Source organism: Nostoc sp. CHAB 5836, assembly GCF_020829445.1.
Taxonomy (GTDB): Bacteria; Cyanobacteriota; Cyanobacteriia; order Cyanobacteriales; family Nostocaceae; genus Nostoc.
In genome coordinates this window covers 1-51,625 of record NZ_JAIVFV010000033.1, presented here as the reverse complement: position 1 = coordinate 51,625, position 51,625 = coordinate 1, and the positions used below count along the sequence as shown (strand labels likewise).

The window sequence follows — 51,625 nt, the reverse complement described above, 5'->3', positions numbered from 1 at the left end:
GGGATGTCTGGTAGTACATCCAAGGCGGATAACTCCACTATTCAAGCGTGTCCATGCTGAAAGTAGGGTTGCTTAAAGCCGACGTTGCATAAGTCTGACTATATTTGACTATGCGATTTGGAACTATTAACCCCCAAACTTAGTTAAAAATTTTTAGTGCCGAGTTCCGTTAGCGGTAGCGGGGCGTTTAGCCCATTCTGAGTGAAGAATCAAAAAATTGTTTTTTTGATTTACTTTTTTTATCTCAGTACTCAGCACTCAGGGAGAAGGTGAGACGCCAAGGGCTAACGGTAACTCGGCACGAGCTTTTTAGTAGGCTAGACCCATACTGCGAGTTGTTTCAGCGCCCAGGTAAACCCGGATGCTCAAAAAGTCGGTGGGACAAGCAGTTTCGCAACGCTTACAGCCCACGCAGTCTTCTGTACGGGGTGAAGAGGCAATTTGAGCGGCTTTACAGCCATCCCAAGGAACCATCTCCAGTACATCAGTAGGGCAAGCACGGACGCATTGGGTGCAGCCAATGCAGGTATCGTAGATTTTTACGGAATGAGACATTGAATAAACGGCTCCTTTCGAGTGTTCTTCTCTGCGAAAGAATCATAATCAACGCATAGTCTACCGCAGTGCTTGATAGGCCGTAATCAAAAGGCTACATAACTTCAAACAATGTAATAAGCACCCAAGATATTTGTTTTTGCGAGATTGTCCCTATTGACTTATTAATCAGCAACATCATAGGAGCGCATTTACCCCAGTTACATACCATAATGGGGTTGAGTCGTAAAGATAAATGAAACAAAAATCAATCAACAATTAGCTTTCATTGCGCCGATCTACTGATTTTGCGATCGCCACTTCTCCGTGTAAACAGAGAAACCTTGGCTATCTAAGTGACGTACAATCCGATTTTTATTACGGATTAACACTGCTTTGGCCATGTAAATAATCAATTTAGAGACTGCGATCACAGCTATTTTTTGGGCGATGATTGGCAGAAAGCAGTTAGGCGATCGCTCACCGATAACTTGTATATTTTACTTTGTAAGTCTGGCAAGCTCATCATTTTTACTCCTAAATGTCAGAGTATTTCAGAAATTGCAAATTCATCAGTCATAACAGCAATTCCTCTTGAAATCTTTGGCTCCCTAACCATTACTTCCATTTGTTCTTCTGAATTGTTGGCATCAGCCAATTTATCTTTTACATACTCCCTTTCTCGGATTTGTCGTGCAATACTTTCTAACAGCCAGAGTTGTTCTTCCATAGACAAGGCAAGGACGGAGCGCTCAATTTCTAGTAAATTTGGTGAGATCATTTTCCTTCTGATTCCAAGCAGTGCATATTTTTCAAAGATATTCTATTCAGTCTATAGGACTCCTACTTGATTGCGTGAAAAAAACTCAGTACGCCTTCATTGCTTTTTCCTGTTCTCTTTCTCTACGAGTGATTCACTAATCAAATCGGATTCCTATATCTGGTTAACCTAGAGCATCACAAATTCCCCATTATTTTTCCCACGCCTATTTTTTCACAAATTAAATGAGATTGCTATAAATAACCAGAAGTCAGTTCTATGACTTTTTAATTAAGTGTTCCTGCTGAAGGAGAATCTACGCTAAACTGACTACATGAATTACGAAACAGCTCGGAAACTCCTCATAGATCAGACAATCACAACCGAGGAAAACCCAGATGCGCTGTTAACGCGTATGAAACAGGGGAAACCGCCGGTACCCGGTCAGATCACTTCGATTTTATTAGCATTAAAAGTGGTGTTTGAAGCTCTCAAAGATGCAAAGAGCCTAGACCGAGAACTAGCTTTAGCCCTTTATCAGTTAAGTATTAAGGCTCAACAGCTATTTGGCGCAGGGCGGAAAGCCGGCGTTGATTGGCCGCCACTACTGAAAGAAGATTTGCTACGAATTTCCTTAGCATCTGAAAGTATCTTTTCAGGTACATGGCAAATCTTAGCTCCTGTAGGATTGGGGAAGTTGTAGAACACCGATTCAGTCATTTTTAAACGAGAAGATGAGGGGGATGTGGTTCGACTTCGCTCACCAACTGGGGGATGAGGAAGTAGGAGAGAATGATTAGGGACTTCCAATAAATAAATTATTCAATTTTGTGGGGTATTTTTTAAATTGGAAGTCCCTTAATGCCTCATGTCCCATGCCCATTAACGAATTTGCAGTTCACTTTCTAACTTGTCTAGGTCAGTTTTGAGCAAAATCGTCATTTGACCGGTAAAAGCTTTACCAGTATTGGGTTGAGCAATTTCCACCCAATAGGCATAGCGATCGCCTACTCGTAATTCTCCCTTTAAGGCTTCCCGAATCGGAGTTTTGGCAAGACGCGCCGAATTAACTACCTTTTGGTTGGGATACTGGTATACGACTTGGGCGCGATCGTAGTCTTGATAAATCTCCAAGCCATAAATCACCCGTAAGGATTCCTGGAGACGCGCAAATGTCATGCCGTTAATAGCGTCATACATCGCAATGCGCTCAGTCCGAATTCTGCCTCGGTCTTTGGAAAACTCTACTCTACCGGGAGGCAATACCGAAGCTTGAAAAGTAAATCTTTGGGCAGCTGTATCAGTCTTTTGCACAAATAATTGCTCCCCATTCCTGGGGCGGAGTGTTGGATGTGCTTTAATCCATGTGCCTACTTCCTCTGTAGTTTGCCCTGGTAAAGCATTAGCTTGGGAATCAAAAAGCATTCCTACGCAAAGCCAGGACACTAGAGAAACAGGCAAACTTAAAAAGTTAAGCAGAGATTTTTTGAGCATTTTGCTGTTCAGGACTTTTTATGGAAATTTCCCCATTAGGGAGTAACCATAGTCTTCCCGTTTTTCAACAAGATTATTTCAATGGTAGGACTTACGCAAAAACTCTCTGTCTTGTTCCTTTGTGTCCTTGACGTCAATTCAAGATATGCATTATGTTTGCATTCTCATTTAGTAGTCCGGCAGAATCTGGCTCAGTTTCACAAAAATATTTCGCTAAAAATCCGAAAAGCAGCAATTCCAACTTGTAGCTCAGTATATACCTACAAAATTGATATATTGCTATAGGACTAGTATTTGATTTTTTGAAATACACGTAGTAACGCACCACACGCTTGCAATGATGCGTTACGCTCTGCTAACGCACCATACATGACTACCGAGATTTTTTCAGAAATCGAATACGATTCCTATAGTACAGCTTGGCTTGCTAGTAGCATAAATTGGAATAGAAATTTTTCGACTTAAAATTCCCCTATCTTTTCAATACAAAATCATCAGCAAAATTAGGAGCGTAATTATGCTAGTAGAAAACAACAAATCTCGTCGTCAATTAAGTCGCATTTTAATTTGTTGCTTGAGTAGTAGTTTGTTGATCACAAGTAATGTGCTGCCTATCAGTGCTTTGGTAAAACCTCAAAATTCTCAGGGCTTCATAATTGCTAAATCACCAGATGAAAGACAACCAGAAGCAGTAAAAAAAGCAATTGAGCAAATTCCTGCTTCTCAAGCGTCGGCATCTCCAAGACGGAAGACATCTATTGAGTCTCCAATACAGACTCCTATATCTTCTAAGGTCAGTAATTCTAATCAAGCAAGCAATAGTTCCAATGATGGTTCTACTTCTCGACCATCTAGACGTAGAAATTCTAATCAAGCAAGTAATAATTCTAATGATGGTTCTACTTCTCGACCATCTAGACGTAGAAATTCTAATCAAGCAAGCAATAATTCTAATGATGTTTCTACTTCTAGACCATCTAGACGTAGAAATTCTAATCAAGCAAGCAATAATTCTAATGATGGTTCTACTTCTAGACCATCTAGACGTAGAAATTCTAACTCAAACTCTGTGTCTTCAAATTCAGAGAGAGGTCGCAACTCGAATTATAATTCAGGTAGAGGTGGCAACCAAAATATCGACAATTCACAGGTTTCTACGTCTGTGACACCTACTTTCAAAGAAGTTAACTTTGTAGATGTTACATTGGGTATTTTGAGTAAGCGTGACTTTCAATCTCAAGGTAGATATTTTCATTTCTATGAGTTTGAAGGTAGAGAAAATCAATTAGTCCAAATTAGGCTGATTGGAAGTAATGATACACGCAGATCAAATAACTTGAGTTTAAAACCCTTGTTGTTTTTGCACGATCCTGATAATAATATTATCGTCAAAAAAAGCGCTTTGGATAAAAGCAGTGGTGGTGATGATGCATTCATTTTTGCGCGACTACCTGTCAACGGCACTTACAAAATTGCAGTTACTAGCCAAGATCCTGGAGATACAGGTCGCTATAGTTTGGCTCTCAGGAATGACAGAGCTAGCTATACTTTAGATGAAGCAGGTCAACTAACTGCCAAAAGCTCAACCCTGAAACAAAATGGAGGCGCTTACAATGTTTCTAATTTTCAAGGGAAAAAAAATCAGCTTATAAGTATTCGTGTAGATAGTGTTGATGAAGAATTTTCTCCTTACGTAGCTTTACTAAATTCTCAAGGACAGACGATCGCTATAGATCAACACAAAGACAAGGATGGGGTTTACAGTGCTTTAATTGACAGAGCTAGGTTGCCTGAAGATGATACTTACTATATAGTTGTTACTTCCAAAAATCCACAGGATCGCGGTAAATACAGATTGACAATCTTCTGATCATTCAGGTTACTTGAAACCACCGCATTGTTGCCGTTGGTTGAGGGTATCTTAGAGGATGTTTGAAAAGTCTAATTTATTACTAGCCCTGGCACAGGTGCGGCTACACAAACAAAACCTTAATTTTTCGTTAGTCCACCTTGGTGGACAACGCTAGTGTAGTAGCGAATTATATTCGCCTAATACTTTTCAAACATCCTCTGAAATTGGTATTAGATTTTATGCAAAAATTGGGTCTAAATCTAATACAAATCCGGTTAACACATCTTCACCTGATATAGTACTAGTATTTGATTTTTGAAATATACGTAGGGGAGCCAGTCGTTTGGGCGGGTTTCCCGACTTGAGCGAACTGGCGGTGTGTTAGCGAAGCGTAACGCACCCACCATCTCAAGCTTTTGGTGCGTTACGGCTTACGCCTAACACACCCTACAAATATTTAGATTTTTTCAGAAATCAAATATGATTCCTATATCATGTCCGGTTGATTACTTAGATTACTCTAGGGGCACATAATTGTACGCCTCTACGTAATTTAGTATAATTTTTACTTACTGAGACAACCGCCAAATCTTAATAGTGTTGTCTTCACTACCGCTCACTAGGGTTTTACCATCAAGACTGAAAGTTACAGATGTTACAGTGTTGGTGTGCCCTTTTAATGTGAGAATTTCCTCTCCTGTGGCCGGATTCCAGAGTTTGATAGTGCGATCGCGGCTACCACTAACAAGAATTTTCCCATCGGCACTGAAGGCTACGGATATAACAGTGTTGCTATGTCCCGCTAGAGTACGAATTTGTTTTCCCGTAGGCAGATGCCAAAGTTTGATGGTGCCTAGGCGTAGCCCGTCGTAGACATCGCGGCTAGCACTGGCTAAAGTTTTACCATCTGGGCTGATAGCTAGGGTTGTTACTGTTTGAGAATTGCCTTCTAGTGTGCGGATTAGGTATCCCTTTGTTAGATTCCAAATTTTGATCGTCTTATCAAAACTGCCACTGGCAAGAATCACATCATCCTGGCTCATGGCTACTGACCGCACCCAGAATGTATGCCCTACCAGTGTCCGAATTTGCTCTCCTGTTGCCAGATTCCAGATTTTGATCGTGTTGTCATCACTACCACTAACTAAAGTCTCGCTATCAGCACTGATGCCTAGGGCATGAACTGAGTCAGAATGCCCCTCCAAGGTGCGAATTAGTTTTCGCGTTGCCAGATTCCAGATTTTGATGGTGTTGTCATTACTAGCGCTAACCAGGGTTTTGCCATCTGGGCTGATCACCACCACATTTACCTGCTGAGAATGCCCGTTGAGTGAAGAGATTTGTTTTCCGGTTGCCAGATTCCAAAGTTTGATTGTGCGTAGGCGTAGCCCCTCGTAGACATCGTTGCCACTGCTGGCAATGATTTTGCCATCGGGGCTGATGGCGACGGATAAAACTGAGTTTTGGTATCCTTGAAGGGTATTAGATAAGGAAACCTTATTCAAGGTAAGCTTTAGTGGTTGATCTAAAAGCGCCTCATCTTTGCCAGGGCTATTGTGCTGACTTAGCCTCGAAGCCAAAGTAGCCTGAATTCGACGAAAATGTTTATACCAGGATTCTCCAAAGCCGAATAACATAATCAAAGCACTTACCAAGATTAAAATTCTCAGTAAGGGATAACTTTTTGGTAAATATGGGGCTTTGGTTGGTGGTATTTTCCCCGATGACTTTCCGGCTGGTGGCAGTGCAAGCAATTGTTTTGGAGTCAAGTCTCTGAGGACTTCATCGGCTGACTGGTAACGTTCATGGATGTCTTTTTTCAAAAGCTTGTCGATGACAAAATCCAACTCAGGATTTAATGGAGTCCGCAAATATTCTCGCCAATTACTCACCCAAGCGTACCCAGATTCCATCCACAACTGAAAGGGGGAATTTCCTGTTAGCAGATGAAAGCAGGTAGCCCCCAAACCGAACAAGTCACTGGCGGGGAAAGCTTTCCCATCTCTAATCTGTTCTAGGGGTGAATAACCATGCGAACCAATGGATGTGCCAGATTTCTGCTGAACTTTTGCGGTGAATTGCTTTGAGGAGCCAAAATCAATTAGGCTTAATCGCCCATCACTTTTATGGCGGATAATATTTTCTGGCTTGATATCTCGATGAATGACTTTGCGATCGTGGATAAATTTCAGAATGGGCAGTAAATCTAGCAAAATAGCTTGAATTTCCCTAGCTTTATAAGCCTTGCGCTGTTCCAACTCCTTTAACAAATTCTCTCCATTGATAAACTGCTGCACTAAATATAGGCAGCCGTCTTGCTCAAAGTAAGCTAGCAGAGTCGGAATTTGAGGATGTTCCCCAAGGTCTTGTAATCGTTGCGCTTCTTCGGCAAACAACTCCATCGCCTTTTTTTGCGACCAAGTTCCTTGGAATTTTGGAGCTAATTGCTTGATAACACAGCGTTCATTAAGTTTATCTACATCTTCTGATAGATAGGTTCTGCCAAATCCCCCCTCATCTGAAAGGACTCGGATGACACGGAAGCGATTTCTTAAAAGTGACACCAATGGGGTGCTACAACTTTGACAAAACTTCTTTCCATTGGGATTCAGGGGATTTGAGCAATCGGGATTTAAGCAGCAGATCATGATCTGACAGGCGCGACTGCATGACAACTTAGCCTAAGTTTGCCCCGAACTTTCCCTTAAGAAAATTGACTCTCGTTTACTTGTGGTAGAAAACCCTGTGCTGGGGATTGGGGAATTACTTAAATAGTTAGCGTTTGTAAATAGTAAGTAAGTCGGTGAAAATAAATCAAACTATGTGACGAAACGTAAACAGGCTTGAAACCCTTACCAAGGACGAATGACAGCCATCACCAGTTATCTTTAATTGCGCCGACTTACTTAGTCAGTCTTCCTTGTCTGTGGAAAACTACGAGAGCCATAAGATTAATTATTCTCTCGATTATATAATAATCTGAATAGAAATTTTTTTTGATGTGTCAGCCCTAGTAATTTTGCTTGTATCTTGGCAAGTGACAAAAGACTAAGTATTAAAGATAAACCCTCTTTAATCAATCATTACTGGCTAGAATATGTAGTCAAAATGCGTACTAAATTTATTTTTGATATTTAAATCACCCATCATTAATTGTTAATTTGATACTTTAGCTTAATTACGCTTAAACTTACAGCGCTTTTCAAGTAATTGAACCACACCACTCATATCTCCCTCATTTTGCGGTCTAAATACCTGAAAACTGCTGTAACTTTAGGATCTCGTTTGTTTTAGCTGAAACAGCAAGAAGCCTCACATCTCACCTTTGATAGGAGTGTGAGATGAATTGCGCGTGAGTTGACGACAGTTCTCTGACCGATATTGAGCGTAAGCGAAATTAGGGAAGAGGACATGGAGGAAACGAACAAATCTTCTCTACGAGACGCTGCACGATGTGTTATGTTATTTTATAGCAAATTTATTTCACTCTAAGATGCTAAAGGTCGTCAAAGTCAGACTATATCCAGATGTCATTCAACAGCAGTCACTAGCACAAGCTTTTGGCTGTTGTCGTTGGCTTTGGAATTATTGTCTGAGCTTGATGAATCAGACTTACAAAGAAACAGGCAAGGGGCTATCTGGATATGAAGTTAAAAAGCTAATCCCGCAACTTAAAAAAGAGCATGATTGGTTGGCTTTAACTTACTCACAGTGTTTACAACAAGTGTGTTTAAATCTGGGAGTGGCTTTTAATAACTTCTTTGAAAAAAGAGCAAAATATCCAAACTTCAAGTCAAAGCATAATAAGCAGTCAATACAGTATCCTCAAAATGTCAGGATTGCTGACAATTACTTAACCTTCCCAAAAATCGGGGATGTGTCAGCAATAATTCATAGACCGATTGAAGGAAAAGTTAAGACTGTAACTATATCTAAAAACTGTTCTAACCAATACTTCGCCGCCATTCTCTTTGATGATGGTAAAGATAAACCTTATTGCTCTACAGATGGTAAAGCAATAGGTATTGATTTGGGACTAACTCACTTCGCTATTACTAGTGATGGGTCGAAATTTGACAATCCGAGAATACTCAACAAACACGAAAAAAATCTGTTGCTGAAACAGCAACAATTATCTAGGAAGAAAAAAGGTTCTAATAACCGCATTAAATCTAGAAATAAAGTTGCTAGGGTTCACAGAAAAATTACTAATTGCCGTGAAGATTTTCTGCACAAGCTATCGCGTAGGATAGTTAACGAAAACCAAGTGATTGTGGTTGAAAATCTTAATGTTAAAGGCATGATGCAAAATCACTGCCTAGCCAAATCTATTCAACAGGTTGGTTGGGGGATGTTTTGCACAATGCTTAAATACAAGGCAGAGATGTCAGGGAAGATTTACCAAGAAGTAGATAGATTTTTCCCTAGTTCAAAAACCTGCCACCTATGCTTGAATCAAGTCAGTAGCTTACCACTAGATGTAAGAACCTGGACTTGTGAGCATTGCAAAACTAAGCATGATCGGGATATCAATGCCAGTATTAACCTTCGAGATGAAGGTCTACGGATTTTGACCTCTGGAACGGGGGATAAAGCCTGTCGCCCAGATGTAAGTCGCAGTAATAGAGGACGCAAGAAATCTACTACTACGCTTTCTGTTGGACAGGAAGCCTACACTGTACGCGAAGCGTCAGTGTAGGTAGTTCACTCTTCCTCTCCATTTACGAATGGCAATAGCAGTTCTGACTACAGGTGGTAAATATATTTCCGGAGTTTCGGGAGTATTTTCATGTTTTGTAGCACTTTTTTTATTTAATTTTTGAGTAGTTAGACAGTTAGTCAAAGTAGGCAAATAGCTTTCATTGTCTAAAGCTTTAATGACTTCATCGGCAGTCTTAAACCGCTCGTTTAAACTAATTTTCACCATTTTTCCCAAAATATTGGCGAAACTGTCGCTAACATTTACCTCTTTTTGCCAGCAGATTTCACCAGTCTTTGGGTCATAGTCAAATTCTAAAGGACTTTTAGCAGTCAACATACAAATACAAGTTACACCCAGTGCATAAATATCACTGGCATAAACTGGACGTAGACAAAACTGTTCTGGTGGTGCAAATCCCCTAGTTCCAACAAAAATAGTGTTTGCAGCTTGATTGATTGAGTTTTCACAAACGTCAACTAATTGCTCTTTCACCGCACCAAAATCAATCAACACTACCCGTCCGTCATCATCACAGCGCAATAAATTCTGGGGCTTAATATCCCGATGAATCACATGATGTTTATGAAGATACTGTAATACAGGTAATAATTCCTGTAATAACTGTTTAACTGAGGCTTCACTTTTGGGGCCAGTTTGCCGCATTTCTCGTGCCAAAGTCAAACCCGGCACATATTCTTGAATTAAAAAAAACTCCCCATTCGCCTGAAAGTAGTCTAATAGCATGGGAATTTGGGAATGAGTACCGAGTTGACCTAAAGTTCTTGCTTCTTTTTGAAAGCGCGTACACGCCTTTTGCCAACTTTGGGGAGTAGTCACTTTTGGACAAAGCTGTTTAATCACACACAGGAGATTCCCAGGTAATACGACATCTTTGGCTAAAAACGTGATGCCAAAACCACCTCTACCTAAAATTTGCAGTATTTCAAAGCGATCGCGAAATAGCTCTTTGGAACCAGACATCCGACCAAGTTGAGTTTGCGGTGAAATGCTCTGTTGAGAATTGGTTATTTTCTGATGAAAGGGATTCATTTGTCTAGAATATATACTCGGAGATGTTTTTAATCTTACGAAAAATATTCATTGGCAACCGTAATATTACGGTATCTTTGCCAAATCATCATTACTCTCCTATTAAAAATTCAAAAAATAAAAATAAATTTTGTACAACTTACGTATTGACAAAATAATTGAAACGTGGATTTGCCAAATATAGGACTTACGCAAGTGTCACAAAAAATAAAAGCTTTTAGTTTGTAGTAAGGGCTACCCTACGGGAACGCTCCGCGAACAGCCCTGATGAAAGAGGACTAAAGTCCTCACTACAAACTAAAAATAATATGTCGGTTTTAGCTAAGTACACCAAAGATATTGAGTTCTAAGTACAGCTTTGCGTAAAATCGTGGCCAATTGAGGGTTGAAATTTAAACGCATAGGCGCCTCGCCTTCCCGCAGGGTAGGGGCGCAAAGGGAAGCGCATAGGCGCTTCGCCTTCCCGCAGGGTAGGAACGCAAAGAGAATTCGCTACGAATTAATGAAATGTTGTACTAAGGCACCTCAATCGGAATCAAAGCATTTTCTGGCAAATAGTTGGAAAAACGCCCTTCATCTGCAAGCACCAAAATCAGGCGCAGGGGATAATCTGGCGGAACTTGCAAATCTGCCCACGGTACTGCTAACTCTAAACAACTATTTATTGCTACTTGAGCGCGACTGAAACGGGGATGCCATTGATAATTGTCTCCAGCTTCTCGAAACTGAATTGATTGCGTCAGCAAGTTAACTTCGAGAAGATGGTGGAATAGGTAATTAAGTGGGGCTGCGTCTGGTACATCTGCCAAGGGAACTGGGCTATTGACCATTGTTTTTTCTGGATAGAACCACAGTAAATTCAACTCTGTTGGCAAATCTCGCCCTGGTGCTGCGCCACTTTTAAAGTCCAGTCGCAAATAGAAATTAAGGTGATCCACCCCATACCAAAGTCGCTGAATGACACTGCTATTGTGCATTGTCCCTCGCGCCCCGCCGATTTCTATGCGTCCAGCTTTGTCCCAATCTTGCTCATCACCCTTACCATCAATGACGGGATGAATAAACCCTTGTGGGGTATGGCTTCCCTGTGCTTCATGGATTTCTACTGGTTGCTTGAGATCGGGCGGTACAGGTTCATTTAATGCTTTGTAAATGCCAAATAAGTGTTCTCGAAATAACCGATCAAAGATGGCATCTTGATTTGAGGAGTGTCCTGCACCAAACCACCAAAACCAGTCGGAACCCTCTGCGGCATACAGTGCTTCCCAGGCTTCAGGGTTGTTTTCCTCCGTCGCTTCCGGATGACTTGCGAGCATTTCCCTTGCTTGTGTCAAGTAATCCCAAGCACGATTTTTGGCAGGATCGCCGATCCAAGTGGTGAAACTGCCATCCACCCAAGAGCCACTATGTAGTTGTCCTGCGGGGATGGTGGCTGTGGCTGGAAATTCTGCCAAAAATTCGGAGACAGTGACGAGTTTGAGGTGGGGTTCGTCGCTCAAGCTTTGATATAAAGCTTCTAGGAAGGGTTTGCCGTCTTGGGGATAAAATTCCCAGCAATTCTCCCCATCCAAGGCGATGGTAACTAGCCAAGGTTGTTCACTTTGACTCTCTCTTTGCATTTTAGCGATCGCTTGCAAATGTCCCACTAAGTCTGCTGCTGCCTGTTTTGCTGGCATTGCGCTATAAGTAAAGCCAATCAAATCTGATAATCTGTGGTCACGAAACACAATTGACAAGTCACCTTCTGGGGTTTCTAGGCGATAGGGTCGGTATAGCAGTTCTGGTTGCTCTACATTCCCGGCTCCATCTCGATGAAAAAAGTGTTTCAGCGTCCACCCTAAGACAGCTTCATCTGAGCATATCCACGTAAATCCTTGGTTAATAATATGTGGAAGCACCGCCGGACTTACGGACTGTTCCGAAGGCCACAAACCACGAGGAATCTGTCCAAAGCGGTCTTTATAAAAGTTCCAAGCTTTCCGCAAGTGGCGGGGGATATCTTCTGCCCACTGAAAGCGCTGCTGAGGTAGTGTCATATTGGGCACAGCTACCCGACCGGAGTTAGTATCAGCTAGCAAGGGCAAAATTGGGTGAGTGTAAGGCGTGGTGGTAACTTCTAGCTGCCCCGCCTCCTGCATTTTGCGATGTTGGGGGATAATGCGGCTGAGAATTTCTCGCTGTTTGGAATAAATGCGCTGGCGATCGCTTAAAGAAAAATTTCGACCCTGTTTTAACCAAGCAGCAATTTCCGGGTCATCCCAAAACAGGGGATCGATCCAAGCCAGATTGTGCCAAGCTAACAAATCACCATAATCTGGCAATTCCCAATTTGCTAAACACCAAGCTTGCCCTTTTTCCTGCCTTTGGTGATATAACTCGCCATAGCGGGGATGAGGATCAATCAGGGTGTGGTGATTGGCATCAAAAAAGTGTTGGATAATAAATTCGCGCTGTTGCTGGGTGAGTTGTTCATCTGGTGTCAAGCTGGCTGTAAGGTAAGGGTCAAAAGCAGTTCCAGCAATATAATCTTCGAGCTGCAATATCAGCGATGGGACTAAATTTACCGTTTGATGTAACTTAGGATACCGCTCTAAGAGCAATACCAAATCTAAATAATCTTTAGTGCCATGTAAACGTACCCAAGGTAGACGGTACTGCTGACTCGGAGATCCTGAAGCGCTGCTACCAGGAGATTTGTACAGAGGCTGATGTTGATGCCAAATAAAAGCAATATAGAGAGGATGGGACATAGAAAATAGTTAGGAGTTCAGAGTTAGGAGTTATGAGTTTTGAATCAACTCCTAACTTCTAACTCCTAACTCCTAACTTTTACACCACTTGCTCAATTTCTGCAATTTCAGGAATCATTTCCTTGAGACGGCGCTCAATACCCATTCTCAGGGTCATTGCAGAACTGGGACAAGAACCACAGGCACCTTGCAGGCGCAGTTTGACAACAGGGCCATCGAGTTCTACGAGTTCCACATTGCCGCCATCAGACATGAGATAAGGGCGCATTTCATCTAAGACTGTTTCAACGTTGTCAATTGTGAGTTCCATAATTTTAGACCTGCTAAGTTAGGGATGGGCATTGAGAATAGGGCATTGGGGAGGCAGTGCGCCCTTGAGGTTTCCCGACTTGTTTGCGCAGCCTCTCCCATTGGGAGACGCAACTACTGCCTCGGCTGTGCGGACTTAAAGCAAGTGGCGTCATCGGGCATTGGTGAATGATAACTGGTAATTGGAGAACTCCGATCACCGATTCTCTACTGCCCCAAAATTTTATTTTCTAGCTTTGTTAAAACGATCCTAGACCCAATTGCAGCTAGTTTGTCGGTTGTTTAGCTGACATTTACTATATGAACCTCCGCAAGTGTACTCCTCAAAATCTCAAATCCTTCGGCTGAACGCTCACGACAAGTCTAAAATCCAAAATGGCATGAGTGCGAATTTTTCTTTTCAATGTCTTGCTTGCTGTAGCCAAACCAAAGCTAGAGCCGGAGTGTTTTTCACCCCTCACGGTGTTGTAGAAACTCCTAGATTTATGCCCGTGGGAACGCTGGCAAATGTCAAAACTATCACCCCAGCCCAGCTACGAGATACTGGGGCGCAAATGATCTTATCCAATACTTATCATCTTCACCTACAACCAGGGGAAGCGATCGTGGCTAAAGGTGGTGGCTTGCATAAATTTATGGGTTGGAACGGCCCAATACTCACAGATTCGGGTGGGTTTCAGGTGTTCAGCTTAAGCGAAATGCGAAAAATTACTGAAGAAGGTGTAACTTTCCGATCGCCCCATGATGGACAAATTATTAATTTAACACCAGAGCTATCCATTAAAATTCAAAATACTTTGGGGGCAGATGTGATCATGGCCTTTGATGAGTGTCCGCCCTACCCAGCGACTCGCCAAGAGGTAGAAACCGCAACTGAGCGCACTTATCGATGGTTAGAACGCTGCATAGTGGCTCATCAACACAGTGAACAGGCGTTGTTTGGAATTGTGCAAGGGGGCGTGTATTTGGATTTACGTTGCCGTGCGGCTGAAGCTTTGGCTAAGTTAGATTTACCCGGTTATGCCATTGGTGGCGTCAGCGTGGGAGAACCGCCAGAATTGATGGCTGAGATTGTAAAAGTTACAGCACCGCTTCTACCCCCACAAAAGCCGCGTTACTTGATGGGTGTGGGTACTTATCGGGAAATGGCGATCGCCATCGCATCTGGTATAGATTTATTTGATTGTGTAATTCCCACTCGCTGGGCCAGACATGGGACGGCGATCGTTCAGGGCGGACGCTGGAATTTAAAAAATGCTAAGTTTCGTGAAGATTTTACGCCATTAGATGAAACTTGCCCGTGCTACACTTGTCAAAATTTTAGCCGCGCTTACATATCTCATTTAGTGCGATCGCAGGAAATTTTAGCTTATACGTTGTTGAGCATTCACAACATTACCGAACTAATTCGCTTTACGCAGGATATTAGAGAAGCAATATTGAGCGATCGCTTCACCACAGAATTTGGCCGCTGGCTCAAGGAAGAAAGGGGAGATGAGGGAGATGAGGGAGATAAGCAATACCCCAATGACAAATGAGCAATGACAAATGACAAATGACAAATGACAAATGACAAATGACCAAACCATGTTAAGATACTTCTCAAGTATCAGAGAAATGGGTTTAAAATCCCGTCGTTCTACGACGGCTTTATATTGTTGGTGTAATGCTGTATGTTTAGGAAGTTGGGACGATAACCAAGTCCTTAACAAACAAACATTTTTCTTGAATACCGCAGGGCTTGCGGGAAGGCATAAGCCGAAAGTCTGTGGAGCGAACATAAGACCGAAAAACTCCTTGAGGGTAGAGGCAGTTGCGAAACCCCAGAAATGGGAAGAAGCAGAAACCTAAGTCGTGAGTCTTAGGAATCCCCGACCGTTCACGGCGGGGAGGATGTCAAGAACGCTGTGTTGGATAGGTGGATTTAAACAAACATGGAAGCAGCACTTTTATTAGCAAAACTGCCTGAAGCTTACCAAATCTTTGATCCCTTGGTGGATGTTCTCCCTGTTATTCCCGTATTCTTCTTGTTGCTTGCTTTCGTTTGGCAAGCAGCCGTGGGATTTAGGTAAGTTAATCTATATTTTCAATTTATAGGACAGGTAGTATACCTGTTCTATTTTTTTGTGGCACTATGTTTGATAAAGTTAATATTTATTAATGTTTTGTAATGAATTAATATAATAAATAAGATGTGAATCAAGCCGTGTCAATATGAAGCCTTGAAAGCCAAGCTTAGAGTCAAGGAGGAATTAGTTATGGGTAATATCAAATTTGTTAAAGAAAATAAAGAAGTAGTGGCGGCCGATGGTGCTAATCTGCGGCTCAAGGCAATACAAAATGGCATTGATATATATACATTGATTGGCAAGATGACCAATTGCGGTGGTTATGGTCAGTGTGGCACTTGCGTTGTCGAGATAGTCGAAGGAATAGAAAATCTTTCACCCCGTACAGACGTAGAAAACCGGAAATTCAAGAAAAAGCCGGAAAATTACCGCCTTGCTTGTCAAACTTTAGTGAATGGCTCAGTTAGCGTAGTTACGAAGCCCTAGTTTTTTGGGATCATCCGTGGTTAGCATTTGAGGGAGTAAAAAATTTGGGCTAACATGATATCCTAATGTTGTTGACTGGAAAACTAAGAGAGGCTTTCTTGCCATGCAAGTTAATGACCTGGGGTTCGTAGCGAGCATTTTGTTCGTATTAGTTCCCACTGTGTTTTTACTAATTCTGTACATCCAAACTGCTAGCCGCCAAGGTGGAAAAGATAGTTAAGAATTTGTGTATAAAATAAATAACCCCTGCACTAGTAGTGTGGGGGTTTTTATACTCAGCGTTCTTGACTTAAGCGATCGTCCTCGCCAACAATACCGGACAAGTGGCATTGACTCTAACATAGTCAGATAAAGAAGATCCGATGAGTCGGTCTATATCAACAAAACTCTTAGCGATGGATGGACGACGATCTGGAGAACCGAGCAATAATAAGTCTATATTTAACTCTTCTGCTAACCGACAAATTTCTTCACCAGGTTTACCACTACTGATATAACAACGAGATTGGATACCCTGTTTTTGAGCTTCTGCAACTGCGGCTGCTAAAACTGAATTTTTATCTGAGTTGACCTCGGTTATTTCTGATTTTTTACCACCTAAATATGTAGTAATATTTGCCAAAATTAACTGGCCTCCCTGAATATCTCGCAGTAAAAACAGTGCCAATTTCAAGCAGTTTTTTGCAGAATCAGAACTGTCTATTGCTACCATAATGCGCTTAATTTTTTTCACATAAATGTCATCTTTTACCAGCAACATGGGGCGAGAAGATAGCTGGAAAACATACTGACTAACTGAGTTTGATAAAATTGATTGCAGCCGTTTCAGTCCGCGTGAACCCATAACAATCAAGTCAGCGTCGATTTCATCAGCTACTTGGCAAACTACATCTTTGGGGTCGCCTTCGCGCAAAATTGAAGAAACCTGGCTAGGATCTAAGTTCAAAGTTTGAATGGCATTAGCCAGAATTTTACCACCATTTTCCCATTTAGTTGTCATGGTGGCAGCAGTATTTTGTGCCTGAACAACGTGCAGAATTGTAACTTTTGCAGATTCAATTGAAGGGATTTCTCTCAGGGTTTTGAGCATTTCTTCTGCGTGTCCCAATCCCGATACTGTCAGCAAAATTTTTCTGATCATCTTAGATAATTTTTGTTAAGTTTACTTTTGTTTTCGCTGTTGTTATTTGGCTGAGGTCAGATTTTCACCGCCTCGCTTGATAACCTAGTTAGTACTGTTTTTGAGTATTTAATACTAAAAAAATGGCAAAGTACAAAATACTCAACAAATATTTAAGTTGATTTACACCTAGTTACTTAAATTCTCAACTAGACTTCAATTGTTAAGCATACTCTCAATTTAGCTTGATGAACTTAATAAAATATGATGTTAGTTATCATTGTTAATCTATATTCACTTTTTTAAGCTGAAACTCTTTTTTTACGAACCACAGAGGCGCAGAGAACACAGAGAGAAGGAGAAGGAGGAAATGCTTAACCCAAGTGTATTGGACTAAAGTCTTCTCTTCTCTTCTTAGGCTGCGCCAACGAGACGCACTCGCGTTCACTACAAACTCAAAATAATATGCCAGTTGCGTAAGTCCCAATACGCTTGGGTTAAGGATTTTCTGGAGAACCATAGACCTCACTGTCCACTGAACAAGGGTTTTAGTCTTATCCCAAGCGTATTGGCGTAAGTCCTACTTGAGTTAAAGTCAAGGAGAGGTTGATGGAACTCAAGTTAACTTAGATGCGCTCCTGGTTTTCCGTTTTGGACTGTAAAGGAAGCTAGAGTTTTGACAGAGGCATTGAAGTCAACGATGGTTGATACAACGCGATAGTCACTTTGCCAGCGTTTTGGGGTAAGCTTGCAGCGCACGTATCCCCGGAAAGCTCCGTCAAAGAACTTAGTATGAGGATTATTAGGTAGAGCAGCTTGAACTGGAGGGATAAATTGGCTAGGAAAGTCAGAGCTAATTGAAGTTCCTACGAACTCAGTGCCTACTGTAGCTGAGTTGGGGTTATTAAAATCAAGTTTTAAGTCGTGTACCCAACTAGAGTGGATGTCTCCAGTAATCACTACTGGATTAGAGGGTTGGCGCTGGTTTAGAAAACTCAACAGCCGATTACGTGCAGCCACGTAGCCGTCCCACTGATCCACATTGAAGACACCTAGACCTGGACTACTGTTAAAATTGTACTGGGCTAGCATGGTCTGTTGAGCAATAACATTCCAGCGCGATCGCGACTGATCTAACCCTTTTCGTAGCCACTGCTCTTGTTTTGAGCCGGTCATGGTAGCATTTGGAGCAAAAGCTTCGGGGCAGCGAGGCTTCAGTTCATCGCCACAAGGTTGATTAGTGCGGTACTGCCTCGTATCTAGTACATTGAACTCAGCTAAATTACCGAAAGTTAACCGCCGATAAAGCAGCAGGTTTGGCCCCTTGGGCAATGAAGAACGACGTAGGGGCATATGTTCGTAGTAAGCTTGGTAAGCATTGGCTCGCCGTTTTCTAAAAGCCTCTTGGGTTTGCTTATCTTCGGGGATTAAGTTGGCGTAGTTGTTGTCAACTTCATGATCATCCCAAGTGACAATCCAGGGAAAAGCCCCATGAGCAGCTTGGAGATTTGAGTCTGTTCTGTATAGGGCGTAGCGATCGCGGTAGTCGGCAAGAGTGATGATTTCTGGACTATTATGCTGGCGGGGGCCACCGGGTAGTGGCCCGTATTCATAGATGTAGTCACCCAGATGAACCACAAGGTCAAGGTTTTCCTCAGCCAAATGCCGATAAGCTGTATAGTAGCCATTTTGCCAGTCTTGACAGGAAACGAAAGCAAAGTTCAGTTGTGATATGGAGCTATACAATGCCGGTGCTGTGCGAGTGCGTCCAATGGGGCTAACTTCCTTACCTGTTTGAAATTGATACCAATACCAACGGTTAGGGTCTAGCCCACAGACATCAACGTGTACTGAGTGTGCTAACTCTGGTGTCGCCAGCACTCTTCCTTGCCGCACAACCTGTTTCATGTTTTCATCAAGGGCAACTTGCCACTGCACGGGAACATTGACAAGTGGCATTCCACCTCCAGAGAGTGGATCGGGAGCCAGTCGTGTCCAGATAACAACAGCATCCGGCAAAGGATCACCAGAAGCAACACCAAGACTGAACGGATAGCTAGAAAACTTTGAGTTAGCCAATACCGGATGCCATTGGCTAGCGATTGTTAACCCCGTCAAAAATCCTGCACCCAACAAAAAATTCCGCCTTCTGCAACGATTCGCTAGTAGGCGATCACCATCCATAAATTCCATATTCACCTTTACCCAGATCTAAATACACTTGGCAAACTTCAGGCTGACTTTTCACGTCATCTGAGAAAAAAGAGGGCGAAACCTAACCTCCTGGCCTCCTTCTATACCAGAGAAGGGTAGAATTCAAAGCCTTTCTTCTGCAACGAGAGAGGAATGGAAGCCAGGTTTTTCAGATTCCGTGAAAAGTCAGACTTCACGAGGGTCACTTGTGAACAGCACAAACAGGGGCTTGATTTGACTTGTCTGCTCAACTAAGGGACTGACAACAAATAAATTACTCAATCTTGTGGAGTATTTTTTTATTTGGAAGTCCCCAAACACAAGGAACTTACCAACCCAGAATCAAGTATAAATTAAGATGTTGTTAAATTTTAGGAATTACGCAAAATCATCAAAGAACGAACCGCAATTTAAAACCTAAAGAATTACGAATTATTTAAAATCTGCCATTTCCCTGAACAATGTGCTTGACGGTGGTCAAGGTTTCCAGACTGATAAATCCCCGACGATGACCTTTTTGATTAGACATACCGAGAAATACAGAATCTCCCCGCGAAGGGTTGCGAGAAAAACGCGGGGAAGTGTTGATGTAGGTAGAAGCACTGTTAACTCCTAAAGCAAACTGCCGACTTTCGTGGTAGGATTCAGTAACGATGCAGTCGGCATGACCACTGCTGTATTGATTAATCCAAGCGATCGCAGCCTCTAAGCTATCCACCAGTTTAAAAGCTACTGTTCTAGTTAAATAAGGGTTTCCCCATTCGCCTTCCTTCACCGGCTGCAATTGAGGAAAGGCTTCTATGAGTTCTGCATCCCCTTTAATTTCAAAGCCTTTTTCCTTCAAGCTGTTCCATAGAACTGATAAAGATGATGGCAAGGCTTGGCGATGAATGAGTACCTTTTCAATGGCATTCACTTGATCAGGTTCACTTTGATGGCTATCAAGAATCATCCACCGCACCATTTCCAAGCTGCTATTCAGTGACCAGTAGAGATAACAGTTACCCATTGCTGACTTTAAAACTGGGCAAGTTGCCTGTCGTACTACCTGCTGTATCAAGCTGGAACGTCCGTAGGGAATGGCTAAATTCAGGTACTGATCTTGGGTAACTAAATCCCGAATGGAAGCACCATGTTCTGCTGTGATCAATTCTACACAACCGGGTGGTAGACCAACTTGGGCGATCGCACTTTGCAGTACCTCGGCGATGGCTGCGTTGGAATGGCTAGCTTCAGTACTGCCTTTGAGAATTATACTGTTGCCAGTTTTGATACAAAAACCTGCCGCGATCGCTCCTAAATCGGGAAACGCTTCATAAATAAATCCAATCACTCCCAAGGGCATTAATTGGGTGTAACTCTGGGAATCTTCCAGTTGATAATCAGCAGTTCTGACGCGCCGCAGTGGATCTGATAATTCCCCCAACCGTTGTAAAATGTCTACTGTCATCTCTAGCCTTGTGGGAGTCAGCTTTAGCCAGTCCAATATTAACTCTGGCACTGCCATTTCTCGACTGGCTTCTAAATCCAAGGTGTTGGCTTCTAGAATGTCGTCAAATGAGCGCTCAAGGGCCTGTGCCATCGCCAATACTGCACGACTCCGGTCTACTCCCTTTGTGATTCCCAACTTTAGAGAAGCTTGATAGGCTCGTTGGGCACTTGTAATCGGTTCGGGGTGGTCATCCAAAACTTCAACAGTCATTGAGTTAACGTCTGTAGGTAAGCCAGACCATTAGTGCTGGTAGAATAGCCAATAGCACCGCCACCATTGCCCAAGCAATAATGGTGGAACCATTTGACCGCAGTGCTAATGCCAGCCATATAATCACTAGCACGAAAATAATGCCAAGTGCTATAGGCAGATAGCTTTCTCCCAAGCGGGGATGGACAATATGCCAACTGTTTCCCATCCAACGCCAAGCCCGCTTGTAGGGATAGGTGGTAGAAAGCTGTTCTAGGACATGACCATTATCTTCTACGACAAAGATTTGCTGACAGCGATCGCAACCAAATGCTTCTGTCAGTGTAATCGGAATTAACTGACCCCGCCGACGACAGGGACAGGGGTATTCAGCATTGAAATCTATTTTTTCAGGTTTTTGAGATTGCACAAGCGTTCTAATAACTTGAGCGTGTTTTACACTCTGTCTTTATATACATGGGAAGCCGATTCAGAAATTACCCTGATTACAAACAATAGATGCAGCTAAGTAAGTCGGCGTGAATAAATCAAAGTACATTAAGTAATGTAAAAAATGTTGGAATTACTTCGTAGTGAGGGCTTCAGCCCTCAAATCAGGACTAAAGTCCTCTCCACGAGACGCACTCGCGTTCACTACAAGCCTTGAATTATTCACGCTGCTCTACTTACAGCAATTTCTGAAAACAATGGAACAGATGCGCTTTGTGGGGTTGAACTTAAGTATTACCCTACAAAATCGAGGTTTTTGGCGTTGGGTTTCCTTACTCAACCCAACCTACGTTTGTCGCAAACAATTTTGCAATTGGTATAACTTTAAGCATCTCAATCACCGTATAAATACGAAGCAAGCTATTTTTAGTCTTTCCCCGTAGCTGGCGATCTTGTTTAAAAATTTCCTTCTCTTCATCTGTCGCTTTCTAGGTAATGTGGTCGCGTTTTTAGGCATTTATTATGCTGACACACCTGGTACAATTTTAAGCATAGGTGGCGACCACTCCTAAAGCAAATCCTTTAGGAAAGTTACACTCGTAAACAACAGACATAGATAGAAAAACCCTAAATTTTCCTTTGGGTTACTATATATTACTCTCAGTTCTCAAAGTTGGAGTTCACAAGGGTTTCTAGAGCGGGAGTTGCTAAAACATTTTATTAGTGTGTAACTCTTTGCCCAAATAGATTGTGGCTAATTTTACTGAACTCTCCACATTTGGAGCAGTTTACAAGAGTGCAGAACTCACCTACGAACACTTCGGCGTACCCTAAAAACACTAAACCTCTTGGAATTGTTAAATTCAAGAGGTTTTAGTTGGAAGCGGGTAACGCGATTCGAACGCGCGACATTCACCTTGGCAAGGTGACGCTCTACCACTGAGCTATACCCGCGATCATCACCCGAACATTATTAATATCTCAGATTTATCTCTAATTGTCAACCCCTTAATTTGGTCATTGGTCATTGGTCGTTGGTCATTGGTCATTGGTCGTTGGTCGTTGGTCATTGGTCATTGGTCATTGGTCATTGGTCATTGGTCATTGGTCGTTGGTCATTGGTCATTGGTCATTGGTCATTGGTCATTGGTCATTGGTCATTGGTGAACAACAAAGGACTAATGACTAATGATGGACTAGCCTAGTTCTTCTGACTCCACAGTTAAATTGCTAACGCTGGCACTTTGAAAAGAGGGTGGCAAAGACTGGCTATTACGAGAGTATGGCTCTGCCAAGTTAGAACGCAGTTGTCGCATGAGACTAGCCATTTCTAGGGCGTTCAGAGCATAATCCCAGCCATGATTACCTTTGATGCCTGCGCGTTCTAAAGCTTGCTGCATAGTGTCTACTGTCAAAATGCCAAAAATTACTGGCACTCCAGTTTGAAAGCTAGCGGCGGCAATGCCTTTAGAAACTTCGGCGGATACGTAATCAAAATGGGGTGTTTGTCCTCGAATGACTGCACCTAGACAAATTACAGCATCATAACGATGAGAAAGTGCTAGTTGGCGAGCTACTAAAGGTACCTCAAAACTTCCTGGTACCCAAACATAGTCTACCTGATTACCTTGGGGGTTGGGATCTACACCGTGGCGTTTTAAACAATCTTGACATCCCTCTAGCAGCTTTCCGGTAACAAGGTCATTGAATCGACCAATAACCACTGCAAAACGCAAAGGTTCTGTTTGAGTAAAAGTTCCCTCGAAAACTGCCATGATTGCCTCTTTATCAACTATACTTCTGGCCAATATACATTTCTTATTTAAATTAGGACTTAGGCAACTGGCATATTATTTGGAGTTTGTAGTGACGACTTTAGTCGTCTTTGATCAGGGCTGTTCGCGGAGCGTTCCCGTAGGGTAGCCCTGACTACAAACTAAAAGCTTTTATTTTTTGTGACACTTGCGTAAGTCCTAAAATGTAGAGGAGCAGGAAAGCGCGGTCAGGATGAAGTAACTAGGAAAAAGAAAAATCTCTTGTTTCCCTTAACCTTTGACCTTGGCTTTTCTACCCCTCTAGTTCTTATATTATGTGCCTGCGCCAGAGCGAAGCCGTCGCCTACACGACAAAAAAGTTTAACAAACCAACTAAAAATACTAAAGCAATCCAGACAGCAGAACCAACCCAGAGGAGTTTTTTAGATTCAACCCAATTTTGGGGGGTGGCGTAAGCAACTGGAACCCCAACAACGAGGACAAAAGACAATAGGACTAGACCTATCAAGGCAAATTGGAATATTATGGTCATTTTTGATTCTCCCAATACAGCTAAATACTAAGGATAGAATATCCTTAAAGGGCGACACTGACACTTTCTTATTATTTTTAAGCTAGCAGAAATTGCCACATTTTTGTCATTTGTCCTTTATCTAAGTACACGTCACCGCAAAAAGGGGTCGGAAATCAAAATTGCGATCGCACTCTTGGACTGTTTATTCCAAAAGTTAATTCCGCACCCAATACTGCGCAGGTTTTGGCAAAAAAACAAAAAATGTGTAGGTTGGGTGAGGAACGAAATCCAACCTAAGAGCTGGGTTTGTTGGGTAACGCATTGCTCAACCCAACCTACAAATATTAAAAACCTACGCAGTATTAATTCCGTACCTGATTGATGGTGACGTGTACTAAGTACCAATGACTGATGACTAATGACTCTTAACTATGGATTTAATTCTTTGCCACACAACAGCAGATTTTGACGCACTAGGAGCAGCAGTAGGGTTAACGCGTCTACTACCGGGAAGTAAGATTGTGTTGACTGGCGGTTCTCACCCTCCTGTAGGGGATTTTTTAGCATTGCATCGGGATGAATATCCGCTAATTGAACGCCGTTCGGTGAATTCAGAAAAAATTCGTTCTCTGAGTGTGGTGGATACGCAACAGCGCGATCGCTTGGGCAAAGCTGCCGAATGGTTAGATTTACCCAATCTAAAAGAGATTATAGTTTATGACCATCACTTAGGACAAGAGTCAGATATTCTCGCCACGCGATCGCATATTTCTTCAGTGGGAGCGACGACAACTCTAATTGTCGAGCAATTGCAACAACGGCAAATTTCGCTGACTCCTGCCGAAGCAACTGTGATGGCTTTGGGTATTCACGTTGACACTGGCTCTTTGAGCTTTGATCAGTCCACACCACGGGATGCTTTAGCTTTGGCTTGGTTGATGGAACAAGGTGCGAGTTTATCAGTAATTTCTACCTACCGTGACCCTGGGTTGTCTTTACAATTGCAGCAGCTATTAACTGAATCGCTGGAAAATTTAGAATATCTCTGTCTACATGGATATACGATTGCTTGGGTAACTCTGAAAACAGATGCTTTTGTACCAGGGTTATCGAGTTTGGCATCCCAACTCGTGGAATTAACCGAAATTGATGCCCTACTGTTGGCTAATGAGTATTCTGTAGATAAAAATGATTCACGTTTAAGTATAATTGGGCGATCGCAAATTCCCAAAACAAATCTTAACTTATTATTTCAACTTCTAGGTGGCGGCGGTCATTCACAAGCCGCATCCCTAAACTTAAGGGGAGTTGATTCGCAGACAATATTAAAACAACTCGTTGATGGGGTAAAAGCGCAAATTCCCCATCCCCTCACCGCTAGAGACTTGATGTCTTCTCCTGTCCGCACGATTCTGCCTGAAACCACAATTGCCGAAGCCCAGCGTATTCTATTACGTTATGGACACTCTGGTTTATCTGTAGTCGATACCCAAGGGCAACTAGTAGGTATTATTTCGCGGCGAGATATTGATATCGCTTTACACCACGGATTTAGTCATGCGCCAGTCAAAGGCTATATGACCAGAAATCTCAGAACAATTACACCAGATATAACACTGCCACAAATTGAGTCGCTGATGGTGACTTATGATATCGGTCGCTTACCAGTATTGGAAAATCAGCAGTTAGTTGGTATTGTCACCCGCACTGATGTATTGAGGGAATTACATCAACAAAGGGATGAATACGAAGAGGGAGAGCAAAAATTCCAAATTCAAAATGACGCTCACGCAACGCTAACAAAATTCAAAATTCCTCTCAACACTGAGTTGCAAAATCGCCTTGCTCCGCAACTCTGGCAATTACTGACTATAGCATCTAAAGAGGCAGAAAAACGGGGTTGGCATCTTTATCTTGTCGGTGGTGCGGTGCGGGATTTACTGTTAGCACAGGCATCATCAGGCACATTGATGATTAAAGATATTGACCTGGTAGTTGATGGCTTTCACAAATCAGCAGATGTGGGTGCTGGTGTGGAATTAGCAAAGGCACTTCAACAAGTTTACCCTATGGCTCGCTTAGAAATCCACGGGGCTTTCCAAACTGCGGCTTTGTTGTGGCACAAAGACCGAGAATTAGATTCTTTATGGGTAGATATTGCCACCGCTAGAACAGAATTCTATCCTTATCCAGCAGCAAATCCAGAAGTGGAGGCGAGTTCGATTCGTCAAGACTTGTATCGTCGAGACTTTACCATAAATGCGATCGCCTTACGCCTCACTACCCCCCGTGCTGGCGAATTACTCGATTTCTTTGGTGGATTACTAGATTTACAAGCTAAACAAATTCGGGTTTTACACCCCAATAGCTTTATCGAAGACCCCACCCGGATTTATCGTGGTGTGCGCTTTGCTGTGCGCTTTGGATTTCAGATAGAACTGCAAACTGAAGAGTTTATCCGTTATGCCATCAACAGTGGTGTTTACGATCGCACTGCTCAAGAGAATAGCAGAACTCCAGCCCTGCAAACTCGACTGAAAACGGAATTAAAACACATCCTAGAAGCCTCCTACTGGAAATCGGCTTTGCAGTTACTCGATAACTTAGGGGCGTTGCAATGCATCCATCCTACCCTGAAGCTAGACGCAGAACTCTTGCGACAATTACGTTTGCTAGAACGCTGTTTGCGGCGATTTGACCCGCAACCAACCCTCATCCATTGGGAAATGCGCTTAGAAGCGTTAATTGCCCATCTAGCACCAGAATATCGGGCGAAAGTCGCAAAAAATCTGCAATTGCCAGATGATAGCATAAAACGCTTGGAAAACTTGGCTTCTGCCCAAACTGAGGTGATGGAATCTTTGCCTAAGTGTCAAAGTCCCAGTCAAGTAGTCAAGTTGCTGCGACAGTATGATTTACCAATGCTGATTTTAATCGCTGTACAAAGTCCGCGATCGCTTAGACATCAAATTTGGGAATATTTAACTGTTTGGGCGAATGTGCAGCCACTATTGAATGGCAATGATTTAAAGAAACTTGGTTACAAACCAGGGCCGCAGTATCGGCAAATATTAGATGATGTAGTTGCTGCTACCTTGGATGGAGTGATTAAAGATAGGACTGAAGCTGAAGAGTTTTTAGCCAAGCATTATCCTGATTAATTTATATTTCACAGATATGGTTTTTATGCAAACACAAACACCGAAAAAATCCTACAGTCCAGAGGAATATTTACAACTAGAGGAGACATCAGAATCCAAAAATGAATATAGAGATGGAGAAATAATTCCTATGGGTGGTGGTACGACTAATCACAATGAAATCGCTCTGAATTTTTGCACAAATTTTAAATTTACGATGCGGGGTAAAAATTACAAAATATACATGGGTGATGTCAAATTGTGGATACAGCGTTATCGGATTTACACTTATCCAGATGTGATGGTAATTTCGGGTAAACCAATATATGAAGGAAATGGCACTACCCAAGTGACAAATCCTTCAATTATTGTAGAAGTCTTGTCCAACTCGACACAAAACTACGATAGAACAAATAAATTTAGATTTTATCGTTCCATTTCTGAACTACAAGAATATATTATGATTGACCAATATGAATATCTGGTTGAGCAGTTTACTAAAAATGCTGATGGTCAATGGGTATTAACTGAATATGAATCAGTAGATGCAGTTTTATCGCTCCAGTCAATAGACTTTCAAATTTCCTTCAGCGATATTTATCAAGGAGTTAATTTTGAAATAGAAGAATAATCATAATGCGATCGCAGTAATCTAAATTATATCTGGGTCGATATTTAACTCGCGCAGTTTTGCTGCTAAACGTTCGGCCTTTTGTTCTGCTTGTTCTGCGGTTTCTTCAGGTGTTGGTACTAATTGCCCATCTCGTGTAAAAAACCGCAATAGTCCCTGATAAACTCCCAGATATAACCCTAGTTGATGACTCCATAAATATCCTTGTTCACTTACTTCTAGAGGTTGATATTCTCCATCTACTAAATGAAATCCTGCAAATTCTTGTGTGTAAGGGTCGAACCAAAAATAATCGGGTGTGCGGAAGGTATCTTGATAAATTTTTTTCTTTAAATCTTTGTCAGTATTAGCTGTTGAGTCAGACAGAATTTCCAGAATTACATTCGGATATTTACCATCTTCTTCCCAAACTACCCAACTTTTACGGGTTTTGCGTTCAGTTCCCAGCACTACAAAAAAGTCTGGGCCTCGGAAGTATTCTGATTTGCGTTGGCGCGGACTGTAGTAGATAGTCAGATTTCCCGCCGCATAGAAATCATTTTTACCTCGCCACAACCATTCCAGACATGTTAAAAGTAGGATTATTTGCCGTAAATGCAGTTCGCTTTCCAAGGGAGGTTCGTCACTATATAAATCACCAGGGGGAAATATAACATCTTGGCAGATGCCTTCTTGAGAATCTAATTCTTGAGCTATGGTCATAGAATGGATAGGGCATCAAGTAGTTATCGATTTATTTTAGCAGTTTTCTAGTTAGCGCTAAGAAAAGTTGATAGTCCGTTTTAACGGACTTTAGCTATTAGCCAGGAACTTCAGTTCTCGGCGGTTTCTGTCTGCAACGAAATCGCCCTGCTATATTTTCACGTTGGCTTGTCTTTCACTAGACCTAACCCCCAGCCCCTTCCCTTCTAGCGTTGGGGAGTAAGATTCAAAGCCTCTCTCCTCTTAGGAGAGAGGTTTGGAGAGAGGTCAAAACTGTACTGCACCCAGGCGAGAATCGCTATATATATGATAATCTTTTTGTTCAACCGATAAGCTTGACGGCATAGCGATCGCTTACCGCACGACATTAACGCTTTGCAAAAAAAGGCTTCGCATTCTTAAGTTAGGTAGAAAAAAAGAGAGTGCGATCTTATCTTCATCACAAACAAGATCCCCGACTTCTTTAAGAAGCCGGGGATCTGTTTAATTACGGCTTTATTAAAGATTCTTCAGACTGGCGATATTTAGTAATTAGCCTACGTCTTTTTAGGGGAGAATAAAGCAACATGGAAAGTGCAGGGAAACTGGTTCCTGTTAGTGCTAATAAAATCAATGGATTTAGAAAGCCCGTTATTATCCCAGATCCTACGCTAGCTCCAAATCCTAATGTTAGTAGTATTAGTACAGTTGTAAATGAGTCTTCAGCCAAATTTACAGCAGATTGCGTAACCAAACCCACAGGCAAACCCACAGCCAAAACCACAGCCAAACCCATACCATATATTCTTGCACCAAACAAAAGCCATCAGACGTAGCAAAAGAATTTATGTAGCGGGGAATACCGGGATGATTTAGTCCTTGTAGTACTTTAATTTCTCGTTGATGAGCCTCAAGCCCAGACCAACTGGTACCAGCTTGAGCAAAGCAAAACTGCTTTATTACCATCTGTTCCCCTGTATCAACTTTTGATGCTAGCCAAGTAATCCTTCCTCCTTCCCGATTACGTCCCAATTCTCGCAAAACTTGATAGGCGTGTTCGCTGAAATCTGGATAGCTATTCATAGTTCAAGGGCAACAAATATAGTATGTTCACATCTTGCAGAAGACAATTAAAATCGCGGCTACCCGTAGCTTGCTTCCCGCAGGGGGTACAAAGCCTACCGACCCAAGCTAGAAGATGTAATCCGCCCAGGGGGACGAGAGTTTGTGTAGCCGCGACTTTCAGTCGTGCGGTCTTGTTTTTTTAATACGTAAATACACTTAAGCTATCAGGAACACATCAATTAATCAATATTTTTAACAATAGTTATTTAACTCTTTGTAAGGAAAAATGGACATGGGAAAATAGGAAAAGCGATCGCTTCCTACCTTCTGAAATTCCTTCATGCTACACTGTAGTCAATATCAAACTCCATCGCAACTCCAATGAAATAGCACAAATGAAGTAGTGCCAAACACCTGTTGCGTCCAAGCAACAAATGTCAACGAAGAATAAATGTAACTACTTTGACAGCGTTACTTCACATAGTCATGCACTAAAGATATTGTCATTACTCCTATCTACATTGAACTGCTTGGCAAGTGTCTGCGGCTAAGTTTTTTTGTGTCTAATCTACCCGTAATTGTTATGAAGATGCGGGTGGAAATTTGCGAATTGAGGTTTGAAAATAATGCCGAAAAAATCAATATTATTAGCTGAGAATTTAGCCTACGAACTCAGCTTGGATAGAACTTTGTTTCAAAAAATCCAAGTGAGTATCGAGGCGGGCGATCGCATCGCTTTAGTCGGTCGCAATGGAGTAGGAAAATCAACTCTCTTAAAGATACTTGCAGGTGAAATAAACCCTAGCGCAGGTTGCGTTTCGTGTAATGCTATTGTATACTACTTGCCACAAATTAGCACTATCAGACAAGAAATTACAGCAGATACAGTACTTGAATTTTTAATTTCCATCTCAGATGAATGGTGGAACATTGAGGAGATTTTGCAAACACAATTCGGTACAAATATTGACCTTTCTCTACCAATTACTAATTTGAGTGGTGGAGAACTTACAAAACTATTTTTAGCGATCGGATTATCTCAACAGCCTAACTTATTGTTGCTAGATGAGCCAACCAACCACATGGATTTGCAAGCGTTAGAAAGCTTAAGGCAATTTCTACAAAATTTCACTGGCGCGTTTGTGATTGTCTCACATAAGCCTTTTTTATTAGACCAAGTGACAGATGTTACTTGGGAACTTACACCTGTTGGTTTGAAAGTATATGGAGGTAATTTTTCTCAGTATCGAGAACAGAAAAAAATTGAGTTAGAGGCGGCTATGCGATCGCACGAAGCCGCCAGAAAGGAACTCAAACGTACCCAAGCCACAGCGATGCAAGAACAGCAACGCGCAGCCCAATCTAGTCGCAACGGTCGCGCCAAGTTTCTTAATGGTAGTATCGACAGAACAGCAGCCGGAGTGATGAAAAGAAAAGCTGAAGCCTCAGCCGGAACTGCAAAAAAGAAACACGAAGCAGCAGTAGCCAAGGCTAATCAAAAGGTTGCAGAGACAAAAGTCAAAACTACCAAAGTCACGAGTATTCAGCTAGAGGAAAAAAATCAAAAGCGCCGAAATCTCATTAATATCCAGGGTGCAAATCTTAGGGTATCAGAACGTCTATTGATTCAAAATATTCAACTGCACGTGTCCTCTGGCGATCGCATAGCCATTATTGGCGCAAACGGTTCTGGTAAATCGAGTCTGGTAAAGGCTATTTTAGGGATCGAAAACCAAACAGCAGTTTTTGACTCAGGTGAGGTTTTACTTGCACCAGCCATGAAAGCTGTATATCTCGATCAAACTTATGAATTGGTAAATCGCCATTACACACTTTTGGAAAATATGCAAGCTGCCAATCGTAATCTCAGCTATCAGCTTTTGCGTCAACAGTTGGGACACTTTCTCTTTAAATATGATGACGTTCACAAAAGCGTCTCTGTACTGAGTGGGGGTGAGTTGGCAAGATTAGCGATCGCTATGATCAGTATCTCAGAAATCGATTTGCTGATTCTCGATGAGCCAACTAATAACCTAGATGTTGAAACTGTTGAACAAATGGTAGTAGGTATCAATGACTATCAAGGGGCACTTTGGGTAATTTCCCACGATGTAGATTTCCTCAGCCGAATTAACATTACTAAAAGTTTCAAATTCAAAGAGCAAGCCTTGCAAATGACAACCTATTTACCCAATACACCAGAGCAATATTATCAAGAATTACTCGAAACCTCCGAGCCGAGATCGCTGTAGCGATCGCTTGCATAACCCTAAATTCTGCTAATTTTATTCACTAAGTACAGATGCAGCATAAAATCGTGGTGAATTGAGGGTTGAAATTTAAACGCATAGGCGCAACTCTTGGAGACGCACTCGCGTTCGTCTTCCCGTAGGGTAGGTTCGCAGAGAATTCGCTACGAATTTATGAAATATTGTACTAAGGCTGAAGTACCACATCGCGTCACATAAATCTATAACTCCCTAACAGAAGCCGCAAAGCATACAGGCAAGCTATAATTCTCTTGCGGTGCAACGTAACAAAAATTTATGAGTAACCCCCTTGTGCAAGCCTTTTTCGTAGGCAGAGCGGTAGCAGAAGTAGTTAATGAGCGTTTAGAGGTCGCCTTGACCGATGCTTTGAGTGATTTGGGCAAATTTGATGCGGAAGCTAGAGAACAGTTGCGCCAGTTTACAGAAGAAGTCATAGAGCGGGCAAATCGCGCAGCAGAAGCAGCCAATGCTGGTCAATCTACCGCAGGTAGTGGGCAAGCCAGTTCTGAATCAGGTGACTTGCAAGCAGATATTGATGAATTGCGAGCAGAAATTGCCCTATTAAGAACAGAATTGCAACATTATCGCCGAACTTCTGCATAAATTTAGTCATTAGTCATTGGTCATTAGTCATTGGTCATTAGTCATTGGTCAAAAATTATGCACAAATGACAAAGGACAAATGACAAAGGACACTTGAGAAAAAACAGTTTAGGAATCAGAGTGTCTTTTCTTCCAAATGATTCGGTTGCAAACCAACGGTACACAAAGTATATGGAACAAGGTTATTCAGATAAAGCATACCGTTGGAATCGGGAAAAATACTCTAGCAGACGGCGTTTTGTGGACATTTGGTCTTTTGTCTTGACCTTATTGTTCAAACTTTGGCTATACAACAAATCTTGGAGTTATCCGGGTGGTGTAACAGAGGTAAAGCAAGCTGCAAGACGCAAAATCCAAGCGGTTTGGATTCGCAATACCTTACTGGATTTAGGGCCAACTTTCATCAAAGTCGGGCAATTATTTTCTACCCGTGCTGATATATTCCCTGGTGAATATGTAGAAGAATTAGCCAAATTACAAGACAAAGTACCGGCATTTAGCTATGAGCAAGTAGAATCGACCATTGAGAAAGAATTAGGCAAGAAAATTCCTGAACTCTTCCATAATTTTGAACCGATTCCCTTAGCTGCTGCTAGCTTGGGACAAGTACACAAAGCTGTGCTGCATACTGGGGAATCGGTTGTCGTCAAGGTACAACGTCCTGGACTCAAGAAGTTATTTGAAATAGATTTACAAATTCTCAAGGGAATTACCCGCTACTTTCAAAACCATCCCAAATGGGGACGGGGGCGAGATTGGTTGGGTATTTACGAAGAATGTTGTCGCATTCTTTGGGAAGAAATTGATTATCTCAACGAAGGTCGTAATGCTGATACTTTTCGCCGGAACTTTCGCGGCTACGATTGGGTGAATGTCCCAAGAATATACTGGCGTTATGCCACTTCTAGAGTGTTGACTTTGGAATATCTCCCTGGAATTAAAATTAGCCAATACGAAGCTTTAGAAGCAGCAGGTTTAGATCGAAAAGCGATCGCTCGTCAAGGCGCTCAAGCCTATTTACTCCAATTACTCAATAGTGGCTTTTTCCACGCCGATCCCCATCCAGGCAATATTGCCATTAGTGCAAATGGTGCTTTGATATTCTACGATTTTGGCATGATGGGGCGGATTAAAGCCAACGTCCGCGAAGGACTGATGCAAACACTGTTTGGTATTGCCCAAAAAGATGGCGACCGCGTTGTCCAATCTCTGATCGATTTAGGTGCGATCGCCCCAACCGATGACATGGGCCCAGTGCGGCGTTCCGTCCAGTATATGCTGGATCATTTCATGGATAAGCCCTTTGAAAATCAATCGGTCGCAGCAATCAGTGACGACCTTTACGAAATAGCTTATAATCAGCCATTTAGATTTCCAGCAACCTTCACTTTTGTGATGCGAGCCTTTTCTACTCTAGAAGGGGTAGGCAAAGGCTTAGATCCAGAGTTTAACTTTATGGAAGTTGCCAAACCATATGCAATGCAGCTTATGACCGATATGAATGGTTCTGAGGGGAATAGCTTTCTTAACGAATTAAGTCGCCAAGCAGCTCAAGTAAGTACTACTGCCTTTGGTTTACCACGTAGATTAGAAGATACGCTAGAGAAGCTAGAACGGGGAGATATGCGCCTGCGCGTTCGGTCTATAGAAACTGAACGGCTATTGCGGCGCCAAAGCAGTATTCAACTATCAATAAGTTATGCTCTGTTAATCAGTGGTTTCACACTTTCAGCTACGATTTTAGTGGTTAACAATTATGTATGGTGGGCATTAATGCCTGGTTTAATGGCAGCAGGGCTTTCAGTGATCCTGATCCGACTACTTTTACGCCTTGACCGTTACGATCGGATGTATTAATTTTTGCAAAAAAATATGAAACTTAATTTCACGGGTTTTAGCGATCCGGGACTTATTCGTTCTAATAATCAAGATGCTTACTATATCGACCCAAATGGGCGGTTTTTTGTTGTCGCCGATGGTATGGGTGGTCATGCGGGAGGTGAAGAGGCAAGTCGGATTGCCATAAAGGAAATTCAGGCGTATTTGGGAGCAAATTGGCAATCTTCTAAATCTTCTCAGGAATTGCTAGAGCAAGCTTTGTGGCGTGCCAATCAAGCAATTTTGCAAGATCAGCAAAATCATCCCGAACGCGCCGACATGGGGACAACGGTTGTAGCAGTAATTTTTCGCGCCCCAGAGTCCCCCTGGTGCGCTCATGTTGGCGATTCGCGGCTGTATCGCTTCCGGGAGTCGCAATTAGAACAGGTAACGGAAGACCACACTTGGGTAGCACGGGCAATCAAAGTGGGTGAGATCACCTTAGATGAAGCACGCTCACATCCTTATCGTCATATATTATCCCGCTGTTTGGGGCGTGAAGACTTGCATGAGATTGATCTGCAACCACTGGATGTAAAAGTTGGCGATCGCTTACTCTTATGTAGTGATGGTCTCACAGAAGAACTTGTCGAAGACAAGATTGCTAGCTGCCTCCAAGATACTCCTTGGGTTGTTGATAAAGCCGCCATTTCTCTAGTTGAAGCTGCCAAACAGCACGGAGGGCACGATAACATCACAGTTGTTATCCTCTCACTTGAAGAAAATAGTCATTAGTCATTGGTCATTGGTCATTGGTCATTGGTCATTGGTCATTGGTCATTAGTCATTGGTCATTAGTCATTGGTCATTAGTCATTGGTCATTAGTCATTGGTCATTAGTCATTGGTCATTGGTCGGTGCTTAGTAACTTTAAACAAAGGACAAAGGACAAAGGACAAAGGACAAAGGACAAAGGACAAAGGACAAAGGACAAAGGACAAAGGACAAAGGACAAATCCGGTAAATATACTCAGCAATTTGTTCAGCGTGAGCATTTTTCCTTTTTACAATTTGATACAAATACTTTTAGCCTCCAAAGTGACCTAAGGAGGCTAAATTTCCATAAATTGGTAAATTGACATCTTGCACGTAATAAGGTAAAGCGACTATAATTCTCGCTTATTACCACTCATTCCCCAACCTCCTTAAAATCCCTACCTTCAGAAGCTTCCTCCATACTGTGGGAGAAAGCATTTTAGTTTTTTCTAAACAGAAAAACTATCGAGGGTTCAGGATAACACCTCAGCTTCTCCTTAAAGGCGAGTTGTGCAAGCTGAAAGGAGTTAGGCAGGTAGTTATACCTATCTAAGCAGAAATATAGCCTATTTTCCGGAATATGGTTCGGCTGACTTGGGTGGTATATCAGTAGGATTAGGTGCAAGATATCAGAGCAGAAAAATTACACATTTAGGATGTGGGCAATCTGTCAAACACTTGTTATCTTTCTTAATACGCAAGAACAAATGTTAGACAGATAAAAGTCTAAATTCTCCCATTTGGACTTCTGTGAGCTATATCACCTTTACGCGTTGTTTTTTCGGAGTTAACTATGAACCAACCAATGAAACTATCCTTGGAACAGCAATTCAGCATCTGCTCATTCGCGACTCAGGTGCAAAACATGAGCCACGACCAAGCTAAAGACTTTTTGGTCAAGCTCTATGAGCAAATGGTCGTGCGCGAGGCAACTTATCAAGAGCTTCTTAAGCACCAGTGGGGCTTAGATTCCGGTTCCACTATGGCATAGAGTCGTTCTACTGTCGCAGTGGGCGACCTCCTTCTCTTGCTTGGTTCCAAGGAGGAAAAGAGCTGGGGATGTCGGGGCGTCAACTTCGATAACTAATTCCACAAGAGCGGTGCAAAAGTTCAATTCGCGAACTTAACTAAGAATCAGTAAACATTCTCTACGGTATATCTGCTCGAATCTAGACATAAATTTAGCTTTGTAGACTAAATTTATTGTTTGCCTTAGCCAAGCTTGTTTTGTCTAGTCTGAGAATCACACCTGCGTAAATTTGTAATCATCCTGGAATATTTACACAGGAAGAGTCAGAGAGAATTTAGATAGCTCTGCTTTAGGCAGTTAGTGATTTCACTCTTTATACATATAACTAGAACTTACATATTTATATATATTTTGTTTATAAAACTTTACATTCTTCGAGTAACTACCCCTTAGTTCCATCTAAAATAGATAACATTAAGAAATTATTCTTAACTAAGAAAGATCGTATGGAGAATCCGTATCAATACTTTCCAGTTTTGTTAGAATTTGAGGCTTAATCTTTTCGTACTCGTTTTTGAGTAAGCTTTTACTGATTTGCGGGTCGCCAGAGGACATCAATCTACTGCTGATTGCGACCCACTCTTGCAGTCGTTGGCGCTGGGCAGAAGCGACGCTGGAAAGTAAAATATGGGTACAGCGATTTGGTGCTTCTCGTCCAAAGAATAACAGGCGGTAGTAACCTGTATGGTGCAGTAAGCGGACAATTTCTTGACCAAGACTGGTTTTGAGATCAAGGTAATAAGGCAACCATTTAGCACCATGTTTGCGGTTGTAGATGACAGTAATCCATAGCAGCATGGGATGGGGAATAGAAATGAAAAGAAATTGGTTATAGCGGCTACAGACTAAGCGCTTTTGAATTTCCTCTTGCGGTAGCATCACCCACAAAGCGGGTAAAACCTCCCCATTGCTATGAATGGGTTGGGGAAACACAATATCAGCAATTGGTTTATTTTGGGGCCAGGAAATGGCACGAGCGATTTCATTGTTTGACCCGCATACCTGCAAATTGGCTTTTGTCTTTTGTTCAAGCTTATTGCTGACTGTAGTAGCAAGAACTAGCGTATGACTGTCTTGCTTAATTTTGCGTGTATGCTCAGGCTTTTCTAGAGATGCTAAAACTCTGAGGATTTCAGTGATACTTTGGGGGCGATCGCGTGCTAATTTAGCTAGACAACTCATCACCAAATTTTCAATTTCTTTTGGTAGTTCTAATCCGGGATCAACCTCAGCAAAAGAACGCGGTTTTTGATAGTGATGGGTTTTATACCATGCTCCAAAAGAGTGAGTTGGTGCTACCAGTGGCATTTTGCCTGTGAGCATCTCAAACATCATGACGCCTAAACTATAAATATCAGCACGGTTGTCTAATTCTTTACCCTCCATCTGTTCGGGAGAAGAATAAGCCAATGTCCCCAAATAGAATTTTGTATGGTCGCCATCTGACTGTAATAACTTAGCAATACCAAAATCTAGAACCTTGATCAATTCTCCGAAACTGGGATCTTGAATCACCAGAATATTGCTTGGCTTGATATCGCGATGAATAATTGGGCAAATAATGCCCTCAACTGCAATGCCATCATGAGCGCACTGTAAACCCAAGCTGAGTTGACGCGCCATACTCAGAAATCTTGGTAAAGGCAGTGGTTGTTTGCGAATAATATTGTTCAGGCTTTGTCCTTGTAGGTATTCCATGACGTAGAACGGGGTGTTATTGTCATCTACGCCATAGTCCATAACTCGGACAATGTGAATGCTTTTTTGCCCTAGTAAAGCACAGGTTTTTGCTTCTCGCTCAAAGCGGTCTTGCAATCGCATCTTTTCATTTTGGATTGATAGCGCCAGAAACTTGACCGCAACAGGTACACATCCCAACAATGTATCTTTAGCAAGATAAACCCGACCCATTGCTCCAGTACCGATTAACTCTTGGAGTTGGTAGCGTTTGCTGAGTAAGCGCCCAATGTTAGGGTCTGACATAGGAAATTCGACTCCGAAAGCAGGTTGTAAGTGTTTGGGAGGAGAAGTGCATTCAAACTGATATCTGATTTATTGCGCCTATAAATCAATACAGTTCAGTTAAACATTTCTTTCTTCTCTTTGCGTCCAACTCTTGCGAGACGCACTCACGTTGGCGGTTCGTTAAAAAATTGCACTTTCATTGTGATGTAATTTTAGTTTGCCCAATTTGACTAAATAGATAACATAAAGGCATACTGGGCAAATTTTACCAACTCCATAGCCCTCATCCCTCGTAAATAAGATTATTCAGTACTATGGAAAGAGTTCTTGCCAAAAAGCTAGGTTTTTTGCCGTATCAAGAGAACCCAATACTGCGTAGGTTTTGGAAAATCGTAGGTTGGGTTGAGGAACGAAACCCAACAGAGCCCCCCAAATGTTGGGTTTCGTTCCTCAACCCAACCTACACGGGTTAAGGTTTTTGGGCTTAACCGAGCAGTATTGCAAGAGAACCGAGTTCTGAATTTTGGATAAAGTCGAGCTTAGAAGATGTTTGTAGAGTCTAAATTTATTACTTGCCTGAGGGACTAGTACAATGTCTAAGTACAATATTTCATAAATTTGTAGCGAATTCTCTGCGAACCTTTGCGCTTCCCTTTGCGCCCCTTTGCGTTTAAATTTCAACCCTCAATTGGCCACGATTTTATGCAAAGCTATACTAAATTAGTTTTGAGGGTTTATAGTCAGCACAAAGCCTGCTTAGGAAATAAGGACTTCAGTCCTGATTACGGGGAGCATCCTAATGCAAGCTTAAATCTTTTCCCTCACCCGCAGCCCCTCTCCCATTTTTGGGAGAGGGGAGACATAATTCTAGTTCCCCGACGAATCCCAAACATGGGATTCGGGGTTAGGGGATGAGGGCTATCAAGGGAATGGCACATTTGGGATGCTCCCTTACAAAGAACTTGCTTACCCATCAATTTCAACTTGCCAGATGTCTAGAAGTGGTAGGCAAGTTGCTTATTTTTAGGGGTGTAAGACCTTTCGCCCCTACATTCGCACAGCGTCCCGCAGGGATGGGATGTTTTTTTACTGAAAGTCTCTAATTGGTAGTTTTTCGTTTTTTCTCTATGTTATAAGAAATGTCAAAACTTGATGTATTACCCATCAAATAGTATTGAATTCGACGTCCGATAATATTTTTAAATCGCGAAATAAAATCAGAAAAAAATCTTGGGTTTTTGATGATTTCTGTCAATGCAGTTAACCATTTTCCTTGTTTTATAGGCTCTACAACTTGAAAGTAAGCTAGATTTTTCTTCGAGACTGCAAGATTATAAGATAAAGCACGCATTAAAGCTGGATTTTTTTTTACAATCTCTTGTTGGATGAAAGAATTAGTAGCATTGCAGTATTGATTTAGACGTGGTACTTGGCTTTGATGTACAAGAGACCCAGGTCGTGAGTAGTAGAAATAATAAGGTTTTGGTTCCAGAAAAAAGCGGGCTCCTTTGATTAAGCATTTCATATCAAGCCAAAAATCTTGACCCATCCTGATGTCTTCATCGTACTCAATGCCGTGCTTAAGCAGAAATTCTCGTTTGAACAGAGGCTTGCTTAAACCAAGATGCAACCCTGGTTGTGCATAGACATCAGTTTCTACAAAATAAACGATATCAATTGGGATAATTTTTTCTATAGGTTTTCCACTTTCTTGAATCAATGTACTCCAAGGAGATGTTGCACGATCTTTGATCAAATAAAGATCATCAGCAATCATGTCTGCATTCACTTCATTTGCCAGAGATACAAGCTTTTCCAATCTTTCGGGAGCATACCAATCATCTGAATCAAGTACAGCAATCCATTCTCCTTGGGCTACTCTGAGGGCACGATTACGTGCAGCAGCAGATCCAAGATTTTGTTCATTAACTATGACTTTGAGACGTTGATCAGTGAAACTTTTAGCGACTTCTACAGTTTGATCACTTGAACCATCATCGACTACGATAACTTCAATATCACGGAGCGTTTGGTATAAGGCTGACTCTATTGCCTTGGCAATATAAGCTTCAGTATTGTAAGCAGGGATAATGACAGAGACTTTAGGATTCACAAAACTGAACTCCTGACTACTGACTACATGATTAGGTAAAAATGCTAAAACCCCGACCATAATTTGATCATTTCTTATTTACTATACAACTCAGTAGGTAGACGAGATCAACGAGTATTCTTTAAGGTTAAGCATGAGACATTAAACCTTGGGTAACCAGTGCCTTGTCAGAGTTGTTTGAGCGAGGGCTTTCGGCCTATAAGCCTGAGACAGTACTGCCTTTGAGCTGACTGACCAGCCAAAATATTACTATATATCTAGTATATATCTTCTGAAATTCGTGTAGATTTCAAACCCACTACAAGGCTGGCGATCGCCTAGTACCCAGTAACGCTCTACAACAGGATCTAAGTAGGTTGGCGCAAATAAAGCTAACTGGCTAAGGCTGTCATTTGTCCTTTGTCATTGGTCATTAGTAAAGGTTTTAAGCTTATTTACGTTTCGTAACATACTTGATTTTTTTCGCACCAACGTACTTAGAGCAATGGAGCCTTCGCTTAATTGAAGCGTATTGCTTTATAAATGACCTCTCAATACCGACCTTGGTAAATTTCTCCCAAAAGCACTTCTTGAGACGCTCCAGTCGCAGTAGGTAGGTTCCCAGGAATACCCAAATGTCGCCAGTAGGCTAAAACTGCAAAAGCGATCGCTTCTTTAAAATCTGCACTCAAGCCGACTTCATCTGTAGTCAAGACAGGCACTGATGCCAACAAAAACTCTAATCGACCTTTCAAATAGAGATTGCGACTACCACCGCCACATAATAGTACCCTCTGTGGCATTTCCGGCAAAAAAGTGCGGTAACTGTGAACAATTGAAGCAGCTGTGAGTTCCGTAAGAGTTGCCAGTACATCGGCAGCATTGAGTTGATATCCTTGGGCATCTTTTAAACACTGATGCAGATAAGTCACGCCGAATAACTCTCGACCAGTAGATTTGGGCGGCGGCAAATGAAAGTAGTCTTGGTTGAGCCATTGTTCTACTAATGGATCGCAAGGAGTACCACTCGCTGCCCAATTGCCATCTTCATCGTAAGTTTTAGCACCAGCGCTCAAATGCTCCACCGCTAGATCCAACAGACTATTTCCTGGGCCGGTATCCCAAGCGCGAATTTTTGAGAGCCAGTCGCCACGCCGAGGCGGAATATACGCAACATTACCAATACCACCAATGTTTTGAATACAACGCCCTTCTTGGGGATGACTGAGTAAATAGGCATCTACTCTGGGTACGAGAGGCGCACCATGGCCACCAATAGCGATATCAGCAACACGGAAGTTGCTGACAGTTGTGATGCCAGTAAGATGAGCAATTAATGCACCGTGTCCTAGTTGTAGGCTGTAACCTAGTGGGGAACGGGGAGTGGTTTTCTTTTCTATTCCCCTATTAGCAGGTGGCCGATGATAAACCGTCTGACCGTGGGAGCCAATGAGAGTGGCTGGCTGATGACCAATTTGAATATTTTGGGCGGCTTGAGCAAAGACAACGGCGATCGCATCATCTATTTCTGCCAATTCTGCCATTGAGATGGCAACGCCTGCACCAACTGCCAATATTTTTTGTCTGAGTTCGGCTGGATAGGGATATATTGCCCCGGCGATCAACTCAATTTTGAGATCCAATTCTCTGCCGGAAATCTCTACCAACGCAGCGTCTATGCCATCTACGGATGTGCCACTAATTAAACCGATAACGCGAGTAGGGACAGCAGCTTCTTCGGTCGGATGCATCGATAAAGATTCTTTTGTTGGTTGCAAGAGGTAGTTTAATTGATGTTACTACCCATGTCAAACAACCTCTTAATTAATCCTTAATAATGACAACCTCCCAAGATACAAATTCTTAATATAGATGGTCTAACTTTACAGCTTTTTTATCTTCAGATAAAGAACAGATAATCTATCTACTTTTTTGCCAAGTGAAACTACTTATTTAGCTTCGATAAGCTAGCAAATTCTTTGCCAAATATATGGATTGGACACCAATACAAATCCAGTAATTTCATGGTGTTATTTTTTCTAGCAGACATCACATAATGAATTCAAATCGCACCCCAAATTAATCAAAAAATAAAACTACAAAATATCAACATTATGTCTGTTCAAAAAATTGCTTATATCGCTGCTCTATCTTTATCTGCAATCTCCTCATTTATCTGTGCAGGTTCTGCCCAGGCTATTTCTTTGAAAGTAAGTACTGGCATTGCAGGCCCTAATGGAGAAACTAACCAAGGTGCTTTTTCTGAGTTTACTCAGCTTGAGGGTACGAGAACTATTGACTTCAATAATGGTCAAGCACCAACGACTGGTTTCGCTAAGTACTCATTTGAAACTGGTCAAAACAGCAGTGTTAGATCTGACCAATGGGCACCTGCTGGTGCAAAGGGTGAAGTCAATAGTACTAAATATCTAGGAGTTTTTAACGGTGATCAAGTCACAATCAACCTTGACAATTACCTCAATTATTTCGGTATTGACTGGGGAGCTATCAGTAACAATAACACCTTCTCCTTTTACAATGGCAATACTTTGATTAAATCATTTACAACTCAGGATGTTAACCCAGTTGCACCAATTAAGGCTTCACAGCACGGTGGTGAAGGCAATGGCTACCTTCACTTCTACTCAGATAGCAGCAACGATATTTTCAACAAGATTGTCATCTCCCAAGCAACCACAAATGGTGGTGGATTTGAAAGCGACAACCATTCTTTCCGTTTAGGAACTGGCAGATTTACAGGTTTTGACCCTAAGTCTGTTCCTGAACCTAGTGTTATCTTGGGTATGCTGGCTGTAGGTGGTATGTTTCTTTGCAAGCGCAAGAACGAGAAATTGCAAAGCGTTAGCCAATCTGATTCGTAAGCTGGATTTAAAAACTTCCGACGACAATTTAATATTAAATACAAATTAGGGCGAGCTTACTTAGGTAAACTCGCCCTAATCCTTTTGCAATTGTAGGACTTATGCAATAATTCTCTGAAACTCTTAGTACAATATAGGACTACTATTTGATTTCTGAACAGATACGTAGGGTGCGTTAGCGTTTCGCGTAACGCACCGAATCCTTAAGAATGGTGCCGTACTTTCTGCGCTAACGCACCCTACAAATACTTAATGTTGTTCAAAAATCAAACCGGATTCCTATATTTCATAAATTCGTAGCGAATTCTCTTTGCGTTCCTACCCTACGGGAAGGCGAAGCGCCTATGCGCTTCCCTTTGCGCCCCTCTGCGTTTAAATTTCAACCCTCAATTCGCCACGATTTTATGCTGCATCTGTACTTAGGACTTAGGCAATAACTCTCTAAAACCTTATTCCTTTGCGTCCAACTCTTACGAGAGGCACTCGCGTTTGCGTCCTTCTCCCAGGGGGAGACGCACTCGCGTTTGCGGTTCGTTTTTTCATGATTTTGCGTAAGTCCTGAATTGATGATCAGATTTTCTCCTAGGGACAACGCAACCCATAGTAAGCTTTCAGAGTAAGACTGACACAAAGCCCACATCCTAAGAATCGATATGATAGAAAAGTAGATAAAACTTAAAAAATATTTATCGAATGGTGCTTCAATCATCTGGCTTGTCCAAGGTCAAAGACTCAGTAACACAAAAACTCTTCTTGGGTAATGAACCCAATGCAGAATTAATTGCAATTCTCACCGTTTACTTTGTCCAAGGAATTTTAGGGCTATCACGTCTGGCCGTGAGCTTTTTCCTCAAAGATGAACTACTGCTGAGTCCAGTTCAGGTGTCGGCGCTATTGGGAATTGTCTTCCTACCTTGGATGATCAAGCCGGTGTTTGGTTTTATCTCTGATGGCTTGCCTATATTTGGCTATCGTCGGCGTCCTTACTTGATTTTATCTGGGATACTGGGAACTGCTTCCTGGGTCAGCTTGGCCACAATAGTTCATACTAGCTGGGCAGCGATCTTAGCGATCGCTCTTGGTTCTCTTAGTGTCGCCATGAGTGATGTCATCGTTGACTCGCTGGTTGTGGAACGAGTCAGAGGCGAATCGCAAGCTAAAGCCGGTTCACTACAATCTCTGTGTTGGGGTGCTTCTGCGATCGGAGGTTTAATAACAGCATACTTTAGCGGTCTGCTGCTTCAATACTTTACTACCCGTACTGTCTTTGGAATTACTGCCTTATTTCCTCTCATCGTTTCAGGGGTAGCTTGGTTAATTGCTGAGTCCCCCGTTAGCAAAGATGCTCAAGATAGTAATCAGACCAACTCTTTACCAATCAAACATCAACTGGGGCAGCTACGCCAAGCCATTACCCAAAAAACAATTTGGCTACCAACGGCGTTTATCTTCATCTGGCAAGCTACCCCAAATGCGGACTCAGCCTTTTTCTACTTCGCTACCAACGAACTACACTTTGAACCCGAATTTTTGGGGCGCGTACACTTGGTGACAAGTTTCGCTTCTTTGGCAGGTGTTTGGATTTTTCAACGTTTCCTCAAAAGCATCCCTTTTCGGGTGATTTTTGTTTGGAGTACCGTCCTTTCGTCAATTTTAGGAATGACGGTGCTGTTGTTAGTGACTCACACAAACAGGCTCTTGGGTATAGATGACCATTGGTTTAGTTTGGGTGATAGCCTTATTCTCACTGTCATGGGGAAAATTGCCTTTATGCAAGTGATGGTTCTAGCAGCAAGGCTTTGTCCCTCTGGTGTGGGAGCGACATTATTTGCCTTGTTAATGTCGGTGTTTAATTCAGCAGCAACCGTTTCTCATGCATTGGGGGCATTAATCACCTATTGGCTGGGGATCACCGCAACGAACTTTGAGTCACTTTGGCTGTTGGTGGTAATTACTAACCTTAGTACGCTGTTACCCCTACCATTTGTCAACTGGCTACCGGCTGCGAATGAGCAAACTGAGACACCGAAAGATGGGGAACAAGGGTTTTTGCCAGATTTGATGTCTGAGTTGGTACTGAGAGAAGCAGAGTCGGAAAAAAATTCTTTTTAGCAACTAGATATTTTTGCACAAGGTAACAATAAATAACAAAGTATATGCAGAGCTTTAAAAATCAAGAGAGCTTAGTTACAGAAAAATCCTACACTCGTGAAGACTGGCAAGAAGGATATCAATCTCTCACCCAAGAGTTTGATTATTGGATTGATGATATAGAAGGGGAAATTCCCAAAGAATTAGAAGGTACGCTGTTTAGAAATGGCCCTGGTTTGTTGGATGTGAATGGACAATTGATTCATCACCCATTTGATGGGGATGGGATGATTAGTAAAATTACCTTTACCAACGGTCGCGCTCATTTCCGCAACCGCTTTGTCCACACAACTGGCTATTTGGCAGAGCAAAAGGCAGGAAAAATCCTCTATCGTGGTACTTTTGGTACTCAAAAACCTGGCGGTTGGCTAGCTAATATCTTTGACTTCAAACTCAAAAATATTGCTAATACAAATGTTATCTATTGGGGTGGTAAACTGCTAGCACTGTGGGAAGCGGCTGAAGCACATCGCCTTGATCCCTACACTCTTGAAACCTTGGGTAAAGAGTATTTTAATGGTGTTTTGTCAACAGGTGAAGCTTTCGCTGCACATCCCCGCTTGGAAAAGAATTGTGAAGAAGATGGGGGCGCACCTTGTCTGGTAAATTTCTCGATTAAGCCAGGATTATCTACCACCATTAATATTTTCGAGCTAAATCCTGCGGGCGAAATTGTCAGACAGCACGCTCATATTATTCGAGGTTTCTGTTTTATCCACGATTTTGTCATTACTCCCAATTACTGTATCTTCTTTCAAAATCCTGTCACCTTCAATCCCATACCTTTTGTTTTGGGAATACGTGCGGCGGGAGAATGTATCAAATTTCAACCAAATCAGCCTACTCAAATTATAATTATTCCCCGCTTCCCCAAAGAAGGGCAAGAAAAAATCAAAGTTTTGGAAACTCACTCTGGTTTTGTCTTCCACCACGTTAATGCTTTTGAGGTAGGAGAAGAAGTTTTGATTGACTCCATTTGCTACCAAAATTTCCCAGAAGTGGAACCTCAAAGCGATTTTCGGCAAAGTGATTTTGAGGCGTTTTCACCTGGGCAACTCTGGCGATTTTATCTGAATCTAAAGGATGGGACAGTCCGCCGGGAATTGATTGATGGTCGTTGTTGCGAATTTTCCAGTATACATCCAGCGAATGTGGGACGCTCTTATCGATATCTATATATGGGTGCGGCTCATGCAGAAACTGGTAATGCTCCTTTACAAGCATTGCTGAAAATTGATTTAGAGTCTGGAGAAAGACAACTTTGGAGTGTTGCACCCCGTGGTTTTGTGGGTGAACCGATTTTTGTCCCGCGCCCAGATTGTGAGAAGGAAGATGATGGTTGGGTATTAGCTTTGGTTTATGATGCTGCTGATCACCGCTCAGATTTGGTAATTTTGGATGCTAGTGATTTCTCTAAAGGAGCAATTTCACGGCTACATCTGAAGCATCATATCCCCTATGGTTTGCATGGGAGCTTTACTTCTGAGGTTTTTGGGGAAATTTGATTTCTTTAGGACTTACGCAAAATAATGAAAAAACGAACCGCATAGACGCAAAGCAGCTTCCCGCAGGGTAGGGCGCATTCGCGAGTGCGTCTCGTAAGAGAAGGACACAAAGGAATAAGAGTTTCAGAGAGTTATTGCGTAAGTCCTACATTTTTTCGCTGGCAATAATATGCAAATCAATATTTTTGAGCAAGCGTACCAATTTTTGCGTCAAAGATCCTTTGAGGAGCATTTGCCAGCGCGTTAGCAAAGCGCCTCCAAAGGAGGTTCGCTGACTCTCTCCAATCACAATTTGGGTGATGCGATATTTCTCGGCAACTTCAGCGATCGCATTGGCAATGTTACTGTTGCTAACACGAAGAAAAGTACCTTCAAATTCTTTGCAAAGTTTCTCACAAGTGTGGATGTGTAAGCTTTCCTCTTTGGTGAGGAAGCGTTGTGGATCGGCAACGAACAAGGTATAAAGCGGCGCGTTCATATAGTTAGCCAGCCTCGCACCTCGGCGTAACAGCTGCACTGAGTTGGGATAGGTGGATACACATACTAAAACCCGCTCGTGAATATTACAAAATTGCCCGTTGGGAGTGGAGGCGATCGCATTTTCTTCCACGTTGTCTGCTACTTCCCGCAAAGCTAACTCCCGTAAAGCAATCAGGTTACGGCGTTGGAAAAAATTATTGAGGGATTGTTGGATTTTTTGGGGTGCATAAATCTTGCCTTCTAATAACCGTTCTTGCAAGGTTTCTGGTGTAACATCTACTATCACTATTTCATCTGCTTCATCCAGAATTCTGTCAGGAACACGCTCACGTACTACCACACCTGTAATTCTGGCTACTAGATCATTAAGACTTTCCAAATGTTGGACATTCATTGTGGAATAGACATCAATGCCTGATGCCAAAACTATTTCGACATCTTCGTAGCGTTTTTCGCGTGGGGAACCAGGGACGTTGGTATGGGCAAGTTCATCGATTAAGACTAATTGGGGCGTAGACGCATTCGCAAAGCTTCCCGTAGAGAAGCGGCTTGTCGCCAGACATCGCTTTAAAATAGCATCTGTATCCATTTCCGTTAGTATCAACTCACCCCGATGATATTGCTTGCGGGGTAAAATCTCCAGTCCCTCTGCCTTCTCAGCCGTATCCTTGCGTCCGTGGGTTTCCAAAAGCCCAATAATAACATCAATTCCTTCATGTTTGAGTGCGTGTCCCTCTTCCAGCATCCGGTAGGTTTTGCCTACTCCAGGAGCCATGCCAATAAATATTTTATGCTTGCCCCGTCTTCGTGCCGGATAAAGGGAGTCGCTTGCAGAATTGAGAGGTGCAGTGCCAGCCGAATTAGTATTACTATTATCTGACATTTTAAAATCGGGAGTGGGGATTAACAATTCAAAATTCAAAATTCAAGACATTTTCCGACGGGGATTTCAATCCAGGGCTATTTCATTCTCATCTAGCCCGCCTCAGAATGAATTCTGAGTCTAAGTAGAGCGACGCAAATAAAGCTAACTGGCTAAGACTGTCATTTGTCCTTTGTCATTTATAACGGTTTAAGGTGTATTTACGTTTCGTAATATAGTTTGGTTTATTCTTGCCGACTTACTTAGTCTCAGTGGGCTAGTCAAACACGTAAGATTTGTTTCTTACAAGCCCCATCCCTCTTTAGGGTGGGGTTATTGACCCTTTGTTGTGCTTGTGTAGCGTGCCCTTTGTTCTCACTTTATTTATGCTGTCTCTTGCACGAATATTTTAAAACATCCTCTTCTGATTCACGCAGAGGCACAGAAAGTAATGAAAAAGTTATCTATTTGTTCCTAACTCCCCACTCCCCATTTATTAATTTTGCTGACGATTAATATCTTGTAAGTCTAGAGCATAATTCAATCGGAGAACATTGACTCCCGGTTCGCCAAAAATCCATAAAAATCTACCATCAGTATACTTATTAATTAAACGTAGGATTTCATCTTCCTTTACTCCACGGGCGTCAGCAACCCGCGATAATTGCTGCCGTGCTGCTTTGAAGGAAATATGTGGATCTAAACCGGAAGCAGAAGTATAAATTATATCAGCTATCGGTTGAAGATTTTCGTCTCGCAATTGATTTGCCTGTTCTAGAATCCGCTTTAGTAGCTCTGGATTGCTCGCAGCGAGATTGCTGGCTCCAGATATGCCCGTTGGCTTGGCTTTTTTTCCTTGGCTATATCTAATAGTACTGGGACGAGGATGAAAATATCGCTCAGATGTGAATACCTGACCAATCAAAGCCGAACCAATTGGTTGATTATTTAGATTCTGCATGATGCTGCCATTAGCTTGATAGGGCAAAAAAACTTGACCCACTACAAGGATTACCAGAGGATAGATAATTGCAGTCAACAACCAAAGCATCAGAGTTATGAAAATTGCTCTGATGGTTTCTCGAATAATAGCCATAAAAATTTTCCAATTGCTGCTAATATTTTATTTTTAATTTTTAATTCTTTTACCCAAGCAGAATGACGTTCCAGGATGCTGTTAGCAACAGCATAAAAACTGGAGGAACTAACACATTCAAGCACGTGTTTCTACCTTAAGCTAAACCCACAACTGTAATCAGTATATCTATCAACTTAATGGCAATAAACGGTGCAATCACCCCACCTAAGCCATAAATTAAGATATTGCGTTGGAGTAGCTGATTAGCTGTTAGTGGTCTAAACTGCACACCCTTCAATGCCAACGGAATCAAAGCGGGAATAATCAAAGCATTATAAATCAGCGCTGATAGTACAGCAGATTTAGGGCTAGTCAAATTCATAATATTCAGACTTTGGAGGTTCGCAGCGACAAATATCACTGGGATAATTGCAAAGTACTTAGCAATATCATTAGCGATGGAAAATGTCGTCAATGCCCCGCGAGTAATCAACAATTGTTTGCCAATGCTAATGATATCGATCAGCTTGGTGGGATCGGAATCTAAATCGACCATGTTGGCGGCTTCTTTGGCAGCTTGCGTCCCTGTATTCATTGCAACGCCGACGTTAGCTTGGGCTAATGCTGGAGCATCGTTAGTTCCATCTCCGGTCATAGCAACCAGCTTACCTGCTGCTTGTTCCTTTTTAATGACGCTGATTTTGTCTTCTGGTGTGGCTTCGGCAATGAAGTCATCAACCCCAGCTTCTTTGGCAATCACAGAGGCTGTAATCCCGTTGTCTCCAGTTAACATGATGGTATGTACTCCCATCCGTCGCAGTTGCTCAAAGCGATCGCGGATACCAGGTTTCACAATATCTTTGAGATAAACAATCCCATAGATTTCGTTATCTAGGCTGACTGCTAGGGGTGTACCTCCCAGGCGAGAAATTCGTTCGTAGACAGCATCCAATTCTCCCGTATCGCGTCCATTGCGCGAACGGACAAATCCTTTAATGGCTTCTACTGCTCCCTTTCTAGCCTCATGTCCACCAGGTAAGTTAGTACCACTCATCCGTGTTTTGGCCGAAAAACTGACCCCTTCTGCGTAGTTGGGGTCGAAATCAAACCGTGCTACCAACTTTTCCGCCAGTCGGACAATGGATTTACCTTCTGGTGTATCGTCAAAGACACTAGCCGCCCAAGCAACATGAGCAATTTCTGACATTGAATGACCGTTGATGGGGATAAACTCTTCCGCCAAACGGTTACCGAGGGTTATTGTACCTGTCTTGTCGAGAACTAAAGTGTTGACATCACCACAGGCTTCGACTGCTCGTCCTGAAGTAGCAATGACGTTAAATTGGGCAACTCGATCCATACCAGCAATGCCGATGGTACTTAGTAAGCCGCCAATGGTTGTAGGAATTAAGGCTACTAATAGGGCAATCAAAACTGGGATGCTGACTGGACTGTTGACATAGTAAGCAAGTGGAGGCAGAGTTACTACGACTAACAAAAATACTAAGCTTAGAACTGCCAGCAATACCGTTAGGGCAATTTCATTGGGTGTTTTACTGCGTTCTGCCCCTTCTACCAAAGCAATCATCCGGTCAATGAAACCTTTGCCAGGGTCAGATGTGATGCGGATAATTAGTTCATCTGAGATAATCCGCGTCCCACCAGTGACGGAACTGGCAACGTCGGAGCCTGATTCTTTTAATACTGGTGCGGATTCCCCAGTAATTGCCGATTCATCCACCGAGGCCACACCCATAATTACTTCGCCATCGGCGGGGATAATATCGCCAGCAACTACGTAGATGGTATCGCCCTGTTTGAGGGCCGTGGATGAAACTTCACTCAGTGTGCCATCGGGGGCAAGTTTTTTAGCGATCGCCTCTAACTTGGTTGCTCGCAAGGCATCAGCTTGAGCTTTACCCCGTCCTTCTGCCACTGCTTCGGCAAAATTGGCAAACCAAACTGTAAAGAATAAAATCCCCGACAACAAGCCGTTGAAAGGTTGTGGGTTCTTTTGGAGAGCTGGGCCAAATAGGTTGGGATCAATCGTGAGCAATAGGGTAATGATTGTCCCTACCCAAACCACAAACATCACTGGATTTTTGATTGCATACTTAGGGTTCAGCTTGACAAAAGCATCTTTAATTGCCCTTAAGTACAGCCACTTATTACTTCTTGCCCTGGTCTTTTTACGTCCTTGGCGGCGATCGCCAGAACGAGAATTTGGGCGTCTAGCTTTAGAGTTAGTTGCCACTTGATTTATAAATGAAGTTAGGAGTTAGGAGTTAGGAGTTAGGAGTTAGGAGTTTGGAGTTAGGAGTTAGAAGTAGCGCTCTGTAGGGCAGGGCTATTTCATTCTCATCTAGCCCGCCTCAGAATAAATTTACCTCTCTTATAGCGAAAGTCGTCTCAAGACGACTGAGAAAAGCTTATAGTCCGTTAAAACGTACTTTAGCCATAAGAGAGGAACTTCAGTTCCGGGTGGTTTATGTCTAGTAGGACTTACGCAACAACTCTCTGAAACTCTTATTCCTTTGTGTCCTTTGCGCCCTTTGCGGTTCGTTTTTTTTCATTATTTTGCGTAAGTCCTATCTAGAATGAAATAGCCCTGGTCTGTAGGGTGCGTTACGCGATCGCTAACACACCCGACAAAACCTACGAAACGGGATAATTTATTTTTTAGTATTCTCTTTAACTTATCGCGGAAGTCCCCACCCTCAATGTACTCATAGGGTGGGGATAGGGAGCGGGGGATGAGGATTGCATCTGGAATTGATTTCTTGCCTATCTTGAACAAATACCAGATGTATGACGAAT

The 51,625-nt window shown here is 42.3% G+C and carries 41 protein-coding genes and 1 tRNA gene; 19 read left to right on the top strand and 23 right to left on the bottom strand.

Going from position 1 to position 51,625, the window contains the following annotated elements:
• Positions 1-309: 309 nt before the first annotated feature.
• The 3 genes from psaC to LC605_RS09650 form a co-directional block, all read right to left on the bottom strand.
• Positions 310-555 (bottom strand): photosystem I iron-sulfur center protein PsaC, encoded by a 246-nt coding sequence (gene psaC, locus LC605_RS09655; RefSeq protein ID WP_015175986.1) that lies wholly within the window; start codon positions 553-555, stop codon positions 310-312.
• A 278-nt stretch (positions 556-833) separates the two neighbouring features.
• Entirely contained in the window at positions 834-968 is a 135-nt protein-coding gene (locus LC605_RS32880) for a hypothetical protein (RefSeq protein ID WP_267868484.1), read from the bottom strand.
• 110 nt (positions 969-1,078) lie between these two features.
• The gene (locus LC605_RS09650) at positions 1,079-1,315 is read right to left on the bottom strand and encodes a hypothetical protein (protein ID WP_229547337.1); all 237 of its coding nucleotides are present in this window, start codon (positions 1,313-1,315) and stop codon (positions 1,079-1,081) included.
• 313 nt (positions 1,316-1,628) lie between these two features.
• Here LC605_RS09650 and LC605_RS09645 point away from each other — a divergent pair, with 313 nt between their 5' ends.
• Positions 1,629-1,997 carry a Dethiobiotin synthetase gene (locus tag LC605_RS09645; RefSeq protein ID WP_229547336.1) on the top strand — a complete coding sequence of 123 codons (369 nt, stop codon included), beginning with the start codon at positions 1,629-1,631 and terminating at the stop codon, positions 1,995-1,997.
• A 179-nt stretch (positions 1,998-2,176) separates the two neighbouring features.
• Here the strand turns inward: LC605_RS09645 and LC605_RS09640 are convergent, their stop codons facing one another.
• Positions 2,177-2,788 (bottom strand): hypothetical protein, encoded by a 612-nt coding sequence (locus LC605_RS09640; protein WP_229547335.1) that lies wholly within the window; start codon positions 2,786-2,788, stop codon positions 2,177-2,179.
• Positions 2,789-3,305: 517 nt separating this feature from the next.
• Here LC605_RS09640 and LC605_RS09635 point away from each other — a divergent pair.
• Positions 3,306-4,658 carry a peptidase gene (locus LC605_RS09635; protein WP_229547334.1) on the top strand — a complete coding sequence of 451 codons (1,353 nt, stop codon included), beginning with the start codon at positions 3,306-3,308 and terminating at the stop codon, positions 4,656-4,658.
• Positions 4,659-5,209: 551 nt separating this feature from the next.
• Here the strand turns inward: LC605_RS09635 and LC605_RS09630 are convergent.
• Positions 5,210-7,288: a serine/threonine-protein kinase gene (locus LC605_RS09630; RefSeq protein WP_229547333.1), complete on the bottom strand. Its 2,079-nt coding sequence runs from the start codon at positions 7,286-7,288 to the stop codon at positions 5,210-5,212.
• 845 nt (positions 7,289-8,133) lie between these two features.
• Here LC605_RS09630 and LC605_RS09625 point away from each other — a divergent pair.
• Entirely contained in the window at positions 8,134-9,339 is a 1,206-nt protein-coding gene (locus LC605_RS09625) for a transposase (protein WP_229547332.1), read from the top strand.
• Here the strand turns inward: LC605_RS09625 and LC605_RS09620 are convergent.
• The 3 genes from LC605_RS09620 to LC605_RS09610 all read right to left on the bottom strand — a co-directional run bounded on the left by LC605_RS09620 (position 9,331) and on the right by LC605_RS09610 (position 13,452).
• Positions 9,331-10,392 (bottom strand): serine/threonine-protein kinase, encoded by a 1,062-nt coding sequence (locus LC605_RS09620; RefSeq protein WP_229547331.1) that lies wholly within the window; start codon positions 10,390-10,392, stop codon positions 9,331-9,333. The genes LC605_RS09625 and LC605_RS09620 overlap by 9 nt on opposite strands.
• A 515-nt stretch (positions 10,393-10,907) precedes the next feature.
• The gene (locus LC605_RS09615; protein WP_229547330.1) at positions 10,908-13,142 is read right to left on the bottom strand and encodes a glycoside hydrolase; all 2,235 of its coding nucleotides are present in this window, start codon (positions 13,140-13,142) and stop codon (positions 10,908-10,910) included.
• A 79-nt stretch (positions 13,143-13,221) separates the two neighbouring features.
• Positions 13,222-13,452: a NifU family protein gene (locus LC605_RS09610; RefSeq protein ID WP_012408256.1), complete on the bottom strand. Its 231-nt coding sequence runs from the start codon at positions 13,450-13,452 to the stop codon at positions 13,222-13,224.
• Positions 13,453-13,831: 379 nt separating this feature from the next.
• Here LC605_RS09610 and tgt point away from each other — a divergent pair, with 379 nt between their 5' ends.
• The 5 genes from tgt (at position 13,832) to psbM (ending at position 16,226) form a co-directional block, all read left to right on the top strand.
• On the top strand, positions 13,832-14,989 hold the full coding sequence (gene tgt, locus LC605_RS09605; protein WP_229547329.1) for a tRNA guanosine(34) transglycosylase Tgt: 1,158 nt from the start codon (positions 13,832-13,834) through the stop codon (positions 14,987-14,989).
• Between the two features lie 31 nt (positions 14,990-15,020).
• A complete protein-coding gene (locus LC605_RS09600) occupies positions 15,021-15,302 on the top strand; it encodes a hypothetical protein (protein WP_229547328.1) in 282 nt (93 codons plus the stop codon).
• An 83-nt stretch (positions 15,303-15,385) separates the two neighbouring features.
• Entirely contained in the window at positions 15,386-15,523 is a 138-nt protein-coding gene (locus LC605_RS09595; RefSeq protein WP_006195022.1) for a photosystem II reaction center protein K, read from the top strand.
• Between the two features lie 186 nt (positions 15,524-15,709).
• Positions 15,710-16,006 carry a 2Fe-2S iron-sulfur cluster-binding protein gene (locus tag LC605_RS09590; RefSeq protein WP_229547327.1) on the top strand — a complete coding sequence of 99 codons (297 nt, stop codon included), beginning with the start codon at positions 15,710-15,712 and terminating at the stop codon, positions 16,004-16,006.
• A gap of 103 nt (positions 16,007-16,109) precedes the next feature.
• Positions 16,110-16,226, top strand: a complete 117-nt coding sequence (psbM, locus tag LC605_RS09585; protein ID WP_012407089.1) for a photosystem II reaction center protein PsbM — start codon at positions 16,110-16,112, stop codon at positions 16,224-16,226.
• Positions 16,227-16,295: 69 nt separating this feature from the next.
• Here the strand turns inward: psbM and LC605_RS09580 are convergent, their stop codons facing one another.
• From LC605_RS09580 to LC605_RS09560, 5 genes are all read right to left on the bottom strand, one after another.
• Positions 16,296-17,147, bottom strand: a complete 852-nt coding sequence (locus LC605_RS09580; RefSeq protein ID WP_229547326.1) for a universal stress protein — start codon at positions 17,145-17,147, stop codon at positions 16,296-16,298.
• A gap of 600 nt (positions 17,148-17,747) precedes the next feature.
• Positions 17,748-19,319: an alkaline phosphatase gene (locus LC605_RS09575; RefSeq protein WP_229547325.1), complete on the bottom strand. Its 1,572-nt coding sequence runs from the start codon at positions 19,317-19,319 to the stop codon at positions 17,748-17,750.
• Between the two features lie 436 nt (positions 19,320-19,755).
• Entirely contained in the window at positions 19,756-21,021 is a 1,266-nt protein-coding gene (locus tag LC605_RS09570; RefSeq protein ID WP_229547324.1) for a glutamate-5-semialdehyde dehydrogenase, read from the bottom strand.
• A 4-nt stretch (positions 21,022-21,025) separates the two neighbouring features.
• Positions 21,026-21,430 carry a hypothetical protein gene (locus tag LC605_RS09565; protein ID WP_229547323.1) on the bottom strand — a complete coding sequence of 135 codons (405 nt, stop codon included), beginning with the start codon at positions 21,428-21,430 and terminating at the stop codon, positions 21,026-21,028.
• 902 nt (positions 21,431-22,332) lie between these two features.
• Positions 22,333-22,404 (bottom strand) — tRNA-Gly (locus LC605_RS09560).
• A 59-nt stretch (positions 22,405-22,463) separates the two neighbouring features.
• Between LC605_RS09560 and LC605_RS09555 the strand changes: the two genes are divergently transcribed.
• Positions 22,464-22,655: a hypothetical protein gene (locus LC605_RS09555; RefSeq protein ID WP_229547322.1), complete on the top strand. Its 192-nt coding sequence runs from the start codon at positions 22,464-22,466 to the stop codon at positions 22,653-22,655.
• Here the strand turns inward: LC605_RS09555 and ribH are convergent.
• Positions 22,647-23,225: a 6,7-dimethyl-8-ribityllumazine synthase gene (gene ribH, locus LC605_RS09550; RefSeq protein ID WP_229547321.1), complete on the bottom strand. Its 579-nt coding sequence runs from the start codon at positions 23,223-23,225 to the stop codon at positions 22,647-22,649. The genes LC605_RS09555 and ribH overlap by 9 nt on opposite strands.
• 343 nt (positions 23,226-23,568) lie before the next feature.
• A complete protein-coding gene (psbZ, locus tag LC605_RS09545) occupies positions 23,569-23,757 on the bottom strand; it encodes a photosystem II reaction center protein PsbZ (RefSeq protein ID WP_012407095.1) in 189 nt (62 codons plus the stop codon).
• A gap of 413 nt (positions 23,758-24,170) precedes the next feature.
• Here psbZ and LC605_RS09540 point away from each other — a divergent pair, with 413 nt between their 5' ends.
• Both LC605_RS09540 and LC605_RS09535 read left to right on the top strand, forming a co-directional pair.
• Positions 24,171-26,900, top strand: coding sequence for a CBS domain-containing protein (locus LC605_RS09540; RefSeq protein WP_229547320.1), 2,730 nt, complete (start codon positions 24,171-24,173; stop codon positions 26,898-26,900).
• A gap of 25 nt (positions 26,901-26,925) precedes the next feature.
• Positions 26,926-27,510, top strand: coding sequence for a Uma2 family endonuclease (locus LC605_RS09535; protein ID WP_229547319.1), 585 nt, complete (start codon positions 26,926-26,928; stop codon positions 27,508-27,510).
• Positions 27,511-27,531: 21 nt separating this feature from the next.
• Here the strand turns inward: LC605_RS09535 and LC605_RS09530 are convergent, their stop codons facing one another.
• Both LC605_RS09530 and LC605_RS09525 read right to left on the bottom strand, forming a co-directional pair.
• Positions 27,532-28,212: a Uma2 family endonuclease gene (locus tag LC605_RS09530; RefSeq protein WP_229547318.1), complete on the bottom strand. Its 681-nt coding sequence runs from the start codon at positions 28,210-28,212 to the stop codon at positions 27,532-27,534.
• Positions 28,213-28,923: 711 nt separating this feature from the next.
• Positions 28,924-29,274 (bottom strand): hypothetical protein, encoded by a 351-nt coding sequence (locus tag LC605_RS09525; RefSeq protein WP_229547317.1) that lies wholly within the window; start codon positions 29,272-29,274, stop codon positions 28,924-28,926.
• Between the two features lie 608 nt (positions 29,275-29,882).
• Between LC605_RS09525 and abc-f the strand changes: the two genes are divergently transcribed.
• The 5 genes from abc-f to LC605_RS09500 all read left to right on the top strand — a co-directional run bounded on the left by abc-f (position 29,883) and on the right by LC605_RS09500 (position 35,754).
• Positions 29,883-31,508: a ribosomal protection-like ABC-F family protein gene (abc-f, locus tag LC605_RS09520; protein ID WP_229547316.1), complete on the top strand. Its 1,626-nt coding sequence runs from the start codon at positions 29,883-29,885 to the stop codon at positions 31,506-31,508.
• A gap of 294 nt (positions 31,509-31,802) precedes the next feature.
• Positions 31,803-32,129, top strand: coding sequence for a DUF6825 family protein (locus LC605_RS09515; protein WP_229547315.1), 327 nt, complete (start codon positions 31,803-31,805; stop codon positions 32,127-32,129).
• Positions 32,130-32,300: 171 nt separating this feature from the next.
• Positions 32,301-33,986 (top strand): AarF/ABC1/UbiB kinase family protein, encoded by a 1,686-nt coding sequence (locus LC605_RS09510; RefSeq protein ID WP_229547314.1) that lies wholly within the window; start codon positions 32,301-32,303, stop codon positions 33,984-33,986.
• Between the two features lie 15 nt (positions 33,987-34,001).
• Positions 34,002-34,742 (top strand): Stp1/IreP family PP2C-type Ser/Thr phosphatase, encoded by a 741-nt coding sequence (locus LC605_RS09505; RefSeq protein WP_229547313.1) that lies wholly within the window; start codon positions 34,002-34,004, stop codon positions 34,740-34,742.
• Between the two features lie 814 nt (positions 34,743-35,556).
• Complete coding sequence (locus LC605_RS09500; protein WP_041565841.1) at positions 35,557-35,754, top strand: NblA/ycf18 family protein; 198 nt, start codon at positions 35,557-35,559, stop codon at positions 35,752-35,754.
• A 471-nt stretch (positions 35,755-36,225) separates the two neighbouring features.
• On the opposite strand, the gene LC605_RS09495 is transcribed toward LC605_RS09500, so the two are convergent.
• The 3 genes from LC605_RS09495 to LC605_RS09485 all read right to left on the bottom strand — a co-directional run bounded on the left by LC605_RS09495 (position 36,226) and on the right by LC605_RS09485 (position 41,601).
• A complete protein-coding gene (locus tag LC605_RS09495; RefSeq protein ID WP_229547312.1) occupies positions 36,226-37,776 on the bottom strand; it encodes a serine/threonine-protein kinase in 1,551 nt (516 codons plus the stop codon).
• A gap of 1,081 nt (positions 37,777-38,857) precedes the next feature.
• Positions 38,858-39,871: a glycosyltransferase family 2 protein gene (locus LC605_RS09490; protein ID WP_229547311.1), complete on the bottom strand. Its 1,014-nt coding sequence runs from the start codon at positions 39,869-39,871 to the stop codon at positions 38,858-38,860.
• Positions 39,872-40,401: 530 nt separating this feature from the next.
• Positions 40,402-41,601 carry an anhydro-N-acetylmuramic acid kinase gene (locus tag LC605_RS09485; protein ID WP_229547339.1) on the bottom strand — a complete coding sequence of 400 codons (1,200 nt, stop codon included), beginning with the start codon at positions 41,599-41,601 and terminating at the stop codon, positions 40,402-40,404.
• Between the two features lie 363 nt (positions 41,602-41,964).
• Here LC605_RS09485 and LC605_RS09480 point away from each other — a divergent pair, with 363 nt between their 5' ends.
• The 3 genes from LC605_RS09480 (at position 41,965) to LC605_RS09470 (ending at position 46,388) form a co-directional block, all read left to right on the top strand.
• Positions 41,965-42,732: a PEP-CTERM sorting domain-containing protein gene (locus LC605_RS09480; RefSeq protein WP_229547310.1), complete on the top strand. Its 768-nt coding sequence runs from the start codon at positions 41,965-41,967 to the stop codon at positions 42,730-42,732.
• A 693-nt stretch (positions 42,733-43,425) separates the two neighbouring features.
• The gene (locus LC605_RS09475; RefSeq protein ID WP_229547309.1) at positions 43,426-44,844 is read left to right on the top strand and encodes a folate/biopterin family MFS transporter; all 1,419 of its coding nucleotides are present in this window, start codon (positions 43,426-43,428) and stop codon (positions 44,842-44,844) included.
• A 44-nt stretch (positions 44,845-44,888) separates the two neighbouring features.
• Positions 44,889-46,388, top strand: coding sequence for a carotenoid oxygenase family protein (locus tag LC605_RS09470; protein ID WP_229547308.1), 1,500 nt, complete (start codon positions 44,889-44,891; stop codon positions 46,386-46,388).
• 145 nt (positions 46,389-46,533) lie between these two features.
• On the opposite strand, the gene LC605_RS09465 is transcribed toward LC605_RS09470, so the two are convergent.
• The 3 genes from LC605_RS09465 to kdpB form a co-directional block, all read right to left on the bottom strand.
• Positions 46,534-47,751 (bottom strand): universal stress protein, encoded by a 1,218-nt coding sequence (locus LC605_RS09465; RefSeq protein WP_229547307.1) that lies wholly within the window; start codon positions 47,749-47,751, stop codon positions 46,534-46,536.
• A 475-nt stretch (positions 47,752-48,226) separates the two neighbouring features.
• On the bottom strand, positions 48,227-48,826 hold the full coding sequence (kdpC, locus tag LC605_RS09460) for a K(+)-transporting ATPase subunit C (protein WP_229547306.1): 600 nt from the start codon (positions 48,824-48,826) through the stop codon (positions 48,227-48,229).
• 136 nt (positions 48,827-48,962) lie between these two features.
• Complete coding sequence (kdpB, locus tag LC605_RS09455) at positions 48,963-51,071, bottom strand: potassium-transporting ATPase subunit KdpB (protein WP_229547338.1); 2,109 nt, start codon at positions 51,069-51,071, stop codon at positions 48,963-48,965.
• Positions 51,072-51,625: the final 554 nt, after the last annotated feature.

Coding starts and splice junctions, on each gene's coding strand:
- LC605_RS09505 (WP_229547313.1), top strand. CDS start 34,002: ATGAAACTTAATTTCACGGGTTTTAGCGATCCGGGACTTATTCGTTCT.
- tgt (WP_229547329.1), top strand. CDS start 13,832: ATGAGTGCGAATTTTTCTTTTCAATGTCTTGCTTGCTGTAGCCAAACC.
- LC605_RS09625 (WP_229547332.1), top strand. CDS start 8,134: ATGCTAAAGGTCGTCAAAGTCAGACTATATCCAGATGTCATTCAACAG.
- LC605_RS09595 (WP_006195022.1), top strand. CDS start 15,386: ATGGAAGCAGCACTTTTATTAGCAAAACTGCCTGAAGCTTACCAAATC.
- LC605_RS09600 (WP_229547328.1), top strand. CDS start 15,021: ATGACAAATGACCAAACCATGTTAAGATACTTCTCAAGTATCAGAGAA.
- psaC (WP_015175986.1), bottom strand. CDS start 555: ATGTCTCATTCCGTAAAAATCTACGATACCTGCATTGGCTGCACCCAA.
- ribH (WP_229547321.1), bottom strand. CDS start 23,225: ATGGCAGTTTTCGAGGGAACTTTTACTCAAACAGAACCTTTGCGTTTT.
- LC605_RS09470 (WP_229547308.1), top strand. CDS start 44,889: ATGCAGAGCTTTAAAAATCAAGAGAGCTTAGTTACAGAAAAATCCTAC.
- LC605_RS09510 (WP_229547314.1), top strand. CDS start 32,301: ATGGAACAAGGTTATTCAGATAAAGCATACCGTTGGAATCGGGAAAAA.
- LC605_RS09480 (WP_229547310.1), top strand. CDS start 41,965: ATGTCTGTTCAAAAAATTGCTTATATCGCTGCTCTATCTTTATCTGCA.
- LC605_RS09570 (WP_229547324.1), bottom strand. CDS start 21,021: ATGACTGTTGAAGTTTTGGATGACCACCCCGAACCGATTACAAGTGCC.
- LC605_RS09515 (WP_229547315.1), top strand. CDS start 31,803: ATGAGTAACCCCCTTGTGCAAGCCTTTTTCGTAGGCAGAGCGGTAGCA.
- abc-f (WP_229547316.1), top strand. CDS start 29,883: ATGCCGAAAAAATCAATATTATTAGCTGAGAATTTAGCCTACGAACTC.
- LC605_RS09495 (WP_229547312.1), bottom strand. CDS start 37,776: ATGTCAGACCCTAACATTGGGCGCTTACTCAGCAAACGCTACCAACTC.
- LC605_RS09635 (WP_229547334.1), top strand. CDS start 3,306: ATGCTAGTAGAAAACAACAAATCTCGTCGTCAATTAAGTCGCATTTTA.
- LC605_RS09575 (WP_229547325.1), bottom strand. CDS start 19,319: ATGGAATTTATGGATGGTGATCGCCTACTAGCGAATCGTTGCAGAAGG.
- LC605_RS09465 (WP_229547307.1), bottom strand. CDS start 47,751: ATGTCAGATAATAGTAATACTAATTCGGCTGGCACTGCACCTCTCAAT.
- LC605_RS09525 (WP_229547317.1), bottom strand. CDS start 29,274: ATGAATAGCTATCCAGATTTCAGCGAACACGCCTATCAAGTTTTGCGA.
- LC605_RS09500 (WP_041565841.1), top strand. CDS start 35,557: ATGAACCAACCAATGAAACTATCCTTGGAACAGCAATTCAGCATCTGC.
- LC605_RS09485 (WP_229547339.1), bottom strand. CDS start 41,601: ATGCATCCGACCGAAGAAGCTGCTGTCCCTACTCGCGTTATCGGTTTA.
- LC605_RS09540 (WP_229547320.1), top strand. CDS start 24,171: ATGGATTTAATTCTTTGCCACACAACAGCAGATTTTGACGCACTAGGA.
- LC605_RS09645 (WP_229547336.1), top strand. CDS start 1,629: ATGAATTACGAAACAGCTCGGAAACTCCTCATAGATCAGACAATCACA.
- LC605_RS09580 (WP_229547326.1), bottom strand. CDS start 17,147: ATGATCAGAAAAATTTTGCTGACAGTATCGGGATTGGGACACGCAGAA.
- LC605_RS09610 (WP_012408256.1), bottom strand. CDS start 13,452: ATGGAACTCACAATTGACAACGTTGAAACAGTCTTAGATGAAATGCGC.
- LC605_RS09530 (WP_229547318.1), bottom strand. CDS start 28,212: ATGACCATAGCTCAAGAATTAGATTCTCAAGAAGGCATCTGCCAAGAT.
- psbZ (WP_012407095.1), bottom strand. CDS start 23,757: ATGACCATAATATTCCAATTTGCCTTGATAGGTCTAGTCCTATTGTCT.
- LC605_RS09620 (WP_229547331.1), bottom strand. CDS start 10,392: ATGAATCCCTTTCATCAGAAAATAACCAATTCTCAACAGAGCATTTCA.
- LC605_RS09475 (WP_229547309.1), top strand. CDS start 43,426: ATGGTGCTTCAATCATCTGGCTTGTCCAAGGTCAAAGACTCAGTAACA.
- LC605_RS09615 (WP_229547330.1), bottom strand. CDS start 13,142: ATGTCCCATCCTCTCTATATTGCTTTTATTTGGCATCAACATCAGCCT.
- LC605_RS09535 (WP_229547319.1), top strand. CDS start 26,926: ATGCAAACACAAACACCGAAAAAATCCTACAGTCCAGAGGAATATTTA.
- LC605_RS09640 (WP_229547335.1), bottom strand. CDS start 2,788: ATGCTCAAAAAATCTCTGCTTAACTTTTTAAGTTTGCCTGTTTCTCTA.
- psbM (WP_012407089.1), top strand. CDS start 16,110: ATGCAAGTTAATGACCTGGGGTTCGTAGCGAGCATTTTGTTCGTATTA.
- kdpC (WP_229547306.1), bottom strand. CDS start 48,826: ATGGCTATTATTCGAGAAACCATCAGAGCAATTTTCATAACTCTGATG.
- LC605_RS09650 (WP_229547337.1), bottom strand. CDS start 1,315: ATGATCTCACCAAATTTACTAGAAATTGAGCGCTCCGTCCTTGCCTTG.
- LC605_RS09590 (WP_229547327.1), top strand. CDS start 15,710: ATGGGTAATATCAAATTTGTTAAAGAAAATAAAGAAGTAGTGGCGGCC.
- LC605_RS09630 (WP_229547333.1), bottom strand. CDS start 7,288: ATGATCTGCTGCTTAAATCCCGATTGCTCAAATCCCCTGAATCCCAAT.